General features: G+C 48.0%; 48 protein-coding genes (1 of these 48 running past the window's edge). 30 read left to right on the forward strand and 18 right to left on the reverse strand.

Annotated features, from left to right (window positions below; translation table 11 throughout):
• Positions 1-134 precede the first annotated feature (134 nt).
• From ACO6V1_RS04035 to ACO6V1_RS04045, 3 genes are all read left to right on the forward strand, one after another.
• Entirely contained in the window at positions 135-2,954 is a 2,820-nt protein-coding gene (locus ACO6V1_RS04035; protein WP_422465896.1) for an insulinase family protein, read from the forward strand.
• Between the two features lie 119 nt (positions 2,955-3,073).
• Positions 3,074-4,171, forward strand: coding sequence for an enoyl-CoA hydratase/isomerase family protein (locus ACO6V1_RS04040; RefSeq protein ID WP_422465898.1), 1,098 nt, complete (start codon positions 3,074-3,076; stop codon positions 4,169-4,171).
• A 389-nt stretch (positions 4,172-4,560) separates the two neighbouring features.
• Positions 4,561-8,595: a PEP/pyruvate-binding domain-containing protein gene (locus ACO6V1_RS04045; protein WP_422465900.1), complete on the forward strand. Its 4,035-nt coding sequence runs from the start codon at positions 4,561-4,563 to the stop codon at positions 8,593-8,595.
• On the opposite strand, the gene ACO6V1_RS04050 is transcribed toward ACO6V1_RS04045, so the two are convergent.
• Complete coding sequence (locus ACO6V1_RS04050) at positions 8,477-9,145, reverse strand: deoxynucleoside kinase (protein WP_422465902.1); 669 nt, start codon at positions 9,143-9,145, stop codon at positions 8,477-8,479. The genes ACO6V1_RS04045 and ACO6V1_RS04050 overlap by 119 nt on opposite strands.
• A gap of 332 nt (positions 9,146-9,477) precedes the next feature.
• Here ACO6V1_RS04050 and ACO6V1_RS04055 point away from each other — a divergent pair, with 332 nt between their 5' ends.
• Both ACO6V1_RS04055 and ACO6V1_RS04060 read left to right on the forward strand, forming a co-directional pair.
• Entirely contained in the window at positions 9,478-10,344 is an 867-nt protein-coding gene (locus tag ACO6V1_RS04055) for a carbohydrate porin (RefSeq protein WP_422465904.1), read from the forward strand.
• A gap of 1,074 nt (positions 10,345-11,418) precedes the next feature.
• Positions 11,419-12,390 (forward strand): hypothetical protein, encoded by a 972-nt coding sequence (locus tag ACO6V1_RS04060; protein ID WP_422459036.1) that lies wholly within the window; start codon positions 11,419-11,421, stop codon positions 12,388-12,390.
• A gap of 256 nt (positions 12,391-12,646) precedes the next feature.
• On the opposite strand, the gene ACO6V1_RS04065 is transcribed toward ACO6V1_RS04060, so the two are convergent.
• Positions 12,647-13,627: a hypothetical protein gene (locus ACO6V1_RS04065; protein ID WP_422445075.1), complete on the reverse strand. Its 981-nt coding sequence runs from the start codon at positions 13,625-13,627 to the stop codon at positions 12,647-12,649.
• A 330-nt stretch (positions 13,628-13,957) separates the two neighbouring features.
• Here ACO6V1_RS04065 and ACO6V1_RS04070 point away from each other — a divergent pair, with 330 nt between their 5' ends.
• Complete coding sequence (locus tag ACO6V1_RS04070) at positions 13,958-16,009, forward strand: hypothetical protein (RefSeq protein WP_422465906.1); 2,052 nt, start codon at positions 13,958-13,960, stop codon at positions 16,007-16,009.
• A gap of 137 nt (positions 16,010-16,146) precedes the next feature.
• On the forward strand, positions 16,147-17,538 hold the full coding sequence (locus ACO6V1_RS04075) for an NAD(P)/FAD-dependent oxidoreductase (protein WP_422465908.1): 1,392 nt from the start codon (positions 16,147-16,149) through the stop codon (positions 17,536-17,538).
• Between the two features lie 148 nt (positions 17,539-17,686).
• Here ACO6V1_RS04075 and ACO6V1_RS04080 read toward each other — a convergent pair whose 3' ends face one another.
• Both ACO6V1_RS04080 and ACO6V1_RS04085 read right to left on the reverse strand, forming a co-directional pair.
• Positions 17,687-17,998 carry a TusE/DsrC/DsvC family sulfur relay protein gene (locus ACO6V1_RS04080; RefSeq protein WP_101745945.1) on the reverse strand — a complete coding sequence of 104 codons (312 nt, stop codon included), beginning with the start codon at positions 17,996-17,998 and terminating at the stop codon, positions 17,687-17,689.
• An 83-nt stretch (positions 17,999-18,081) separates the two neighbouring features.
• Positions 18,082-18,678: an HNH endonuclease gene (locus tag ACO6V1_RS04085; RefSeq protein WP_422445069.1), complete on the reverse strand. Its 597-nt coding sequence runs from the start codon at positions 18,676-18,678 to the stop codon at positions 18,082-18,084.
• A gap of 430 nt (positions 18,679-19,108) precedes the next feature.
• On the opposite strand from ACO6V1_RS04085, the gene ACO6V1_RS04090 reads away from it, so the two are divergent.
• The 3 genes from ACO6V1_RS04090 to ACO6V1_RS04100 all read left to right on the forward strand — a co-directional run bounded on the left by ACO6V1_RS04090 (position 19,109) and on the right by ACO6V1_RS04100 (position 21,016).
• Positions 19,109-19,564 (forward strand): DUF3429 family protein, encoded by a 456-nt coding sequence (locus ACO6V1_RS04090; RefSeq protein WP_422445067.1) that lies wholly within the window; start codon positions 19,109-19,111, stop codon positions 19,562-19,564.
• 34 nt (positions 19,565-19,598) lie between these two features.
• A complete protein-coding gene (locus tag ACO6V1_RS04095; protein ID WP_163372621.1) occupies positions 19,599-19,853 on the forward strand; it encodes a DUF3081 family protein in 255 nt (84 codons plus the stop codon).
• 110 nt (positions 19,854-19,963) lie between these two features.
• On the forward strand, positions 19,964-21,016 hold the full coding sequence (locus ACO6V1_RS04100; protein WP_422445065.1) for an aldo/keto reductase: 1,053 nt from the start codon (positions 19,964-19,966) through the stop codon (positions 21,014-21,016).
• A 616-nt stretch (positions 21,017-21,632) separates the two neighbouring features.
• On the opposite strand, the gene ACO6V1_RS04105 is transcribed toward ACO6V1_RS04100, so the two are convergent.
• From ACO6V1_RS04105 to ACO6V1_RS04125, 5 genes are all read right to left on the reverse strand, one after another.
• Positions 21,633-22,655 carry an ETS domain-containing protein gene (locus tag ACO6V1_RS04105; RefSeq protein ID WP_422465910.1) on the reverse strand — a complete coding sequence of 341 codons (1,023 nt, stop codon included), beginning with the start codon at positions 22,653-22,655 and terminating at the stop codon, positions 21,633-21,635.
• 148 nt (positions 22,656-22,803) lie between these two features.
• Complete coding sequence (locus ACO6V1_RS04110) at positions 22,804-23,475, reverse strand: hypothetical protein (protein ID WP_422465912.1); 672 nt, start codon at positions 23,473-23,475, stop codon at positions 22,804-22,806.
• 346 nt (positions 23,476-23,821) lie between these two features.
• A complete protein-coding gene (locus tag ACO6V1_RS04115; RefSeq protein WP_422445059.1) occupies positions 23,822-24,391 on the reverse strand; it encodes a hypothetical protein in 570 nt (189 codons plus the stop codon).
• Positions 24,392-24,534: 143 nt separating this feature from the next.
• On the reverse strand, positions 24,535-25,287 hold the full coding sequence (gene phnP, locus ACO6V1_RS04120; protein WP_422445057.1) for a phosphonate metabolism protein PhnP: 753 nt from the start codon (positions 25,285-25,287) through the stop codon (positions 24,535-24,537).
• A 20-nt stretch (positions 25,288-25,307) separates the two neighbouring features.
• Positions 25,308-25,850 carry an Lrp/AsnC family transcriptional regulator gene (locus ACO6V1_RS04125; protein WP_422459048.1) on the reverse strand — a complete coding sequence of 181 codons (543 nt, stop codon included), beginning with the start codon at positions 25,848-25,850 and terminating at the stop codon, positions 25,308-25,310.
• A 257-nt stretch (positions 25,851-26,107) separates the two neighbouring features.
• Here ACO6V1_RS04125 and hppD point away from each other — a divergent pair, with 257 nt between their 5' ends.
• The 5 genes from hppD (at position 26,108) to ACO6V1_RS04150 (ending at position 31,214) form a co-directional block, all read left to right on the forward strand.
• Positions 26,108-27,187, forward strand: a complete 1,080-nt coding sequence (gene hppD, locus ACO6V1_RS04130) for a 4-hydroxyphenylpyruvate dioxygenase (protein ID WP_422445053.1) — start codon at positions 26,108-26,110, stop codon at positions 27,185-27,187.
• Positions 27,188-27,328: 141 nt separating this feature from the next.
• Positions 27,329-28,129, forward strand: coding sequence for a phenylalanine 4-monooxygenase (gene phhA, locus ACO6V1_RS04135; RefSeq protein ID WP_422445051.1), 801 nt, complete (start codon positions 27,329-27,331; stop codon positions 28,127-28,129).
• Between the two features lie 518 nt (positions 28,130-28,647).
• Positions 28,648-29,505, forward strand: coding sequence for an alpha/beta fold hydrolase (locus ACO6V1_RS04140; RefSeq protein WP_422445049.1), 858 nt, complete (start codon positions 28,648-28,650; stop codon positions 29,503-29,505).
• A 41-nt stretch (positions 29,506-29,546) separates the two neighbouring features.
• A complete protein-coding gene (locus ACO6V1_RS04145; protein ID WP_422445047.1) occupies positions 29,547-30,464 on the forward strand; it encodes a DUF4892 domain-containing protein in 918 nt (305 codons plus the stop codon).
• A 207-nt stretch (positions 30,465-30,671) separates the two neighbouring features.
• Entirely contained in the window at positions 30,672-31,214 is a 543-nt protein-coding gene (locus ACO6V1_RS04150; RefSeq protein ID WP_422459052.1) for a hypothetical protein, read from the forward strand.
• A gap of 312 nt (positions 31,215-31,526) precedes the next feature.
• On the opposite strand, the gene ACO6V1_RS04155 is transcribed toward ACO6V1_RS04150, so the two are convergent.
• Positions 31,527-31,766, reverse strand: coding sequence for a YecH family metal-binding protein (locus ACO6V1_RS04155; RefSeq protein ID WP_163372612.1), 240 nt, complete (start codon positions 31,764-31,766; stop codon positions 31,527-31,529).
• Between the two features lie 198 nt (positions 31,767-31,964).
• Here ACO6V1_RS04155 and ACO6V1_RS04160 point away from each other — a divergent pair, with 198 nt between their 5' ends.
• Complete coding sequence (locus tag ACO6V1_RS04160) at positions 31,965-33,020, forward strand: ADP-ribosylglycohydrolase family protein (RefSeq protein WP_422445043.1); 1,056 nt, start codon at positions 31,965-31,967, stop codon at positions 33,018-33,020.
• Between the two features lie 121 nt (positions 33,021-33,141).
• On the opposite strand, the gene ACO6V1_RS04165 is transcribed toward ACO6V1_RS04160, so the two are convergent.
• Positions 33,142-33,807 carry a potassium channel family protein gene (locus tag ACO6V1_RS04165; RefSeq protein WP_422445041.1) on the reverse strand — a complete coding sequence of 222 codons (666 nt, stop codon included), beginning with the start codon at positions 33,805-33,807 and terminating at the stop codon, positions 33,142-33,144.
• Between the two features lie 215 nt (positions 33,808-34,022).
• Here ACO6V1_RS04165 and ACO6V1_RS04170 point away from each other — a divergent pair, with 215 nt between their 5' ends.
• The 7 genes from ACO6V1_RS04170 to ACO6V1_RS04200 all read left to right on the forward strand — a co-directional run bounded on the left by ACO6V1_RS04170 (position 34,023) and on the right by ACO6V1_RS04200 (position 45,420).
• Complete coding sequence (locus ACO6V1_RS04170) at positions 34,023-36,440, forward strand: DNA translocase FtsK (RefSeq protein WP_422465914.1); 2,418 nt, start codon at positions 34,023-34,025, stop codon at positions 36,438-36,440.
• 23 nt (positions 36,441-36,463) lie between these two features.
• The gene (gene lolA / locus ACO6V1_RS04175) at positions 36,464-37,183 is read left to right on the forward strand and encodes an outer membrane lipoprotein chaperone LolA (RefSeq protein WP_422465916.1); all 720 of its coding nucleotides are present in this window, start codon (positions 36,464-36,466) and stop codon (positions 37,181-37,183) included.
• Positions 37,180-38,505 (forward strand): replication-associated recombination protein A, encoded by a 1,326-nt coding sequence (locus ACO6V1_RS04180; protein ID WP_422465918.1) that lies wholly within the window; start codon positions 37,180-37,182, stop codon positions 38,503-38,505. Before lolA ends, ACO6V1_RS04180 begins: the two co-directional genes overlap by 4 nt.
• 161 nt (positions 38,506-38,666) lie before the next feature.
• Positions 38,667-39,068 (forward strand): fluoride efflux transporter CrcB, encoded by a 402-nt coding sequence (gene crcB / locus ACO6V1_RS04185; protein WP_422445033.1) that lies wholly within the window; start codon positions 38,667-38,669, stop codon positions 39,066-39,068.
• Between the two features lie 148 nt (positions 39,069-39,216).
• A complete protein-coding gene (serS, locus tag ACO6V1_RS04190; RefSeq protein ID WP_422445031.1) occupies positions 39,217-40,503 on the forward strand; it encodes a serine--tRNA ligase in 1,287 nt (428 codons plus the stop codon).
• Positions 40,504-40,615: 112 nt separating this feature from the next.
• Positions 40,616-43,063 (forward strand): hypothetical protein, encoded by a 2,448-nt coding sequence (locus ACO6V1_RS04195; RefSeq protein ID WP_422465919.1) that lies wholly within the window; start codon positions 40,616-40,618, stop codon positions 43,061-43,063.
• 206 nt (positions 43,064-43,269) lie between these two features.
• Positions 43,270-45,420: a hypothetical protein gene (locus ACO6V1_RS04200; RefSeq protein ID WP_422465921.1), complete on the forward strand. Its 2,151-nt coding sequence runs from the start codon at positions 43,270-43,272 to the stop codon at positions 45,418-45,420.
• A gap of 146 nt (positions 45,421-45,566) precedes the next feature.
• Here ACO6V1_RS04200 and ACO6V1_RS04205 read toward each other — a convergent pair whose 3' ends face one another.
• Positions 45,567-46,946, reverse strand: coding sequence for an MATE family efflux transporter (locus tag ACO6V1_RS04205; RefSeq protein WP_422445025.1), 1,380 nt, complete (start codon positions 46,944-46,946; stop codon positions 45,567-45,569).
• Between the two features lie 397 nt (positions 46,947-47,343).
• On the opposite strand from ACO6V1_RS04205, the gene cysG reads away from it, so the two are divergent.
• Entirely contained in the window at positions 47,344-48,717 is a 1,374-nt protein-coding gene (cysG, locus tag ACO6V1_RS04210) for a siroheme synthase CysG (protein WP_422459068.1), read from the forward strand.
• Here the strand turns inward: cysG and ACO6V1_RS04215 are convergent.
• Positions 48,703-50,094, reverse strand: a complete 1,392-nt coding sequence (locus tag ACO6V1_RS04215; protein ID WP_422445023.1) for a hypothetical protein — start codon at positions 50,092-50,094, stop codon at positions 48,703-48,705. The genes cysG and ACO6V1_RS04215 overlap by 15 nt on opposite strands.
• 44 nt (positions 50,095-50,138) lie before the next feature.
• The gene (locus ACO6V1_RS04220; RefSeq protein ID WP_422459070.1) at positions 50,139-50,954 is read right to left on the reverse strand and encodes a hypothetical protein; all 816 of its coding nucleotides are present in this window, start codon (positions 50,952-50,954) and stop codon (positions 50,139-50,141) included.
• A gap of 172 nt (positions 50,955-51,126) precedes the next feature.
• On the opposite strand from ACO6V1_RS04220, the gene nfuA reads away from it, so the two are divergent.
• From nfuA to ACO6V1_RS04235, 3 genes are all read left to right on the forward strand, one after another.
• Positions 51,127-51,708, forward strand: a complete 582-nt coding sequence (gene nfuA, locus ACO6V1_RS04225) for a Fe-S biogenesis protein NfuA (protein ID WP_422459072.1) — start codon at positions 51,127-51,129, stop codon at positions 51,706-51,708.
• Positions 51,709-51,798: 90 nt separating this feature from the next.
• Positions 51,799-52,287 carry a transcription elongation factor GreB gene (gene greB, locus ACO6V1_RS04230; protein ID WP_422465923.1) on the forward strand — a complete coding sequence of 163 codons (489 nt, stop codon included), beginning with the start codon at positions 51,799-51,801 and terminating at the stop codon, positions 52,285-52,287.
• 158 nt (positions 52,288-52,445) lie between these two features.
• Complete coding sequence (locus ACO6V1_RS04235; protein WP_422445017.1) at positions 52,446-52,841, forward strand: hypothetical protein; 396 nt, start codon at positions 52,446-52,448, stop codon at positions 52,839-52,841.
• 16 nt (positions 52,842-52,857) lie between these two features.
• Here the strand turns inward: ACO6V1_RS04235 and ACO6V1_RS04240 are convergent, their stop codons facing one another.
• Positions 52,858-53,928 (reverse strand): 3-deoxy-7-phosphoheptulonate synthase, encoded by a 1,071-nt coding sequence (locus ACO6V1_RS04240; RefSeq protein ID WP_422445015.1) that lies wholly within the window; start codon positions 53,926-53,928, stop codon positions 52,858-52,860.
• Between the two features lie 208 nt (positions 53,929-54,136).
• A complete protein-coding gene (locus tag ACO6V1_RS04245; RefSeq protein WP_422445013.1) occupies positions 54,137-54,907 on the reverse strand; it encodes a sulfite exporter TauE/SafE family protein in 771 nt (256 codons plus the stop codon).
• Between the two features lie 213 nt (positions 54,908-55,120).
• Here ACO6V1_RS04245 and cysB point away from each other — a divergent pair, with 213 nt between their 5' ends.
• On the forward strand, positions 55,121-56,095 hold the full coding sequence (gene cysB / locus ACO6V1_RS04250; protein WP_101747347.1) for an HTH-type transcriptional regulator CysB: 975 nt from the start codon (positions 55,121-55,123) through the stop codon (positions 56,093-56,095).
• A gap of 21 nt (positions 56,096-56,116) precedes the next feature.
• On the opposite strand, the gene ACO6V1_RS04255 is transcribed toward cysB, so the two are convergent.
• The gene (locus ACO6V1_RS04255; RefSeq protein WP_422445010.1) at positions 56,117-56,395 is read right to left on the reverse strand and encodes a hypothetical protein; all 279 of its coding nucleotides are present in this window, start codon (positions 56,393-56,395) and stop codon (positions 56,117-56,119) included.
• Positions 56,396-56,563: 168 nt separating this feature from the next.
• Between ACO6V1_RS04255 and thrH the strand changes: the two genes are divergently transcribed.
• A complete protein-coding gene (thrH, locus tag ACO6V1_RS04260; RefSeq protein ID WP_269674403.1) occupies positions 56,564-57,166 on the forward strand; it encodes a bifunctional phosphoserine phosphatase/homoserine phosphotransferase ThrH in 603 nt (200 codons plus the stop codon).
• A gap of 63 nt (positions 57,167-57,229) precedes the next feature.
• On the opposite strand, the gene ACO6V1_RS04265 is transcribed toward thrH, so the two are convergent.
• Positions 57,230-57,439 (reverse strand): hypothetical protein, encoded by a 210-nt coding sequence (locus ACO6V1_RS04265; RefSeq protein ID WP_422465925.1) that lies wholly within the window; start codon positions 57,437-57,439, stop codon positions 57,230-57,232.
• 85 nt (positions 57,440-57,524) lie between these two features.
• Between ACO6V1_RS04265 and ACO6V1_RS04270 the strand changes: the two genes are divergently transcribed.
• Positions 57,525-57,671 carry the 5' portion of an IS66 family transposase gene (locus ACO6V1_RS04270; protein WP_422446131.1) on the forward strand. It continues 12 nt past the right edge of the window, so only the first 147 of its 159 coding nucleotides appear in the window; the start codon lies at positions 57,525-57,527; the stop codon falls past the right edge of the window.

Raw genomic sequence — 57,671 nt, forward strand, 5'->3', positions numbered from 1 at the left:
GGAAAACGCAGGTGGCTGGTGATTTGCCAGCAAGCCGAATAAAACAGGATAGATCAAAAGATTGTATGATGTTCCGGACAGTGAAAGCTGATATGTTAAAAAAACTGGTGTCAATGGTTGCAGGAGTACTAACCATGGTTTCAATAGCAGGTTGTTCAATGACGACGGAGAGAGAAGCCCTTGTGACCCCGGGAGACGTAATAAAAAGCCCTGCTGATGACCGGCATTATCGCTATATCACTTTGGATAATGGTCTCAAGGTGCTGCTGATCTCAGACCCGGATACCGACAAGTCGGCAGCTGCGGTGGATGTGAATGTTGGTAGTTACCAGGACCCCGACGACCGTCTTGGGCTTGCCCACTTCCTCGAACACATGCTGTTTATGGGGACGGAAAAGTACCCGGACGTAGACAGTTACTCTGAATTTATCCGTGCCAATGGTGGCAGCAGTAATGCCTATACGACGGATGTACGAACCAATTACTACTTTGATATTAACAGCGACCAGCTGCAGCCAGCGCTGGATCGCCTTGCCCAGTTTTTTATCGCGCCCAGGCTGGATCCGAACTATGTAGAGCGGGAAAAAAATGCGGTCGATGCAGAGTATCGCCTGCACGCCAGAGAGGATGGCTGGCGTCTCTTTATGGCGCTCAATGCCACGTCAAACCCGGAGCACCCGAAGAGCCGGTTTAATATCGGCAGCCTTGAGACGCTGCATGATCGTGACGGGCAGCTCTGGCAGTCGTTAAAGGATTTTCATGACAGGTACTATGTTGCTGCCAATATGGGTGTGGTTGTTTATGGCAAAGAGCCACTGGACAGGCTTGAGCAGTGGGTGAATACCTCTTTTTCGATGGTTCCCCCGGGCGCAAAACCCGATTTGATTATTGGTAAACAGCCGTATACCCGGAATGAATTGCAGGCCCGTATCAATATTGTGCCATTAAAAGATACCCGGGTTCTGTCACTGGGTTTTCCCATGCCCAGTGCACAGCCTTTTTACCATATCAAGCCACTGGGCTATCTTGCCCGAATCATTGGCTACGAAGGCAAAGGCAGTTTACACAGTTTGTTGAAAGAACGTGGCCTGATTGATTCACTGGCAGCCTACAGCAGTGACCTGCCCAATGAGTACAGTGAGTTTACCGTTCGCATGGAGTTGACGCCTGAAGGGCTGGCCCGGGTGGATGAGATTACGGCCATGGTATTTGACTATCTTGATCTGATTCGCAGGAAAGGTCTTGAGCCATGGCTCTATGAGGAGAGCAAACAAATTGCGGAACTGGCCTTTCGCTATCAGGAAGACCGTAACCCGCAGCAGACTGCCTCAGGGCTGGCGGCCAGAATGCACTATCTGCCACCGGAGCATCTGCTGGAAGCAAATTACCTTTATGACTCCTACGACCCTGAGCTGATCTCGGGTTATCTGGCCAGAATGACCCCGGAAAATCTACGTCAGGTGGTCATTGCCCAGAACCTGTCCACGGATCAGGTTGAGCCGTATTTTGAGACGCAATACAGCATTCAGCCCCTTGCCGATGAGCTGGTCACACGGCTGAAGACGCCCATTGCCCGACAGTCATTGACTATTCCTGAACCGAACCCGTTTATCGCCAGTACCCTTGAACTGCATGACAGCGGCCAGGTCACTGAACCATCGGTTATTCTTGAACAGCCGGGATTACGGGTATGGAGCCTGACCGATACCAGTTTCAATATGCCCCGTGGCAATGTACGGGTGATGATCTCTACACCGGCTGCTTCAGCGACACCTGACGATAATGTATTGATCCAGATATACAAGTCGCTGCTGTCAAGAAGCCTCAATGAATATGGCTATCCGGCCAGGGAGGCGGGTCTCAATTACAGCATCACGGCCGGACGACGAGGGCTGTTAATCAGCCTTGCCGGATATCAGGACAAACAGGCCGTACTGCTGGAAGACATTCTCAAGGCAGTCACAACCTTTAAGCCTGAGAAGAGCGCGTTTGAACAGGAACAGGCAGTGCTGGTCAGAGGTCTGAAAAACAAGAAGTTCCATGCCCCTTACCGACTGGGCATGGATGCGCTTAGCCAGGCAACCTATCCATCTTATCCTGAGGATGATGTTCTGTTGAATGCTGCTGAAAAGGTCACTTATGAGCAATTGATTAATTATGCCCATGACTTCTACCGGCAGATTCATATAGAAATGCTGGTTTATGGTAACCACAGTCAGCAGGAAGCACTAACACTGTCGTCAATGGTTGAGTCGGCATTACTGAATGACCATAACCGTCGGGACCGTTTTGATCTGCCCTTCCACCTTCTGGGCGACACCAACCGTGTTCTGAATATGGCTATTGAGCATGATGACTCGATGTTGATCAGTTATTACCAGATTCCCAAAACGGATAACCGGGAGCGCGCTCAATACGCATTGCTTGGTCGTCTGCTGGCAAATCCGTTTTTTAACAGCCTGCGGACGGAACAGCAGCTGGGGTACGTGGTGTTTGCCGGGCCTCGTCCCTTTGAGAAACACCCCGGTGTTATTTTTGTGGTGCAATCGCCCAAGCTGGACCCTATTGGCCTGGAAGGTCGTGTAGATCAGTTTTTGAACGATCAGAAAGCGGTGCTGGCAGGACTGACAGACCAGGAGCTGGAACAGTATCGCCAGGGGTTGATCGGTGACCTGCTGAAGAAAGACGACAATATGGATGAACGTAATGGTCGTTTCTGGCAGGGAATTGCCAGTGGCGAGCTGGATTTTGACAATCGAGTGAAAATTGCGGATGAAATTCGCAAACTCAAGCCCTCGGATATGCAGTCTGCCCTGGCCAGACTGGTGCAAAACAGGGGTAAGCTTGTTATTCGCTCGTTTGGTGAGCCCCACAAGAAGGCGTACCAAAAAGAGACTGACAGAATCGAATGCAACACCATTGACTGTCTGAAGGATCTGCCGGTCAGTAAATAGCTTTTATATCCGGGGCAGTTATCGCTGCCCCGATCTTCAATACCCTGTTTTGGTATTTTCATTGATAATCAAGACTCAGTTACCTATGCTTTTGCCAACGGATATGGAGAGGTACGAATATGGCCGCTGATGTTCTGTTTTCCGAACTGAATGCCCGGGATAATAAAAAGATTGGCCTGATCACGCTGAATGCTGAAAAAGCATTGAACGCATTGAATCAATCCATGATTGACCTGTTGCTTCAGCAATTTTCTGACTGGCGTGACAATGATGATGTTGTGGCCGTGTTTATGCAGGGCAGCGGTGAAAAGGCCTTTTGTGCTGGTGGTGATGTGCGGGCGCTGAGGCAGGCGGTTATTGATGGCAAGCCTGAGGTGCCCGGTCATTTTTTTGCCACAGAATACCGTGTTGATTACATGATTCACACCTATCCCAAGCCGGTTATCTGCTGGGGTAATGGCATTGTGATGGGCGGCGGTATTGGCCTGATGGCTGGGGCTGATTTCAGAATAGTGACGGATACCTCCATGCTGGCCATGCCGGAAATCAGTATTGGCCTCTATCCGGACGTTGCCGGCAGCTGGATCCTGAGCCATCTGCCTGCCAGGCTGGGCCTGTTTATGGCCCTGACTGGCTGTCGGCTTAATGCGGCTGATGCGATCTATGTTGGCCTGGCTAACCGTTTTATTGATCATGCATTTTGTGACAATGTTCTGGAGTCTTTGCAGCAAGCAGACTGGAACGCCTTAGACGCCCACACTGTCGTTTATTCAGTCCTGCAGAAATACCGGGAAAAAAGTGCCGGGTGGCTACCCTATTCAAAGGTGCGTGAGCACAGGGATTTAATTGCCGGGCTGATGGATCAACCATCACTGGCCAATGTGATGTCCGCCATTGATAGCCTTGAGACCGACGATGACTGGCTGCTGGCCGCCAGAAAAACCGCACTTCATGGTTCGCCACTGTCGGCAGCCATTGGCTATCGACAGTTACAGCGAGCCCGGCACATGTCCCTTAAAGAGGCGCTTCAGAGTGAGTTGGATCTGTCTGTCAATACGGTACTTAAGGGCGATTTCTGCGAAGGTGTCCGCTCCCGGCTGGTTGACAAGGATAAAAATCCCCAGTGGAAATTTAACACCGTTGACCAGGTCGATGAACAATTGTTGAATGACTTGTTCAGCTCACCCTGGCCTGAGAATCCACTCCATGACCTCTAACTGATAGACACTGTCACCTGACACTCCCCGCCCGGGCGAAGGCTCTTAGATCGCTCCGGGAACGTTTCTGTTTCATTGCTCAGTGAACAGGTGGGGCCGCCCGGGCTTGGTTATCGCATAAAACTCCACATTGCGGAACGTTCCATGCCTGCGTTGCCCGGCCTTCCTGTCTTATATCTCCGCCCGATTTCGCGATGCTTTACGACGGGCTTGGTAAGCGTCTGTTTTTTATGCCCTTTTATAGGGTATGGACTTAATTTTTTACTGTGAACTTTATAACAATATCTTTGTCCAATTTAGGGTCATATACAGATTCCTGGCTATATCATCATTCAAAAACTAAAACACTGGTCATAATTTCATGGATATTTATGTTAGAGGGATTCTAAATGTTTCATGTTAAAGCTCATTATTTGGGTTATCAAAACCCGGCAACGAATTCAAATATTGATACCAGGTCCCTCAATTTATCCGACGGGGGCAGCAGGCCAGCCAGAAGGCATATTAACGATTATGATCCCCGTGGCAATCCTGCCGTCAACAATCCATTAGCCAGGCGTCTGTGCAGTTCACATGTGTCATCACCATTCCATCAGGCGAACCATTCCCCGCCAAACCGGGAACAACTTGGGGGAAAGGGAATGTTTTTGCGACGCATGCAGGAAATAGGATTGTCTGTCCCACCGTTCCAATGTGTTACTGCTGAGGTAATGAATGCTCTTGAGCAACACCCTCTGGATACCCGTCTTTTAGCTCCCTATCTCTCTGGCATTACCAGTGAACCTTGGGTAGAGACCAGTCTGATGAACATCAGGAAATATCTCAATGCCTTGCCACCTTCAGAGCAAACCAAAAGGAATGACTGGCTGGCAGGTCTGGCAATATTTGTCGCCAGTAATGACTTTTACCAACAGGTTAAAGATTCTGAAGCGGCCAAACACATCAGGGCTCTGCGTGACCGAATATCCAGATCACAGCCGGTTATTGTCCGCAGTTCTGGCATCAACGAAGATAACTACGGCGATGCCCAGGCGGGCAAATACCTCTCTGAAGTTCAGGGAGAAGATGATGTTTTGCGCACCTGCCTTAAAGTCATGGCCTCAGGTTACCGGCCTGAATTATGTTCCGGGGGTATACCACAACCCATGGCACTGATTATCCAAAAGTGCATTAACTGCAAATATGGTGGGGTAGCCATGAGCTTTCAATCACTTCAGGGTGATAATACCGTCAGGGTTGAGTACACATCCGGTCAGCCCAGAGGCATAGTAGGAGGGCAGTCCGGTAACACGCCCCACCGCATCGACATTGTGCGCAAGGATTGCAAAGAAGGTGCTTACAACGCCCAATACATTCGCGGGACCATCTCAAGTCACTTCATCCTGGACAAAAACACAGATAATAACGGCTATTCGGAAACAGCGATTGATACTGATGCACAATCAGACGGTGATGGGTATCGACTCAGTGATGACCAGATTGAAGAACTCATGCAAGCGGTGACCAAGCTGGAAGACCTGTTGCTCTGCCCCGTGGATGTGGAGTTTGCCATCGATCATCAGGGTCGCCTGTTCCTGTTGCAGGTGCGCCCTATTACCCGGCTTCCCGGGGGTATGGAGTTTGCCATGCCCATACCCAAAGAGACCCTGGCCAGTGGCGAGGACGTCAGTGAAGGCTATTGCACCGGATCACTCTGGTTGGCCAATAAACAAGCCACAGACACTATGCCAGAGGGAGCCATTGTCGTTGCCCAGCACGCTGAAGAGTGGATGCTTGAGCCTGAATTTCTGAAACGGGTAGGGGGTTTTGCCGTTGCCACGGGAGGACGGAATGACCATGTGGGGATCTTCCTGAGACAGAAAAAAATACCCTTAATGGTGGCTGGTGGCCAGTACCCGGCAGTGGTCGCTCAGGTTGGCCAACAGGCCACGCTGGCCTGCGCCCGCTTTAACGGTAAGCCCGGTGCCTTTGTTGTTACCGGTGACCTCAGCAGAAAACTGGTCAGTTACGGGAGTCTGTCCTCTGCTTTTTCTGATGTGCCGTTAGCAAGAGACATCCCGTCATGGGAAGATTTGTCCCTCCCACAAGGCACATTCTGTCAGGTCGCCAGCGGTTTTCACTGGCTCTCGGATCAAAATGCCCGCCTGCTGTCACTGTTTGCCCCTGGCGGTGGACTGGATTGTTTGGCACACCCGATCAAACTGAGTATGTCGCCACAACGAGCACATTTAGTGGCAGAGACCAGGGACAGTGTAAACCGGCTGATTCATGGAGCTGAAGCACTGTTGGACGGTTACCGCGCATTCTTGCTGCTGGCGGGTGACAGCAGTTCAGACCGGGTCAAGTCATTGCAGGCAGAATCACTGCTGCTGATCACCCGGTTCGAAACGCTGAAACAGACCATCACCTCAACGGTAAACACCATCATTCATCCACTGCATGCCGTTGAAACATCTCGGCCACCCGTGGGAAGGTTTCGTCAGTGGGTGTCAGCCTGTCATCAGCTACAATCCAGCCTTGAAGCACTCAATCCTTCGGAGGCTGAGCAGGTCCGGAGTGTCCATGAGTTAATTTTTGCCCTCCATAAACGCTTTGTTGAGGCGTTGGGACCGGTCACTGTGGATTCTGGTCAGGGCAGGCTTTCTAATGAACGGTGCATCACCTATGTTGATTGCACGACTCCGGGTGGCTCGGCTGTAAAGACACCGCTATTAAATCCGTCCTGCAAACAGCTCCTCAATGATATAGGAAAATCAGGGACTGTCGTCAGTATGGATGATGCCTTGATTGTTAATCTGGTGTTAGGAAGTCATGTGTGCGTTATCGAGCTACTTGAACACGCAGAGGGGGGAAAAGGACGCATCTTGCGTCTGAAAGTTTCTGACAGTTTTAAGAAACCTGATGGCAGTGATAAACCTGGCAAGTTGAAACGCATGTGGTTTTTGGCGCAGTTACTGAAAGCGGTTGAACTGGATAAGGATGCTGATGGCATCAAGCTGAGTTGCAATGCCGTAGCAGGAGAAATTATCGTCGAATGCCCCCGAATGAAATTAAGGTCAACCATGCAGGAGGCCTTTGAAAAACTGCTGTCTGTGTTATGTGGTATGAGTGATCTGGATCTTCACCTCAAAGACAGACCCATTGTTGAAGGAGATCAGTGGAACTTTAACTTTCTTGCACAACGCCTTAACAATGATTTTTCAGAAGAAGCCAATAGATTCGCCTTCAACCATTGTCTTTTCTCATCGGTCTATCATTCTTTATACAAAAGTTCCAGCTACTCTTCGTTATTAAGCAAATACCACCAACAATTTATTGATCATGTTCAAGAGTTAAGATGGTTGGTGATTAAATCGGATGACCAACTTCAGAAAATGTTTACGAGTGATAAGATCGATCAGGACACCCGCAGGAAACTCTTACATCATCTTTTATTATTGTCAGATTGCAAAAACGCTACCCAATTGGTTGATCTTGTGTATGACGACTTGAAAGATCAATACTATATTATCGAACCATCTTGTTGGAGTTACCGCCTGGCGTTTAAGGTTCCACCGGGTCAGCCACTTCCGGGTCATAAAGAAAAGATCAGGAATGTCCTGCTGGAGCAAGGGCTGCAGTATGCCAGCCGACGGGTTCGAAATGATAAAGACCTTGTATTACCAACCATTGCAAAACACCCAAATGACTTGCAATATGTTAGCCGAGGACTGAAGAATGACAGAGATGTCGTCATGGCCGCAGTCACTCATCAAGGCAAACAGTTGGAATATGCAAGCCCGGATCTTCAGGATAATGTTGATGTTGTAAGGGCCGCTGTCGCACAGTGTTCGGATGCTATGGGTCATGCAAGTGAAAGAATCCGAAGCGATAAAAGCATTATTGAAACCTTAATTGCTGATGATATTGGTGTCTTGTTTCATGTCAAGGAAGAACTATTGAAGGATCGCAATTATTTGCTGGGCTTAATCGGACATAATCCTTATGCTTTCGTGTCTGGTGGTCGTTGGCTTGGAGATGACCCTGCCTTTATCGCTTCAGCAATCGACGCAAACCCCGGAGTTTGGGAATACATACCCTCAACCATGAAAACAGAACTTGAATCTGCAAGATCACAACACAAAAGTCAGACTGAAAGTCTTCAGACTAAGGCTGCTGGTGTAAGATCCTCTGATTCTGATGTTTGTAGCTCTGTTAAGTCAAGAGCGTTCACCAATACTGGCTGCTTTTCGATTGTCAATCTTTTCGATCCTTTAATCATGACAGTCGCGCACTCTGTTCCTCCCCATGTTCTGAATGTTTCTCTCACAGATTATGGTTTTGTGCATCACAGACTGCCGGCTTCAGCGTGCCCGGTTGAATCGTTTCCAGCAGTTGTTTTGCCAGATTTTTTTCGCAGCCAAAATCATCCCAGTTCACAGTGATTAATGGTGTCCCCATTGAGCGGCAGATCTGTGGCAGGATGGCCTCATGATAGTTATGGATATCGCAGAGGTACGTCAGTGGAGTTCCATCCTCGGCACTTCTTGCCCGCTCAATCAGACGGCTATGGGCAATGTTCGGAGCGGTTCTGAGATAAATGACCGCGCTGATCACCGGATAATCCTTCAGTCTGCGCTGGATTTCACAATAATGCAGCATATAGCGTTCATCTGGTTTGACCATCCCCAGAAAGTTCGCCTGGGTGAAAATCAAATCAGAGTAAAGGGAGCGCTCAATCAGATAGTTGCGGTCAGTGGGCAACTGCTCAACAATGCTGGCCCGGCGATTGGTAATGTACTCCTGAAACTGAATACGCTTAACCGCATCATTTGGGTGGTCTGTGAACTCCTGAAGCAGTCGTGTAAATTCCGGGTCATTCACAGGCTCCTGAATGGCGTCCCAGCCCAGCTCTGCTGCCAGTTTGGGAAGAAGAGTTGACTTGCCCGCAGCAATGTTGGCTTCTACAGCGACGAAGTGATTGGTTTGCTTCATTAAGGACCCCGGTGACTGATGATATAACTCATGACATTTCCGTGCTGGTCATGAGAAGGGCAGGCACTTTATGAGGTTAGGCGTCCATGATCAATAAGTAATAGGCGGAAAGGAGGTAGGCTTGGCCGTGATATGGCTTTATTGGCCCTGGCAGACTAAATGGGTTGGATTGAGCCTTGTTGATATTCTCGGTGTGTTGTCAATGTCTAAAGACCCGAAAAGCGATGTAACTATTCTATAAGAGCAACTAAAAAATCAACAGTCCTTGTTGTTTGACTATTTTCTTATGAAACATTTGCAAGATGTTGAGCTGGGTCAACTTTTTGTAAGTAATGTTTGGCCGAAAAGACAGCTGGGCATTCCAGATTGGCCGTTACGAAGCCATGAATCTGTTCCCGCTGGGTAAAGACGTTGCGCTGTTTTATGCTGATGGCGCTGACAGCATTGGTAGCGGCATCTATTACTATATGGCGAAAGAGGGCCGTGGTCGTGGTGGTGATGCTGGTCAAGCTCGTATTATCGGCGAGATGGGCAACTGGACTGCCGAAGTTTCTACTGTTTACGGTGATACCGAAAGCGTACTCGAAAACAGCAGCGAGTATTTACAGGGTGTTGTTGACATTGATTCCAGCCATAACAGCTTCATGGTTCGTCCGGCAGTTAACTATCTGAGTGATGACGGCTTCTTTAGCATCAGTTTTGGTGGTGAATATGAAGTCAACGGTGACTATGTTACTGCAACAAATACAGTCACTAAGGAAAAATTTGAACTTTCTGACCGCTACGGTCTGGCAGCCACCACAACCCTGAACTTTGGTGAACTGGTGTGGAACAACAGCATCGCGATGCAGGATGCCAAAGACGCCTGGGAAGCGCGCACGTTCAACACCAACACGCTTAAAGTTAAACCAAAGGCTCCTTGCTCCGGCAAAGAGCCTTTTTTTACGACCGGACTTGTTCCCACAATCCCGAGAAAGTTGCGAAACCAGAAAGCAAGCCTTTCGCAGGCCAGCTCCTATAAGGAGCCGACACCCGACTCATTGAAACCATGTGCTAGCTTTCAGCAGTTCCGGTTGCAGACGGACCTGATACCGGAGCCGAGTGATTTCTTTCAACTCCCCGCAAAATACAAACATCTTCCTGCAATCGGATCTTATCCTGTCCAAGGCGCTCCCTGTAGTGGCTGTACCTGGTCTTGAGCAGGTCCTGGTAGAGTTCACTGACCGGGCGACTCTGGCGTTTGTCCAGATCTTCCGTAATGATGCGGTTAAAGATAAACATCCGCCTGGCAAGATCTTCCTGGTCTTTTGCCGGGACAGGAAACTTCTTCATCAATCGTTTGAAATCAGGAAGTTCTGTTGCAGCTTCCGGGGAGTCGATATCCCCCATACTGGCAATAACGTTGCTAATATCCTCCTTCTTCACGCCATATTCACCTTCTAACACAGCGCTGAACTCATTCATGCTTTTATTAAAGTTACTCTGGTGATCGTGGGTGTGAATACCTGCCCATAATAGCCAGAGTGACTTCCAGGAATCCTGGTATCTATTCGTCATATATTTGATAACCAAAAAGTCATCGCTGCTGTATTCATGGTCAGGCTGATCCAGCGGATGATTGAGCAGATAGGCTTCATCTTCCATGGCCTGCTCCAGTTCCTGGCTGGCATGCTCCAGTGGCGTCATGGGCCTGGCATTGGCGATGGCTCTCAATACGTTCAGTGTTGCACCCGCTGCTCCCGCTATGGCCACAGGTTTCCATGAGAACTCTCCAGTGGCTCTGGTAAGACCAACAAAGGTAACGCCAGCAATACCACCCAAAGCACCTGAAATACCACCTTTAGCGGCCATGCCTGCAAGATAGCCTGTTGATATATTGAGTTTTTTGACAGTATGCCGTCCTAATGCCGCCTGTTTGTCATCTGCGGTATATACATGCCCGTCCGGGCTCTTTATGCCAAATGCGGCATTTGATGCGCGAATTAAAGATCCGCCCAATTGCTGTTGCAAAGCTGCTGGTTCCATAAATTTTACCTTTGCTGCTGGAGTGAATAGTTATTTGAATTATCCAATATATTGCAACCGCCGCCGGACAGGTATAACAACTGGGTCAGTACCGATTGCAAGCACGTCATGAAATACTCACAGAGTCCTTCTATTTCTCTTTCAGCTGATTCTAGAGAATGATTTTCATTTTGTAATGTCGGAGAACTTAATTGAATACAGGGAGTCTGAAGATGTATTGAAACAATCAATAATAAGGGTCAGGCTGGATGAACTCTGAATTCCCGGCTCAATTAGAGGTTTCGGCTAAATTCAATGCCCTTTCCCTGGCAAGCCATTCACCGGATGCTTCTAAACCTTCTTCACCAGAGGCTCGTTTTGGGCCAAGGGGCGTCAGGCAAATACCCCCGGCTGAGTTAGATGCACATCGGCTGTGCCAAAGTAATCAGGACGATACGCTGCAAATAGGGATAGATGCAGAACCGGATGCAAGTTCGGTCTTACCTGTGCATTTGGCCGTTGCTGATTTGATCCGGCAACACGTAGAGCTTGAGTTGGCTAATGCCCCGATTTGCCCGGTATTTTTAGTGAATGGTCAAGATAGTTACAACTCTACTCGTTTCTGTTCGTCAGTAAAGGTGAAAATGCGTGAATATGGACTTTCCCGGGATGATATTGACCATGCATTGGGTCTGATGAGATGGAAGGATTCCGCCGTCACAGGAGGAATAGCGAAATGTTTTTTTGTGCAAAGCCGGAAGGTTAATGAGTGTCTGTACGAATTAAGTAAAAGAGATCAGATCCATATTGATACCGTGTTTGAGGCGTTGAGTCTTTTTTATGGCGGATGTTTTGAGGATGTTCCAGAATGGACGCCAATAAGCTTTAAATGTTTTGAAATTCCGGAACCTTTAATAATCGAAAGATACACTAAGCCAGCTGAATATGCTCATATTCCCTATCTGAAGATCGAAAGAGAAAAATATATCATTGACAGAAGCGCTGAAATTTTAACCGATACTCACAACATCTTTCACAAAACGATACACAGTGACAGGAGTGATAGTGAAAAGGTGGCATATCTGCGGAATATGTTAGGCCCAGCTCCATCAGCTGTTCCTGTTGAAAATGCATCAGATGCCAGCTCAACCGGGAGTGAGCAGCACGGTTTGTCAGCCCAGAAAATTCTTGCACGTATTGGTGAGGCTGTTTTTAAAAGATGTGCAGAAATTTCTGGATGAAAATGTTTGGGGGCAAAAGAACACCCTGGGAATTATTGACCGGCTAAAGCATATGTTTCCGGACTTTTCAGAAGAATGATTGTTTTTTTCATCGTGCATGAAATGATTCAATTTTCTCCTTTTTCTCTATTAAGTTCCTCTGGGATTTCCTTAATTATGCTTTGCCATCAACCTGAAGCTGCTCCAGCCTCAGCAGGATATTCATTACGACGTGCTCAAAATAGACCAATATGTCAGCAAAAAGTTGGAACGCCGATTACTGACGATAACTATCAAACCCATCTGCTTTTGTGGCGTATTCATTAATTGTTTTATTAAGATCCTCTGGAATCTCCTTCAATGGTGCTTCGGATGGTGTGAATTCATACAATGTGAATAATGCATCCAGAGTATCTCGGAAAACTTTTACGTCCCGGGTAAACAGAATAACGGTAGAGCAGAAGTTAGCTACCGTATTGGAAGAAGATTCCGGATAATACCCATTCTCCAGCTCCTCTTTTATAAATTTAATATCTATCTGGTCGGCATAGTACTTACGTCCATATTCAATATCTCTCTGGTGGGCATAGTTCTCATGAGCTGTTGCTTTGAGTAGCTTGTCACAAAATTCAGTGAGTGCCTTTTTTTGATGATCAGTAGGCCCCTCGGTTTTGCTGCACTGACCAGTACTCTCGAACAATCGATAGATCGCTTTGGAACATCGGCTGAAATCAGAGGGGGTCATCGTAACAAGCTTGAATAAATCCAGTGTGGCTTGTGGGAAATTAGGTCTGTAATCATAATGGTGAAAGAATCTTTTATTGAGCTGAGTGGCAATTCTGGTCAGGCCGTGAGCCTTGGCAGTAATTTCCTTTTGATTTTTACTATCGATTATTTTCTCAAATTCAGATACTTCTTCGTTAAATCCCTTTACCAGTGTGTTTAAACCTTTTAACAAATCAGTATTTTCATCTGCTTGCATCAGTTGTCTGATTGGAGATAATCTTGTTGGGATACTCACACTACGTTCAGATAAATGCGAGCCAGAATGAGCTCCAGCTAATTCACTAATACTAATCTGATACTTATCAAGCAGGTGTTTAATAATTTCCTTCGCTTCTACACAGGCTATATCCCGGGGAAGAAAGTCTAAGGCGTTCAAAAAACCTTCTCTTGCAGCTCTTTGATATGGGGGTAGTGCTTCAGTGGGTCGTTCATTAAATGTGGGTGGCGTGTTGTTGTCAGATCTAATATCCAATTCTAAATCCTCGTCAATTATTTTTTAGCGTAAACGTGAAGCTGTTCCAGTCTCAGCAGGCGATTCATTACGACGCAAGCATTGTAAACCAATCTGTCAGAAAAAAGTTGGAACTTTTCTTCTGAGAAACAGAAAAAGATTCGTACTACTGACCGGCTGAAGAATATGTTCTCAGATTTTTCGTAATGATTTTACGGTTCAGAACATTCCTCATTTGGCAGTGAACTAAAACTTTTCCCTATGGTCAGAATTCCATGTTGGATGTGTCAGAAAATCATAATTGGCACATCTTCTAGAGATCACGTGTAATACTGTCATGAAGAATTGACCATGTTAACTACTACTGCCAGTCCCACCATTTCTCAACCAGAAATAGCAACATCCGCCAACTCATCAGAAGTACCTGCTTCCCCTGCAAATTGGCTAAGCCCAGTGCTGGATTGTGCTTATGGGACTGTCAGCGCTCTTCACAAGATTACGCGCAAGATCGTATCTGCTCCTGCTCAGACGTTTATTTTTCTGGCCCTGGCGAACAGATGTATAGCACCGGTGAATGCCTCCCCTCATTCTCCATCCTCGGTCACTCCTGCAACAATGGGGTTGGGGCCGTCGGTTAATGTACCCTCTGCACCCCCTTATATACCGCCACCACCTGAACCCGGGTGGATGGCTACGCTGACAAGTGGTCGTCCTGCTTATCGGGACCATGAACGCCCCCGTACTGCAAACCGTGGCTCACCGGCAAGAAACGGCCGACCCGGTATGGACAGGGTCACTCCGCCCCGCCCTGAGAACCGGTGTGTTGAAAAGAACCTGTTCCCCTTCTATTCAGGACCACGGATAAGCCTTGCCTGTCCCGGAAAGATTTTGCCATTGGATCAAAGCCGCAATGTACGACATGAGTACCTGCAGTGTGGCAGTGCCGAATCCTCCTGGACTCGCTATCCGGATCCGTTGGATGAAGCCGCCTGGCATGCATTGAAAAAAACAGACCCTGATCAGGCCGTCCAATGGTTGCGCGACCTTCCGGCCCCGGAGTATGGGGGCATTTTGGACTACCCGATTGACCTTATCTGGAAGTGGGAAGATTGCCGACTGATTAAGGATTCGGCTATCTGTGGGACTTACCGGGTATGTGATCAACAAACGCCCACCGGACAAAATCGACGTCAGTCCGATACCAGGAATTGCAGGGACGTTGCCCGAAGTTGCTACGCCGATGTTGCCCAGGAGGGACGCAGTCCCTGTGGCATGGGCAAACTGGTCTATAACGTGAAATTTGTGAAAAAAGACTCGCCTGAGTTGAGTCCTGGCCGACCCGGGGTTATCACGCGTCTGGCCAATGGTTATGACCTGTTACCTGGTGAAAAAGAGCAGCTGTCGGTCAGCATTTTTTGCCCGGCCAATGGTTATGACCTGATACGTGGTGAAGAAGGGCAGCTGTCGGTCAGCAATTTACGCTCGCCTTCGGTTCGGCTGAAACCAACGCTGAATATTAATGACCCAAAGAATGCCTACCAAATTCACACACGCAATAATAATCTGTGGCAGCCTGCCTCCCTGCAATGTCGCCTGAACGGTTTTGACAATGTCAGTTTTGAGGTGCTCACCGATCGGCGAATTCTATCCAGTCCACCCAATACTCTCTGGTTCCCTGGCGGCGATATGTCGTCAGCCATTGTGTGGGGGGGCGCATTTGATCTGAACGGGGACTATCAATCCAGGGGCTATCCTTGTGGATTAATCGTCGAAGACACAGCAAGTTACACCTTCAAAGATCTGTCGTTATCAACCATGTCTGCCGAAACATCACCACTGATCAGGGTGCAGCTTTACGAATCCACCTGGCTGGGAGAGCGGCTGAAATCCACCGCCTATTTTGATGACCATATCCAGCTGCTGGTGGACCCCGTGCCAGATAGCGGGGCCAGTGATACCCTCAGAGCTTCGACACGCTACCAGCTCAGTTTCGATTATGGAGTCGGGGCAGCAATTTACCGGACTTATTTACCCGGGCTCATCTATTATCCGGGGCGACTGTTATTCTCCCCTGATGCGTTGAGCTTCGAAGATTATCTGGCTCCTGATAGCCGATACACGTTCAAAGTAACCATGAATCTGAAAAATATGCCGTTCTACTACCAGCCCTGTGCATCAGAACCTGCAGCTCCGGATTGCCAATGGTATGCATTATGGGGGTTGTTCAGCCCGGGGCGATATGAATCACGCAGTTTCTCCCTCAAAAGCCTGGATATTACCGTCACAACTCCACCGCAAGTTGAACTGAGAAGCTGGCAGCCGACATTCTGGGAGTTTGTACGGTACGCTCAGTTTATCGCTCCGCTTTATGTGGCCTGCAAAGTGGTAATGGCGGGGAATTAATGCTGAATACCCATCAGGGGGGGCAGAGTGCTGACTACAGCAAAATAAATGCCCGTCTATGGAACCTTTTGCTGGCCGATTTGTCAAAAAACAAAAAAATATTTTTAACTACCTTGATATCATTTCATGGAGGAAATATGACTGCGTTCTCTTTAGTACTTACATCGATATTAGTATTCTTCAGTGGTCAGCTCCAGGCTTGGGATACTACCGGTGAAAAGCACCACGATGTTGTCGTTATTGGCGGTGGGCTGATGGGTAGCGCCGCTGCCTGGCAGCTGGCCCGGGACGGCAAAGAGGTTATCCTGCTGGAAAAACAGGATCGAGAATACAGTCAGGGTTCCAGCAAAGGGCTGACACGCATTGCCAGAAGTAACAATCTGGGCAGCGATCTGTGGTCTTACCTCCACAACCGTTCGGTTCAGGAAACCGCAACGCTGGTCACCTATCTCGGTAATCAGGGCGACGATACCTCGATGTCTGCTGTCTACCAGACAACACCCGTCAATTATATGAGGCCGCTGAAAGCGGCTGATGCCATTATTGCTTCCTCTGAACGACAAAAGGTGGACTACAAATTAGCTCGAACGCCGGAGGAGGGAATGGAGATGTTTGGTGTTCAGCTGCCGGAGGGGGTTTTTCTGCATCGTGAATTCAATGAGCACTCAGGCATCCTTAATCCTGAAGCACTGATCTCACTGCTGCACAGGGCCATTAAACTGAAAGGAGGCACAATTGTTTACAATGCTTCCGTTAGCGATATTCAACAGCAGGGTAACCACTACCTTATTGCCAGCAAAGATTCGCAAGGTTCTGAAAGGAAATTGACAGCCAGCCAGATCGTCAGCGCTTCGGGTCCTCACACCGGCCCATTGCTAACTGAGCTGGCACCCTACATGGATAAACTGATCACGCCAAAGCGGGTATTTCTTGCGTTCCTGCAGATCAGTCCGGCGAAGTATCATCAACTTGAGGATCACGCCCGCAGTCAATTGAGACGCGCCTATCCGGTGATTAACAGCTCCGCTGGCACCCGGGAGGGGAGTTTTTATTCCATGTTTGAATCTTCTGGTGCAGATGGAAATCCGGTCATCAAGATTGGCGGCCATTTCCAGCGCAGCGACATCAACAGTCTGGACGATGTCTGGCACCAGGCGTTGTCCGAAGAGGAGATTCGCTGGAGCATTGAGAACACCGGTCGGTATTTACGCATGCATGGGGTGCCGGTGAACGATGAGGATCTGCAACTGGTTGACGATGTTTCCTGTGTCTATAGCCTGACCAGTACTGAGGTACCCATTGTTTCCCAGCTGGTCGCGCCATCCGGTGACATGGACAGCAACTTCGTGGTGATCGCCGGAATGTCCGGAGTCGGTGCCAAAGGAGCCATGACCTACGGAAGAATTGCCGCCAACCTGCTTCAGGGCAAGAGCGAAAATGATTCTGGTTATCTGGAGGCTGTGGAAGCCGTTGGCTTTACCAGACTCAAAGAGGATGTTGATCAACTGCAGGTAAGCCCGGAAAAATAAGGCATTGAGAACCGACCGTGTCCTGTTGAGCAGTGGCTGGTGTCACTGTCATCAATCAGCAGGACTTTGTTGTGGTTTGGTTTCCATCTGCCCATATTACAGATGTGAGTATGCCTTCTATTTCCCGGCAGAGTAGCTTCTTTGACGGTCAGAAGCAGTTGGTAGGACGGGGCAGTCCGGCAATTCGGGCAGCAACTCTGGCCGGGCTTTCAGGAAAAAGCGTCATTAGATAGAGGCTGTTCCCTTTGTCTTTGCCAAGGGTATTGGCAATATGCTTAACAAAAGGTCGCTGGTTTGGGGCCAGTTCATATTGTTGATAGAACGCCCGCAGCGCGTAAATCACTTCCCAGTGCGCTTCAGTGAGCACTATACCCTCAAGCGCCGCCAGCTCTGTGGCAGCTTCTGTATTCCATTCGTCAAGGTTGGCCAGGTAGCCATCGTTGTCGAGATTCAGGGGCATTGCTGATTCCAATACAAAAAAATGAACAGGGCGGGGAGTTTACACCGGAGCCCTGTACATAGACAGGGGCTTCAGCTGACGATTTAAATGGGTTGCAATATTCTGGATGATGTATTGCGATTACGGCTTTTCCAGCGACAGTTTTTGGAAAACTGGGTTCTGAGATAGTCAGCCTGATCCGGCAGGATTCGCTGGCTGTTGACCAGGGCAAGATATTCGGCAGCATTGGGTCGATAGGGCAGGGCAATCAGTGACATCTCGGTGTTTTCCAGCAGCTTGTCTCCTTTAAACTGATTACAGCGTCGGCAAGCAGCAACAACGTTCATCCAGTCATCAGCGCCTCCCTTGGATTTTGGCACAATATGATCCCGGGTAAGCTCCCTTGTTTTGAAGAAACGGCCACAATACAGGCATTGATGATTGTCTCTTTCAAACAGTGAGAAATTGGTAAGGGTTGGATTGTTTCGGCAGGGAAAAAGCCGTTTACCGCCACAGGCAACGATACTGGGGAGTTCGATAATCGTTCGATCTCCATGCCACCGGTTATAGCCGCCATGGATCCGGTAAATAATATCTCCCAGGCTCCAGCGAACCAACTCTCTTGAGTAGAGGCATACTGTTTCCTGCCAGGTAAGCCACTCAACAGGCTGGCCAGCAGTATTCAACCGCAGAATATACACGACAGAGGCTCCCGTTTATCAGTCCCTGATAAAGGTCAACCTGACGGGCCATTGCCACTCACGATCAACGCATCCGCTGAGCAGAGTTCTCTTTAACCGGGCAGGCCGCTGCGACCTTAAAGGTCGTTTGGTTAATCATTTTATCGGCTCTATTATTCTGATTCGTATCCATTTCAGGCTAACACATTCATTCAGCATTAATAAACCCGGAGCAATGATATGGCATGATCCATTCGATCTGACCATTCGTACAGATAGGGCGTAGCTCACCTTTACTGGCAAAAGCTGAGTGAAAATATGTATGAAAGCTCCCTTTTTTTATGATGTGGCTCGCCACATCTGGCTGAGAATCCTTGCTCGCTGGCAGAATAAGCCCTATACCTGTGAGGTTGAATGTTTAGACATCACTGTGAGACCAAAGGAGAACCGAGTGGATCGCTTTCAACGACTCATGTACTGGCTTGCCTGGCTTGGGATAATGCCTTTTATTATTACGCTGTCTCTATCCATCAGGGACCAGTCTCTGTTTGATAATACAGGGGAGCAACTGTTCATTATTTATTCCATCATTATCAGTAGCTTTATGGCCGGTTCTTTATGGGGGCAGGCCGTCTACAGTGAGAATCAATCCAGAAGCATTTTTAAAGTACTGGCCAGTAATGCCATTGCACTCTCGGTATTCGGAGGGCTTCTGGCAGGGCTGGCGAATCATCAGATGCTGGTGTTACTTGCCATCGGTTATCTGGCAACACTGATTATTGAGTGCGTTCATACGGAGCCTTTGGCCGATGGTCGGGTAAAGTCTTACCTTTCCATGAGAGCAACTGTCACTCTTGTGGTGTTTATCTTGCACTGTTTTCTCTATGCCTCCCTGAAAATTACGTAAGCGGGGAGCCTTGCTTTTCTGAAGGAGTCAGTCAGTGGATCAACATATCGATATTCAAAAGTGTCTTTTGGCATTTGCGCGCATTCTGGACAAGGGTGAACAGGTGGCCGGGGGCTACTTCCTGGAAGGTGTTACCGCAAAGTCAATGGATGATGGCTATACCGTTATGCTGGGCAATAGGGATTGTCAGCTGTCCATCTATTTTCATAATAAATTCGGGATTGAGTCCCCCAGCCAGAAAAGTACAGACGCTTTTATTAAGCTGCTTTATCGCATTGCCGAGCAATAGTTTGCTGTTCACCAGGACCAGTCAGCAGTGTTGATTTGATTATTCTCCTGATTGTGTTTTTCTATTACTGTAATATGCATTAACCCTTAAAAATACCGGGGAGTCGGTCAGTGAAAAAAATTAAACTGGGATGCAGTGAACTGCAGGTGACAGAGGTCTGCCTGGGATCCATGACCTGGGGACAGCAGAACTCTCTGAATGAGGCGTTAGAGCAGATTGACTTCGCGCTGGACCAGGGAATTAACTTTATCGATACGGCCGAGATGTATCCGGTTCCCCCTGATGAGCAGACCAGCGGTGAAACTGAGCGCTGCATTGGTGAATGGATCCGGGCCAATCCGGGCAAGCGTGATGAGGTTGTCATTGCCACGAAAATTGTCGGTGTGGGACTACCGTGGATACGTAATGGCAGCCCAATCAGTGGTCAGCGTATTAAAGAAGCGGTGGAAGGTTCTCTGAAACGCCTGAATACAGACTGTATTGATCTTTACCAGCTGCACTGGCCAAACCGGGTCTCTCCCCATTTTGCCAGACACTGGCCAGGGATGGTTCCCCATACCCAGGTGGATCGAGCGCGGCAGGAAGCGGAAATGGTGGATATTCTTCAAGGGCTGGATGATTGTATTAAAGCGGGGAAGATTCGTTATTGCGGCCTTTCAGATGATACGCCCTGGGGCATTGGTGAGTATGTGCGGCTGAGTGAGAAGTATGATTTGCCCAGGATGGTATCTATCCAGAACGAGTTCAGCTTAATACATGCCAAGGACTCACCCTATGTATTGGAATCCTGTGTATTAAATGATGTCGCTTATCTGCCCTGGTCGCCACTTGGCGGTGGAGTGCTGTCTGGCAAGTACCGAAATGGACAGATTCCGTCGGGTTCCCGTTGGTCTTTTCAGCAGAGAAATGGTCTCTTCCGCAATACCCCAATGACTCACAAGGCGATTGAAGGCTATCATGGGGTAGCTAAGCGCCATGGGTTCTCCCTGGCACAGATGGCACTGGCCTGGGTATATCAAACAGAGGGTGTAACATCGACGATTATCGGAGCCAGTTCACTGACGCAGCTTAAGGAAAATATTGATGCCTGCCAGCTGAAATTATCAAAAGAGGTGCTGGGCGAGATCAATGCTGTATTCCGTCAATACCCGGTACCTTTTTAAAGCAATCGGTCGCTGAGGGTGTTTCTCCCAGCCAACAATGTTCAGATACAGATAAATGCCAGGTCAACTTCATCGGTTTACTCCTTTTCCATTATTTCCATCTGCAGGGAAAGGGTTTCAACCTGATCAAGTTCCTCTGAAGACAATGGGCGATAAAAACGTGGATACTCCCAGCCAAATCCCCCAGCGGAACGGTGTGGGCCATAATGGACTGCCGCCAAACCGAACTCCGGCATACATTACAGCGCCAATCCGGGGATGGCCCGCTTCTCTGAGACACTGTCGCAATGTCTGGTCTGAATGTAATCGGCCTTCTTCGGTGCCGCCCTGGCAGTAAGTAAAATCATGACTAACACAGCAGTGCAACCATTGATCAGGCTGGGATAATGTGCCATTCGGAAACAGGCTGCAGCCATCACTGACAAAGGGTTTTAACTCACTTTGATAATAATTGTTGTTATTTTCATAAATTCGTCTTTGTGGGGTTATAACTCAAGCACTCCAGTGTTGCCGTCACTGGTGGTCAGTGTCAAGGATTCATGGTTTGTCAGGGCAGTTCCATTCCCGGTGAGGCCGTGAGCAAGCCTACGAGTGGGGGCTCCTGGTTTGACTTTACTCAACGCATGAGTCCTATGGTTTTAAAATAATCAGCAACAACAGGATTCGATAGATTAAAGCGATAATGCAGTCTTGGCAGGTGGGTGCCATACTGATCAAATTTAGTAATTATGCCTGCGGTATAATAATTCCTGATTGATCTTGCAATATTTTCAAAGACGACGGGGGTTGTTCTTTGTCTGTGAGTGGTCCATTGCTCTGAAAATTTGTCGAGATCTTTAAATTCAAAGATACCTTGTCTAATATTTACCCAGGCAGTGGAGTTATCTCGATTATGAATAATATTATGTAATATAAATTTCCAGAGAGAATTTACTTTACACAAATTTTTATTTATTTGATCAGATTTTGGCTCACTTAATTGATGCTGATTGCAGAAGGCATATCTTTCCACCGGGGAGTAACCAACTTTCGGGCTATAGTGAGTGTAGGGATAGGGGAGAAGACTCTTTTCCTTTTCAGTGTATTTTGCTCTGGCACCTGAATTTGCAACCACCTGACTCTCCGGATTTTTTTCAGTACCTGTAAAATTATTCGTCATAGCTCCACTTTGCATGAATGAATTTAAAAAAGTATCTGATGAATCAGGATCTGTTTTTGTATAGGTAAACTGAGTATTTCTACTATTAGTTGACATAGAGTTATGTGCCAATTTATCAGATTCTTCATAAAACTGTGGCTGCCTTATTATGCCAGCTTCAGAAAAATAGAGGTGCATAGTTTTAGAGATGTTACTTTTTATCCTTGGGTTGTCATTAGAAGTGTTTTGTAAGCCACAAGGAACACTTAAATGGTTAAAACGTTGATAATTAATCTCCATCTGTCTTTGTGATAAGTTGGTTTGATGTTGTCTTGAGTTGAAGTGGTCGTTTGTAAATATTTGACGTGTGGTGGTATAAGGGGTGTATCTCAGGTGTTTTTCTTTATTCTGTACCGTTGTGGAATATCTTCGGTGAAGTTGATCATCGTTAGGGTTAGCTATTTTATTTAATGTCTTGTTAGCAGATATCGGGTTGCTCATAAAAAATTGACCCTGTATTTTATTGGTCTTTCTCTTTGTCAATGTTATATGGCTAAAAGTTCCATCTTTGAGTCATCTTTTTTGTCAGGTGGAACCACTTTTCAATGTGTTGATACATATTCATTGTCGCTATGTTCAAAAGATAACATTATGATAGTGTTTCCTTCTTGCGCGCCTGATTGCGTTGCCTCTGATACTCCCTTTGGATCTTCCTTCGATACTCTGCATAATCGGGATTATTCTTGTAGCGTTCTCTCTGGTAATTTCTGAAGCGCTCCCTTTGTTTCTCTGCGTAAGCGGGATCTTTGCAGCGCTCCCTGTAGCGTTCCCTTGCGAGTGCCAGGTAAGCAGGATTTCTTTTCCGCGCCCTCTGTTGTTGTGCGTAATTGGGGTCATTCTTGTAGTACTCTTTTTGACGCTCTCTTTTGCGCTGCGCGAACTCGGGATCATTCCGGTAACGCTCCCTCTGGCGCGCCCTTTTACGCTCCTTTTGACGTTCTGCCTCAGCAGGATCTTTACAACATTTCCTGTTGCGCTTCACTGTCAGGGTGGAACTTGCATCCGGGACCTTATCTCTTGACCGGGCTGAATCACCTGATGAACCAATACCTAAAATAGACTGGATCGAAAAACGTTCATTAGCGGGAATATATTTTGGTGCATGATTATGCTTCTTCAGCCCCATTCTGACTGGCAAGTGATGTTCAGGGTTATAAACGATGACTATCGATCTTTTTTCAAACCGGGGATCCTCAAGTGGATTATGAAAATGCACCGTTGGCTGCTGAAGGTAGTTCTCAGGAGTTTCATTAGTGGACACAGCGCATGGAACAGTAGCTGTTTCTGCAACATCACGGGAGAAGGCCTGACAAAATCTGCCCGATTCAGAAAAAGCGGTATCTTGAAAATAAGAGACGTGGTACGAAACTGTATATATTGGCTCGGAAACAGTAGCTATATCCATTGAATTATTGAATTATGGAACTCTAGCTTTCTGACCACTCTTTTTACATAAAGTTCCCCACCTGACACAACTCATTTGAAATCTTTGTTATGGATTGTCTGAATACCCATATGTCATGTCAGGGACTGCGGTGAAGGCAGTCGCTACTGAAGGCAGGATGATTGACGGGGTGATTATGTGTGGGTATTAACGCTTCTCTGCACTATTCGAGATTCTCTTCCCAGTCATCAATCAACCAGTCACCGGCCATCCAGTACTGGTCAATATCCATGCTACGCACTGGGTCATCACCTCGATCAAACATGTCCTTGCCTTCTTTAAAGGCTTCTAAACACTCGTCTGCCAGTACCTGCCCATGAATGTTCAAGCCAGTGGAGAATTCATCCGGAAAGTGCTTGAGGCTTTCAGCCAGTCCCTGGCTTGGGTCAGATGGCCACAATTTTTTCAGCACAGCGCGGGAAGCGCCGTAGGTGATCTCATCAATATGAGTTCCCTGACAGTGAGCCCGGTAGATCGCCATCAGGCTCAGGTCATCGGGCTCAGCAGTGGTGATCATTATCAAGGGCTGTTTCTGCTGGCAGTCAAACTCACTGGCTAACAGGTGAAGCGCCAGCCCTTCCGCAGAATAAAGGGGGCTGATATGGCAGGCATTGCAGGCAGTAATCAGTATCTGTCCAGAGGCATCAAGAATACAGGCTGTATAGGGCGATGCAGGGTTTGCATTGACGCCAAGCTCCAGCAGCTCACCCATCAACTCGGTGTAATCAGACATGTTGATAACTCCAGATCACCGTGATCCCAACAGGCGGTCAAGACTCACAGTCATCGATATTGAGGCATGCTTAAACATAGTTGATGGCCAGCGTTTTGTCTGCCCATAGTCCTAACCCGGATATTTCATAAACATGCTCCTGCCTAAAGGGTGATTACCAACCCATCATGGCCAGCTTCAATATTTTTTGGTAACGGATTGGTATTCATCCAGTTATCAAGCTCATGGCCAATATGGGTAAGAATCGTGCGTGATGGTTGTATCCTCTGGTGCAACTCCATAACATCATTCAGGCTGTTGTGAGCTCCGGGAGACGCTGACATGTCCGGAGGGTAACTACAGTCAATAATCATGACATTGACCGGATTGCTGGTAAAAAAGGTGAGGGTCTCCTCTGGCAGTCCCAGGGTATCCGTCAGGTAGACCAGTGTCCTGCCATTACGGTGAAAAACATAGCCCATGGTTGGGCGTGAGTGACTGAGGGGAACAGGGGTTATCCTGACACCATTGACAGTAAAGGGAGCGAAGGGCGTCACTGTCTGACTGAAATCCAGAATGCCGGAATGTTTCAACAGCTCTTCCGGGGCATCCGAGGTGTCTGGCCCGGTCACGGATATTTTCAGGCCACTTCCCCAGCGCAGGCTGAATAAACCGGCAATATGATCCATATGGTAATGGGTCAGAATAATCTGTTTCAGGGAGCCTGCTGGAAAACGATCTTCAATATCCGTAAGCCCTGCATCAATAAGCATCATTTCATTGTCGGACTCCAGGATGGCGGAAGCCGGGCGGCGAGCGAGAAAAGGGTCCATGATGGCTTTAATGCAGGCGGGGCAGTCACAACCATAAACCGGGCATCCTTTCACGCTGCCTGTGCCGGTCAGGGTAAACTTCATCGGGAACTCCATAAAAGACTCTATAAGCTGAGGGGCAGTACCGTGGTGGATTTAATGGCAGAGAGAGCCAGGGCCGTTTTGATCTGGCTGATACCGGGAATTTTCATCAGTTCTTCCATCAGGAAAAAAGAGAGTGCGTGCTGATTTTTGGCCACCACCTTTAACAGGTAATCGCCATCACTGCCAGTGATGGCATGACACTCCATAACCGGAGACATGTCCAGAATGGCCTCTTTGAAATGGGTTGCAGAGTCCGGGGTATGGTTATCCAGGGAAACCGTGATAAAGGCTTCAACATCCAGGCCAACCGCCTGCGGGTTCAGTAAAGTCACCTGTTTCTGTATATAGCCTTTTGCCTTCAGCCGACTGATACGGCGGGAGCATTGTGATGCAGAGAGGCTGACCAGCTCTGCAAGACATTGCAGGGATAGCGCATCATTCTTCTGGAGTGCAGACAAAAGTCTGATGTCGTAGGTATCCAATACATTTCTGCTCGCCATCCGATCCCTCGCTGTGTTGTTGGCCACACTTCTGATCAATGCAGACAGACCCGGATTAAGCATCTTCTCTAACCGGAATAATGCACTTCTTTCATTAACAACCTCCGGCAATCAGGGCTGCTGCCGAATTTATTGGCAGGATCCCGACATAACTGGCTGCTTTCAGGTAGTGTAAGCCCGGTTTGATGGCTCCGCCAATTCATCTGATGCAAACCTTTTGTATCATCTTGCGTAATGAGGCTGCATATCGCAAGGCTTTTGCATCAGGGCGATCGTATACTTTTTCTATACTGTGGCTGGACTGTAAAAGAGGACGAAGCATGACAACGAACAAAATGTCAAAGATTACCAGCACAAACCCGATGGGAACCGACGGGTTTGAATTTGTCGAATACGCAGCGCCGGATGCGCTGGCACTGGAAAGCCTCTTCAAACAGTTTGGATTTGTTGCGGTAGCGCGCCACCGATCCAAAGAGGTGACACTCTATCGCCAGGGGGGAATTAACTTTATCGTTAACAGCGAGCCTGACTCATTTGCCCAGAAGTTTGCCCGGGAGCATGGCCCTTGTGCCTGTGCATTTGCCATTCGGGTAGAAGATGCGGCGTTTGCCTATGAGAGGGCGCTCAAACTGGGCTGTCAACCCGGGCCAACCCAGAGTGGTTCCATGGAGCTGAATATCCCATCCATTGTGGGCATCGGTGGCTGCCTGATTTATCTGGTTGACCGATATGGCGACAAAGGGTCGATTTATGATGTGGACTTCGTTCCTGTTGAGGGCGTTGATCAGGAACCTGAAGGTGTCGGCCTGACCTTTATCGATCATCTTACCCACAATGTCCAGCGGGGCAATATGGATAAGTGGGCATCTTACTACGAGGATATTTTTAACTTCCGTGAGATTCGATATTTTGATATTGAAGGCAAGTTGACCGGGTTGAAATCCAGGGCAATGACCAGTCCCTGTGGGAAGATCAGAATTCCCATCAATGAATCTTCTGATGACAAGAGCCAGATTGAAGAGTATCTGCACCAATATAATGGCGAGGGTATCCAGCATATCGCGCTGTACTCCAAAGATATCTATCAATCGGTACCGGCGATGCGGGGCAACGGTGCCGCCTTTCTGACCCCGCCACCGGACACCTATTACGAGATGCTCTCTGAAAGGCTGCCCTGGCACCAGGAAGATGTTGATAAGTTGAAAGCCAGTGCCATCCTTATGGACGGTGCACCTACTGAGGAGGGTGGATTGCTGTTACAGATTTTCACTGAAACCGCCATTGGCCCGATTTTCTTTGAGATCATCCAGCGCAAAGGGGATGAAGGGTTTGGTGAGGGTAACTTTACCGCGCTGTTTGAAAGCATGGAAAGGGATCAGATGAGAAGAGGGGTGTTGTAGCTTTTTCTCTGATCTGACTGATCACCAATCCGTCGGGTTTTCTTATGGAACAGGTTCTATTACAGGGCTTTTCAGGGGAATGAACCATCAATCCGGTGGGGTAGTGATTCACTACCTTGCTGCAAGGCCGGGGAGAGTTTTATGAAGTCATCCAAATATCAGGCCAGAAAGCCTGACGAGTCAGGCTTTATTGAATATACAGATGAGGAGCATGAAACCTGGAGTATTCTGTATCACCGACAGATTGAGTTATTGCAAGGTCGGGCATGTGATGAATACATGGACGGCATCGAAGAACTGGCCATGCCGTCAGAGCGCATTCCACAACTGGATGAAATAAACCGTGTGCTTAACGGTAAAACCGGCTGGGGGGTTGCCAGGGTGCCGGCGCTGATCTCCTTTGATCGTTTTTTTAAGCTTTTAGCCGACAAACAATTCCCGGTTGCCACCTTTATCCGCGTCAGAGATGAGCTGGATTATCTGCAGGAACCGGATATTTTTCATGAAATATTTGGTCACTGCCCTCTGCTGACCAATCAGGATTTTGCTGACTTTACGGAAACCTATGGCAGGCTCGGTCTGGCTGCCAGCAAAGAAGAGCGGGTTTACCTTGCCAGGCTTTATTGGATGACGGTTGAGTTTGGCTTATTGAATACCTCCCGGGGGTTGCGTATTTATGGCGGTGGAATTCTCTCCAGCTTCGGTGAAACGGCCTATGCCCTGGAGAGTGATATTCCCGTCAGAACCGCCTTTGACCCACTGACAGCACTGAGAACGCCCTACCGGATCGATATTTTGCAGCCATTGTATTATGTACTGGACGATATTGCGGTCCTTCATCGCCTTGGTGACATGGATATTATGGCGCTGGTCCATCAGGCGATGGCGATGCCTTTGCTTCCCCCAATGTTTGAGCCCAAGTCTGAAGAGGGTGCTGCGTGAGTCAGCATCCTGTAACTTATTGGTTTTATATTATCCAATCATAACTGTTATGCTCATTAAGGTCATAAAGAACTGAAAGTAACGGGATGCTTGGAGACATCAGACGTCAAGGCGAAGGACTGAGAGCCTGTTCGTGCAATAATCACGGTTGTGCTTTAAGCGACAATGTTCTTATTTTTTGATCTGGATCAATAAAGTGTGTGCGGGAAATACGTATTCTGTAGTCACTCCTGTAGCGGGTTGCCGAAGTCAGCAGGTCGCAGCAAAAACAAAAAAGGCGGGACCGGATTCCCTGCCGCTAAAGGAAAAAGAATATATACCACTCCAATAACAATTAAAATCGCTCTGTGCTGTCTGACAGTAGTTCCGCCCCGTTTTTACGGGGTTTCTGTTTTTGTTGCTTCCCTGTGTTAACATTCACGATTTCTCTGATAGATTGGCTGTGATTGCAATGGTCAGCCATTCGGCCTTACTTCTTTCCTAAATAAGTCAATACTTTGAATTGCAAGGAGTCTACGATGTATCCAAGGGAGCTGAACATTCAAACACCGCATTTAACATTTGCTGCGTTGGAGTGGGGGGACCCTGAGGGTGTTCCGGTGATCGCACTTCATGGGTGGCTGGATAATGCGGCCAGTTTCACTCCCATGGCCCCAAAGTTAGAGGGCATCAGGCTGATAGCTGTGGACCAGGCGGGCCATGGTCTTTCTCAACATCGTCCCGCGTGGTTCAGTTATGATGTTTGGCACTACGTTGAAGATCTGGTTTATATCGCTGAGTCATTGCAACTTGAACGGTTTGGTTTGCTTGGGCATTCCATGGGCGGTGTGGTCAGTGCGATGGCAGCGGGCTCCGTGCTGAAAGATCAGGTTGCCGGGTTGGTAGCTATTGACGGGCTTTTCCCCTGGCCAAGAAACCCTGAAGATGCTCCTCAAGCACTGGCGAACTATATCAATCAACGCAGAACACCGGTTGATCAGCTGCCAGTGACCCGCTATCGATCGAAGGAGCTGGCCGTTCGGGCCAGGGCCATGGGCCAGTTCAAAGTTTCCAGGCAATCGTCAGAACTGCTGGTGGATCGATCTATTATTCAGGATGGAGATGACTGGATCTGGACGGCAGATCCCCGTTTAAAGCTGGGATCTCCCACCCGTTTTTCCCTTGAGCAGACCCTGGCATTTCCCCGGCAGATAACCTGTAATGCTCATATGGTCTATGTTGACATTGGTCCGATCAGTGACGCTATTAACCAGTATCATCATAAGCTGCCAAATATTCATTTTCACCCGATGAGTGGCAACCATCATCTTCACATGGACGATCAGGTGGAAGCGATTGCCAATATAGTTAACTCTGTTTTAGGCAGTAAATTATGATAGTCTGAAACGTCGTTGGGGGAAGACTTGGATGGTGTTTCATGAATAAAGTGATTGTGGATATCCCGGGTCTACTGAAGACTCTTAAATCTGGCTCTTTAACCATTGCCTGCAAAATAATCAGTACCCTGCTTTGCCTGGTAATTGGCGCTTCAACCTATGCGTCGGGACTTCCAGCGTATCCTAATGCCCGCATAGAGCTTGCCATCGATGAGAACCGACAGAACCACCCGATCATTACCAATCGGATGAAGCGGGTCAACGGCGTTGTTACCTCGGATGGCGCTCAGTGGCTTGACGGGCACCTGATCAGGGACCTCTACTTTCTGCCGCCCGGGCACAGCAGCAATCAGGGCTATGAATTTTATGTCAGCCTGTTGCAAGGGGAGGGTGTTGAGACGCTGTTTGAATGCCGCAGTTTTTCCTGTGGTGCCAGTAATTTCTGGGCTAACGATGTCTTCGATATTTCCACGCTCTATGGTCAGGATAAGGAACAAGCGTTTTATATTGGGAAAAAGCTGAATGCTTTCTATACGGTCTACGCGGTGCGTCGGGGCAATGGACGCATTTATACATTGGTGGATATCTTTAAGCCCCATGACTATGAGATGGAACGTACAATCGAACAGGATGCTGGCAACAATGTCTTCAGGCTGGAACCCGGTAAATCCGGGATTGAAAAAAGTTCTGATCTGGCCTCATTTGTTACAAATATGAACATTGACTCATCAATGAATGCTCTGCTTATCATTCACAGCACGGTACCCGAGACCCTGGCAGAGCTGGATACCTGGCAGAACAAAATGGAAGTACTGCAAGAGAATATTGTTCAGCATTTAAATGAGCAGGGGATCAGCGAGTCACGACTACGCTTCAATATTTCCATTGGCACTGAAGATAATTCGCTGGACCCGGGAACAACGCCATCTTTCGGGCTTGAAATTGTGCCTTTAAATTAAAGGTCGAGTGCCATTTTCTTCAAATTGGGCTTATGTTCACGGACTTATCCGCACCTGATGATCTTTATCCGGAACTATGAGTGATTTTACAGGTCGATTTTACAGGTCGAATGTGTTCAAGCAGTGAAATAGCTGCTGATAATCAGCGATTTTAAAAGAACTCGATTTTAAAATAACTATCGTTAACTACTTTCAGATTGATCCAAAATGCAAAGCTTGCCTGCTACACCGTCAGGAGCGAATGGTTACATTAATAATCCTGGCTGTACTTTAGAAAATGATAATTGCCGTTCATCATGCCTCGGCCTGACCTGGGCCGGTGCAACTTCTACCGGTGCGGTGATTGGTTCGTGCTTACCCTTAGAAGGCACCATGGTGGCTAAAGTGTGTTTCGGTGCTCTTGCTGGTTCGGGTGTCGGTATTTTCGCAATCCTTGGAATAGGTGCCTATTTCGATGCTAAATATGGTGGCTGCTGCGGTATAATGTCTCGGGAGGCTGCTCCTGTTCACACTGATCTTTCAATTAGCAGAACAGCCCCGCAACCAGGGAGAGAGTCCATCGTGGCGGTTCAGCCCTTGCCTATGCACAACGATTCAAAGCAGACGGGATCAGACCAGGCATTGACGGTTATCAGCCTGGAGTCTAATCATTTGTTGCCAGAGCCACCTCCATCTTACGTGACGGTTATAAGCTCGCAGTTAGAGCTTCAGCCGCCACCTCCATCTTACAGAGAGATTTTTCCCAGCTAAACCATGAAGCATTAACTCGATAAAAAGTGGAGTTTACCCTGAAGCAATCAGGAGTTTATGCGATGGATGATGTAATATTGATTCAGGTCAATATGTCAGAAAAAACAATACGTATTATGGCTTACGCCTGAAGGGGAAAGAGATGGGGGGATTTCTCCAGAAAAGGCCTTTACGTCGCGGGGGAGGTGACACAAAGGCCACAAAGATGAGACAGGCAACAACAATAAAATTTTGAAACCGGTTCTTGTGACCGGTTTTTTGTTTTCTGCTCAGAAAAACTCAGATTAAAAAAAGCCCGTAAACGGGCTTTTTTTAATGACAATGGCAGTTGCAACCAATGTATTGAATGCCTTCACTGGTTTCAATCAACTTACCTTTCCCAACAAACTGATCAACCAGTTCTGCTGCTGTCAGTTCCTGTGCGGAGCAGGTGTGGTATCGGGCTTCTTCACCAAACTCTGCTGACATTGCTGTGAGGAGCGCCTCTTTACTCAGCGCAGCTTCCTGCTCTCTGATCATATTCAGTACATTGTGACCGTGTACGGATTCCATGGGCTTATTCTCATATAAATAGTGTGGACTTCAGGCAACAATACGCCGACTAATGCAATTAAATAGTCGTATATATTCGTATTAGTTTGGTATCACCATTCTGAATGCCCCTGTGTGAAATGGCAGCGAATACACTGCGGTGGTCGCTAAATTCAGCTATGTTCATGGGGTGTATACGGTTTGCAATGTGGGCTTGCTATGACTTCGACATCGACCATCAGATCATACCCTTCAAACATTGATAAACTGAGCCGGATAAAGGGTGGGGTGGCTGGCCTGCTCATTGGTGATGCCCTGGGCGTCGGCACCCACTGGTATTATGACCTGGATCAACTGGCTCAGGATTATGGCCCCTGGATTGATACTTATCAGGACCCGGCAGTTAATGGCTGCCATGGTTTTGCCAATATCAGTCATTTCCGTTATCAGCAGGGTGTCAGGGCAGGCGACGTTTCCCAGACGGGCCAGGTGATCGTATTGCTGCTTGAGTCTCTGGCCCATTGTGATGGCTTTGTACTGACAGATTTCCTTGCCCGGCTTGATGATTTCTTTGCGCCATTGTCCGGTGAGTCCTTTTCCGGGCGCTATACTGATGAATTGATGGTGGACCTGATCAGGGCACGCCGCACGGGGTTACATTGGGGGGATTCCGGGATTGCTTCGGGTTGTGACACAACCGAGGGAGCACAGTTTGTATCCCTTCTGGCCCTGGCGATTGATGACCCGGTTGAGCTGGTAGACGCTGCTGGTCAACTGCTGCAGACATTCTATCGGGAGCCTTTTATACGGCAGAATACACTGGTATTTGCCCTGGTTGTTCAGGCCATGGTCAACAGCGTTCCGCTGACCAAATTACCGGCCTGTTTAGCGGCTATGGCAAAATGCTCAGATGTGATGTCGGCAATACAGCGTTACGACCATCTACTGACTCCCGGGAATGGACAGGTGGCCTGGCAACCAGAGACCGTTCGTATAGAACCGGCCCTGCATATCAGTCAGGTTTATGGCATGGATTGCCAGCTTGTTCACCTGCTTCCCTGTGCTTACTACCTGATGCACCGCTACCCTGACCAGTTTGAGCAGGGTGTTTTGTCTGCCATTAATGGAGGCGGCAACAATATGGCCAGGGCTGCCTTAACGGGTGTGCTTCTGGGAGCGATGAATGGGCTGGAGGCGGTACCGGAGCGTTTGCTGAATGGGCTCCATAACAGTGACCGCTACTTACAGCTGGCAGACATGATGAGAGCACAGTGATGTTTCGGCAGCTATGTAGAGAATGTTTGCCGGTGAGTTTCCAGCAGAGTCTCATTGAATTTTCCCTCGTATAAGCCCTGTCGATGGCAGTTTATCCGCTGCCACCGAAACCAGGTTTGTCTTATTTCCCAACAAACCGGGCAATCATTACTGTCGGACTCAATACACCCACAATCGCTTCGAGAGATACCAGGCCCTGTGCCAGAGGGCTGAGGGGCAGAATGTCACCATAACCCAGCGTAGTCAGGGTGACAAAACTGAAGTAGAGATAATCCGGCCAGCTGGAAATACCCTGATTGGCAAGATCAAATGCCCCGGGGGTAATCAGGTTCACCAGTAAATAAAGATAACTGAACGTGATGCCCGTCAGTAAATAGAAGTTAATCGCCGCTAATAGTTTCTCGGCCTGTGGCTTAATGCTGAACAGGTGCCCGATAAGCATCAGCATCATGCCCAGGTGGAACAGCATGCTGGCTATTAAGGTGAAGAAGGGGAGCCAGTTTGGCGGGTTTGGGAACTCAACCACCGCCCTGAGTATCACGATAGTGGTGCCGGTGATCTCTAACCAGAGACGGATTTTTGGACTGTTTTCCGTCAGCGATCCGAGGGTCAGAACCAGGCTGGCAATCATCAGGCAGGAAAACAGGGTGACCCCAATGGATTGGTACTCCATGACAATAGGGGAGAACAGGATGCTGCAGGTCAGGGTGATCAACAATAGACCCATTGAAACAGCCGGGTTGCGGCTCATTCGCTGTGAGAAGTCAAGAAAGGATGGTCGAAACATGGGGGATTGGCCTTAAGGGCGCTGCCTGAAAAGAAACAGCGCTCTAAAATACCCTGCAAGCAGATCCGGGGCTACAAAAACTGTTCATTTTTACCTCATTGGTCGATGTTTGTTCTTTGTATAAGAATGGATGCAGGATTGTCCGCAGTTAAGGGCTCGTGTTATCTTCTCGGGTTAAACTACTGTGTTTATAATCAGTTATCTCAGGGAGCCGAATGGCAGGGTCCGTAAGCAAAAAGAGTCATCAGCCGGATAAGAGTCATCAACCGGATAGTGATCAATCACAAGAGCCTGTTTCCATACGATGGTGCAAGCGTACAATCCGGGGCGCAGCAGCGGCGGAAACGCTCTCATCACGAGTGCGTGAAGGCATTATGTTTGGCTGGCTGGTACTGGCCGCTTTTCTGGTATTGGCACTGGCCAGTTATGATAAGGTCGATCCCGGCTGGTCTCATGTTGGCCCGGTCAGGGATATTGCTAACAGTGCCGGCAGATTCGGGGCATGGTCAGCGGATTTGCTGCTAACCCTGTTTGGGTTTCTGGCTTGGATGGTGCCGGTTATCCTGGTGATCAAGGCGATCCGGGTTTTTCGCTACCGGCATGAAGCGGATGAATGGAATTCCTGGTTACTGCTGATTCGCAGTATGGGTTTTATTCTGTCCATTGCTTCAGGGGCTGCCCTGGCTTCACTCCATTATCATGGGTTGAGTGAACTGTTTCCCTCGTCCAGCGGCGGGATTATTGGTGAGCTGCTGATTCATCTGTTCCTGCCAGCCTTTAATGTCACCGGCAGTACACTGCTGCTGATGGCGCTGTTTCTCCTCGGTGTGACACTTTATACCGATCTTTCCTGGTTTCGTTTGATGGACAGTGTCGGCTATTGGAGCCTGCGCTTCGCCGTTTACTGCAAAGAAAAGTTGATTGCGCTCTATTTTGATTTGCAGGAGAAGCTGGCCGCCAGAAAGCAGCGGGAGCCTGAGCAAAGCGACCTGGCACCGGTGCAGGAGCCTGCATTAAAGCTGCAGAAAGACTCTATGCCACCGGCTCCACCGGTGGTTGAGAAGAGAGCCGAAAAGCCAAAGCCGGTAATAGTCCCTCCTCCGGCGAGGGAGCAAGCGCCACCTCTGGTGGAACATACCCCGCAGGGAAGTTTACCAACCGTCTCGTTGCTCGATGAAGCCCGCCCCTCCGGCAAGGCCATGAGTCCAGAGTCTCTGGATGCCATGTCCCGGTTGCTGGAACTGAAGTTGAAAGACTTCAGTGTCGATGTCCAAGTGGTTGCTGTCCATCCAGGGCCGGTTATCACCCGTTTTGAGATTCAACCGGCCCCCGGTACCAAGGCCAGTAAAATTACCAACCTGGCCAGCGACCTGGCCCGTTCTCTGGCGGTGGTCAGTGTCCGGGTGGTGGAAGTGATTCCCGGAAAGTCAGTAATGGGGATTGAGATTCCCAATGATGACCGCGAAACCGTTTTCTATAGCGAAATTATTTCATCCAGGGCGTTTGATGACGCCCAGTCTCCGGTCAGCCTTGCCCTGGGACATGATATTTCCGGTCAGCCGGTGATTGTTGACCTGGCTAAAATGCCGCACCTTCTGGTGGCCGGTACCACGGGTTCCGGTAAGTCCGTCGGTATCAATGCCATGATCCTGTCCATGTTGTTCAAGTCCAGCCCGGAAGATGTGCGGTTGATCATGATTGACCCGAAAATGCTGGAGTTGTCCATCTATGATGGCATTCCGCATCTTCTGGCACCGGTAGTGACGGACATGAAAGAGGCAGCCAATGCCCTGCGCTGGTGTGTTGCCGAGATGGAGCGTCGTTACAAGCTGATGGCACATCTGGGGGTTCGTAACATTGCCGGTTATAACCGCAAGGTGAAAGATGCCCTGGAAAGGGGGGAGCCGCACCGGGATCCCTTCTATCAGCCGGTATCAGCGGAAGATGTGGCACCAGAGTTAGGCACGCTGCCCTTTATCGTGGTCGTGGTTGATGAATTTGCCGACATGATGATGATTGTTGGTAAAAAGGTTGAAGAGCTGATTGCCCGTATTGCCCAAAAGGCTCGGGCAGCGGGTATTCATCTGATTCTGGCCACGCAGCGCCCATCCGTGGATGTGATTACCGGTCTGATTAAGGCCAACGTTCCTACTCGCATCAGTTTCCAGGTGTCCAGCAAGATTGACTCCCGAACCATTATCGACCAGGGTGGCGCTGAGCAGTTACTGGGCCACGGTGACATGCTCTATCTACCCCCGGGAACCAGTGTTCCTGTCCGAATTCACGGGGCTTTTGTTGCTGACGATGAAGTGCATCGGGTGGTGGCTGACTGGCAGCTGCGGGGAACGCCGGATTTTGTGGAAGAGATTCTCAATGGTGTCAGTGAGAGTTCGGAAGGCAGTGCATTTTCGGGCGGGCTGGATAACAATGAGCAGGATCCTCTTTACGATGAAGCCGTGGCTTTTGTTACCGAGTCACGCAGGGCGTCCATTTCTTCGGTTCAAAGGCAGCTGAAGGTAGGTTATAACCGGGCGGCCCGAATGATTGAAGCCATGGAGGCGGCAGGTGTTGTCAGCCCGGCATTGACTAACGGCAATCGTGAAGTGATTGCTTCACCACCGCCCAAGCATTAATTATCCAGATTAAGTTCCTGTTTATGATCAAGAAAACGCCGTTATTGACTGTTTTACCACTGGTTTTTGCCATCAGCATGCCAGTCTGGTCTGCTGAGCAGGCGTCAACTCATTCATCCATGCTGGCCAGGGCACAGAGCAGTACGCCGGCCAGTATAAAACATGATCAGAAAGCCGCTGATGCGCTGGCTCAAAAGCTGCAGGCCATGAATACGGTCAGTGCCAATTTTTCTCAAAGTACCATTGATAAAAGCGGACGCTCCAAAGTTGAGAAGGGGAGTATGCAACTTAAGCGGCCAAATCAGTTCCGCTGGCATATCACTTCACCGTTTAACCAGGAGATTATTGCTAAAGATGGCAAGCTCTGGATGCTTGATCCTGACTTTAAGCAGGTGGTGATTAAAAAGATGGACAATCAGTCAGGACCGACCGCCGTGCAGCTACTGAGTGGCGATGCCAGTGAGTTTCTGATGGAGTACGCGGTGACTCGAATGAACTATGGCCCGGAGGTGGTTTATACCTTGAAACCCGGTAAAGCGTCCGATCTTTTTGAAAAGCTGGAGATCCATTTTTCCAGGGAGGAGATTTCAGCCATCACGATTGTGGACTCTCTCGGTGGTAAGCGACGAATTGATTTTACCCGGGTGAAACTCAATCAACCGGTGGACAATACACTGTTTGAACCTGACCTGCAGACATTAGAGAAGGCCGGTTTTGATATTATTGATGAGAGCAGGGTATGACCTCACTCTTTGATGCCCCTGCTTCCGGTCGCTATGAACCCCTGGCGGCAAGGATGCGCCCCGGAGTCCTCGATGAATACCTGGGCCAGGAACATATTCTTGCCAGAGGCAAGCCCCTGCGGGAAGCGCTGGAGCAGGGTATGCTCCATTCCATGATTTTCTGGGGGCCGCCCGGCGTTGGCAAGACGACGCTGGCAAGGTTGATTGCGACAAAAACCGATGCCCATTTTGAAACCCTCTCTGCCGTACTTTCCGGGGTTAAAGACATAAGGGAAGCAGTAGCAAGGGCTAAGGATGAACAGCGTTTTTACCAGCGGAAAACAGTGCTGTTTGTGGATGAGGTTCACCGGTTTAACAAGTCGCAACAGGATGCATTCCTGCCTCATATAGAAGACGGTACCGTTATTTTTATCGGGGCCACCACCGAAAACCCATCGTTTGAACTTAACAATGCATTGCTCTCAAGGGCCAGGGTCTACGTACTTAAGCCGCTGGGGGAAGAGGCCATTGGCCAACTGGTTGACCAGGCTTTGACCAATGAAGAGCGAGGTCTGGGCGGCAAGGGTATTCAGCTGGAGCAAAGCGCCAGGGATATTCTGATTCGCTATTCTGACGGCGATGGTCGCAAGGCGCTCAATACTCTGGAGGTTGCATCGGATCTGGCTGAGAACGGCATTATCACGTCTGAGGCGGTTCAGGCCATTCTTGCCGATACCGGGCGACGTTTCGACAAAGGCGGTGACGCGTTTTACGATACCATTTCAGCTTTTCATAAGTCCGTTCGCGGCTCCAATCCCGATGCCGCACTCTACTGGGCCGCTCGAATTGTTGATGGGGGAGGGGATCCTCTCTACGTGATTCGTCGGCTGGTGGCTATTGCCAGTGAGGATATTGGCAATGCTGACCCGAGAGCACTGGAGATTGTTATTAATGCCTGGCAGGCATTTGAGCGGTTGGGTGCGCCGGAAGGACTGTTGGCCATGGCCCATGCAACGGTCTATTGCGCCTGTGCACCAAAAAGTAATGCCGTTTATAAAGCCTGGAAAGCGGCATGGGACGATGTAAAAAGTCATCCATCCTATGAGGTGCCTCATCACCTGCGGAATGCACCGACTCAATTAATGGGCAGCCTTGGCTATGGTGCTGGTTATCGCTATGCCCATGATGAGCCCAATGCCTATGCCGCAGGGGAGCGTTATTTTCCCGAAGAGATGGATGTGCCGGACTATTACCAGCCGAATGATCGCGGATTGGAGATTAAGATCAAGGAAAAGCTGGCCTGGCTGAAACGGCTTAATAAAGAGAGTACAGTAAAGCGGTAGTTTTTATATTATCCAATCATATATTCACAATTTCAAATAAACGACACAACCTGAATTACTTAACTTGTTGATTTTAGGTTGCCTGGCCTTTTGATATGGTTAGAACCGTTTCATGGCGATGACTTCAAAATTCTCTATCCCTCATCTGAAAGGAAGCTCTGATGCAATACCCGTACTTGCTGAACTACCTTGCTGTAGCAGCCGGTGGAGCCCTTGGGGCACTGGCGCGTTCTCTGGTTTATGAGTGGTATGCAAAATCCGGAAATGATCAGTTGTTTCCACTACCGACCTTAACGGTAAATATTATTGGTTCGTTGCTTATCGGGATTGGCTGGTACTGCCTGGTAGAGAAAAGCCTGCTTCCTGCGATCTGGAAAGATTTTGCCACCGTAGGCTTTCTGGGGGCATTAACCACCTTTTCTACGTTCTCACTGGATATTTTCCGGCTTTTTCAAGCTGATCGGTTGGTTGAGGCAATCGTTTATATGCTGGCCAGTGTGACTCTGTGTCTGGTTGGTACCTGGTTGGGTTATCAGGGCATACGGGTGATCCTGAACGGTTAACGGTCCTGACTTCCTGTTTATTATCTTTATCGAATGTCGCAGAGTCATGGTGTATTATCAGCAGGCTATCCGTGACAAGAATGGTAAACGTTTAAAGCGTCTGCCCGGATAAGAAAACCATCGTCCAATCAGTTAATTTGGTAGGAATATGCTAGACCCCAAAATCGTTCGCAGCAATCCTGAAGCTGTGGCGGAACAGCTGTTGAAGAAGCACTACAAACTGGATATTGAGCGTCTGGTTTCTCTGGAGGAGCGTCGCAAGTCGCTTCAGGTTAAAACTGAGCAGCTGCAGAGCGAACGTAAGTCGGGTTCCAGGGAATTTGGCAAGATCAAGGCCCAGGGCGGTGATGTTTCCGCGCTTAAAGAGCGCATGGATCAGGTGAATGCCGAACTCAAGGAAAATGAGCAGGCCCTGACCGAACTGCAGGAAGCATTGAATAACCTGCTGCTGGAAGTGCCTAACTTGCCAGACAGCTCTGTACCAGAAGGTAAAGACGAAAACGACAACGTACTGGTTCGTACCTGGGGTGAGCCACGACAGTTTGAGTTTGATGTCAAAGATCACGTTGATCTGGGTGAAGTTCTTGGCCTGGATTTCGAAGCGGCTGCTCATATTTCCGGCTCCCGGTTTGCCATGCTGCGTGGCAAAATTGCCCGCCTGCACCGGGCTCTGTCTCAGTTTATGCTGGATGTTCAGACCACTGAGCACGGCTATGAAGAAGTTATTACCCCGCTGCTGGTTCATGATAAAGCCCTGTATGGCACTGGCCAGCTGCCCAAATTCGGGGAAGATCTGTTCAAAACCGCCTGTGATGATGATTCCGGTGCTGACCAGAAGCAGTTTTTCCTGATTCCTACGGCAGAAGTTACCCTGACCAACCTGGTGCGTGAACAGATTGTTGAAGCTGATCAACTGCCCATTCGTCTGACGGCTCACACGTCCTGTTTCCGAAGCGAAGCGGGCAGTTATGGTCGTGATACCCGTGGCCTGATCCGTCAACACCAGTTTGAAAAGGTTGAGATGGTGCAGATCGTCCATCCTGACAAGTCCTATGAAGCGCTGGAAGAGATGACAGGGCATGCAGAAGCCATTCTCCAGAAGCTGGGGCTGCCTTATCGCGTTGTGGCACTGTGCGGTGGCGATATGGGCTTTGGGGCTGCCAAGACCTACGACCTTGAAGTCTGGCTGCCCGCCCAGAATCAGTACCGTGAAATCTCTTCCGTCAGTAACTGTGTTGATTTCCAGGCACGTCGAATGATAGCGCGTTTCCGCAACGAATCAGGCAAGCCTGAGCTGGTTCATACGCTGAATGGTTCAGGTCTTGCCGTGGGTCGTACTCTGGTGGCGGTACTGGAGAATTACCAGGATAAGGATGGGCGTATCCATATTCCTGAAGCACTTCAGAGCTATATGGGAGGAATTAGTATTCTCTAGGAGATCAGCAGGGTGGAACGTTTGATTTCACCCTCTTAATTTACATCTAAAGTATTATCATCGATCAACTTTGTTCAAAAATTACGGTAGTCATGAACAAAAGGAGAGCGTGGTGAATAATCTTTCCGCGAGGGATCCTGTAGAGACAACTATTGATTTGGGCAGCGATGATGAATCTGATGTTTATAATGCCCATGCGGCGGCTGTTTCGAGATATCAGTCATACCTTGTAAGGCCAATTGCCAGTACATCAGGCAATTATTTATCGGGTAACCCGCAGCCTGTTGCTAATACTGATTCCTCTGGTCATGAATATGACCTTCCTTCAGGTTTTCAGAGTCACCAGAATCAGGCGGGGAGTTCTTATCAATTTATCATTAATGGCCAGACTAAAACATTTAAGTCGCTACGGTTACTGCTCCAGATTCAGCCTTTTATGGATAACTTCAGGGCGAGTACCGGAAGATATCTTTCTGATGTCCATATCCCCCCTGAGGATAGCGCACTCAAAACATTGATTCTTGAGAATGCTCGTGTTCAGCAAGTATTCTTGTTGGTGAATGACATAGAAACATTAAATGTATTCACACCAGCGGATCAAACACATGTGACGGAACAGGCAGCAGCCAGTGGATACAGGTCAGATGACTATCGTTTACCGGCAACACACAGTGGCTTGCAGCGAATGGTTGCCCGTGAAAACAGGCGGTTAAATTCAATCAGTGGTCAGATAACACCAGTACAGTATTGCCAGCCTGCTCTATCTTCGGAAAGCTCAAATCCTGCTGCTGACGTTAACAGCACTACCCGGTATTTCGGCCATATTAATGGAGAAGATAAACAATTTGATTCGATTGCTGCGTTATTATCGGAGCGGAAACTGTTACGAAACTTTCGTGATAGTGCTGAGTTATACAATGTAGGTTCAGATATTCCTATTAACCATACTGAACTGAAACACTTTATTATCAATAGACAGGATCGGTTCAATGCGTTTCTGTTAATTAATGATATTACCGCGATACCAACCACTAATACTGGTTATGGTGCTGATCATGCCGCAGCCCCTGATGCGGGGCTGGTTTCTACAATCTTTAACCCATATATGGTAAACAGTAACGATCGCAGAAACTCTATCGTTCTGCATGGTGCAGTCAGACAAATGAGATTTATACGTGATTTTCCTGCTGGCAATAAGAGTGCTTTTAAAATATCAGATGCTGGATTTTATTTATCACTGCTGGAAAAAAGGCTGTTATGTTTTACCTGTGGAGGTTCAATTAAAGAGTGGCAACAGGAGTGGGGAGTGCGCTCCCTTGATGAGGTTCATGCAAGACTTTACCCTGAGTGCTCTTTTTTGCGGGAAAAAAAAGGTGAAGGGTTTATCGAAGCCTGTCAACAACAATTAACACAAGAGCAACAACGTGTGTTAGCCCGACCTTTGGAAAGTCATCCCCATTTGTATCGCTCACCTTTGGATGTGTATCAATGGCAGCAAGAGCAGGTAGAAGTGGATTATTATAAATTTCTATCCGACTGGCGTGAAGGACGAGCACGATTGGACGGAATGACGTTACATGAATTGGTACGGGCGCAAAATCAAGCTGGCCAAAACAGTAGTAACAGACAGAGTCAGGCAGATGCCACTTCTTCTATCAAACGCAATGTTCAAAGATGTCTGCAGGCATTTCACCGTAGCTTTCTTCCTGGGTCAGCTCTTCACAATGCAATGGACAGGTTGCATGAGAAAGTTAATGCTGCTCAGAACCAAAGCTACGTGCTTAAATTAAAATTATTGCAAATCCTGCAGAATCTACTGGCACTTCGAGAAGATCAGTCGGAAGATGTAGGTGCTGAAATTGCTTCGATTATTGACGCTGCTTACGACCGGGATTGTCAGGATCATACAACAGAAATCATTGATCAAATCCAGACTCGAATGGCTTTGATTGATATCAATCGGGAGCTGGAGTTTGAGTCTGATGTTGTCCACATATTCAACCTGCTGAAGAAATTAAAATTATTTTACAACGAGTCAGTACTGTACAGTGTATTGTCTACTACAAGAGGGTTAACTGGTACTCTACTTATTGCGGGCAGTGAATCCACTGAAACAAGAGGTTACATTAAGAATCTGTTTTCCCAAAGTATCTGCCAATTCCCTGAGAATCAAATTCCACAATGTTACGGCACTGTTGGCAGGCCGCCAGCAATTGTGATGGCGGAAATTAAAAGAAAATTCACCAGCGGTATTATGAATCTGGCCGATTTTCAAAATTATATTATGGACATGTTTAACACGGATCCGGCATTACTTAATCTTTTAATAACGAAAAATGCTGAGTTTTCAGTTTGGCATGGCAAGACAGAGAGTAGCGCTGAGTTATTGATGGAACAGTACAGTCCCGATACACCAGGGCTCTCTGAGCAGGAGATTATTGAAGGTGCTGCTAACGTTGCAGATGCTCGTGCAAGGTTCATGCGTGAAGATCTTTACCAATTCATCAGCGAGAAGCTGGACATGTTCTGGGATAAGATTATTCGAGAAACATCCCGATAGTGAGATACTTCAACAGTGCATTGTCAGCACCCGGTAAAGCAGCAAAATCGCTTTAGACACTTCCTCCATCAGAGCGCAGAACAACACCCAGGCTGGCCATGTTCAAGGTGTCATCCTGAAATTTTTCGGACATCATTAAAATGGTTAGTCAATCTAACCATTTTGATAGCCACATTTGAAATCTAAAACACTATTATTAATTAATTTTGTTCAAATATTTAACGGTCATAATGAACTCAAGGAGAATCATGATGGATCATATCACACCCGGGGAGCTTACACAGAGAACTGTTCATGGGAATGAGGCGATTAATAGTAACCGTCCAGATACTGATGGTTCGAGTTATCGTCTATACGGTGTAAGGTCGATTGCCAGCCCGAACAACTATTTATTATCTGATCAGGGGGCTGTTGGTGGTGCTGATCTCCCTGAGCGCTCATTTCCACGGGATGCAGGTTTTCAGAGTCATCAACACCAGCCGGTAAGAACTTATGCATTTACTATTCATGGCCATGCTCATACATTAACTTCGCTAAGGGCATTGCTCCAAATACAGTCTTTTATGGATAACTTCAGGGGTAGCGCCGAAGTGTATCTTCCTGGTATCGATATTCCCCCTGAGGATGCTGAACTCAGGAAATTGATCCATGTGAATGAATGTATTCAGCAAGTATTTTTGTTGGCTAATGAAATAGAGACATTAAATGTAGCCGCATCATCTGATCAAACGCAATTGGTCGAACAAGCATCAGGCAGCGACTATCATTTACTGGCACCATCAGGTAGCCGACAGCGAACTGTTTCCATTGATAACCATCAAATTAATAATATTGAAACGGTGCCCTCTGACGTGGAGCCGGTTGCTACGATTTATAACCAACGTATGGCATGTGCGACAGAGCGAATGTACTCTTTCGCTAAGCACTATGCATCGAGGTGTGTAGAATTCCTGGATGATTTTCCTCATGGTAATAGAAATGCCCTTAGACTATCCGATGCAGGATTTTATTTGTCACTGGATGAAAAAAAAATATTCTGTTTCTCCTGCGGAGGCTCCATTGGAGAGTGGCAACAGGAGTGGGGAGTTAGTACCATCGATGAGGTTCATGCCAGACTTTACCCGAAATGCTCTTTTTTGCAGGAACACAAGGGCGAACATTTTATTCAAGATTGCCAGCAACAGTTACGACCCGAACAGCAACACCGGTTGGCCCAACCTTTGGAAAGTCATCCGCATTTGTATTCTTTACCCGTGAGTGATCATCAATGGCAACAAGAAGAGGCTGCAAGATCCGAGCGGGAAGCTGTGTTTAACTTGTATAATGGACAAACACTAGTGGATGGAATGACTGTACCTGAAATTCTGCGTCAAAACAGGGTTCATACTCAACGTGCCCAACAGAGTTGGGGCAGGCAAAGTCACTATCAGCCTGGTGCCACCTCTGCGATCGAAAGCAATATTCAAAGATGCCAGCAGGAATTACACAGTAGCTTTCCCGTTGATTCTGAACTTCACCACGCAATAGACAGGCTGCATGGAAAAGTGAATGCAGCCAGAGACCGAAACAATCAGCTTAAATTGAGCTTATTACAAATCCTGGAACATCTGATAACACTCCCGGAAGATCTGCGGGCAGATACCGGTGCTGAAATCACTGAGATGATTGACGCTGCTTATGACCATGATTGTCAGGATCATACTTCGGAAATCATCGATCAAATCAAAACGAGAATGGCTTTCATTAATATCAGGCGGGAGCTGGAGGCAGGGCATGATATTGTTCAGATATTCGACTTGTTGAAGAAGTTAAAATTATTTTTTAATGAGTCAGTACTCTACAAAGCCATGTCTACTACAAGCAAGAGTGATGGAACTCTTCTTGTAGAAGCCAGTGAATCCACTGAGATAAGAGGGCGTATCAAGAATCAATTTTCCCGAAGTATTTGTCAATTCCCGGAGAATCATGTTTTTCAGCGTTTTGGAGAAATTGGTAAACTGAAGCCGGAAGTGATGGATGAACTTGAAATAAAATTCATCAGAGGCATCAGGAATAAAGCCGATTTTCAGAATTATATTGTTGACATGTTTAAAACTGAGCCTCAATTACTTGATCTTTTAAGAAAGGGAAACGCTGAATTTTCAGTTTGGCATGGTAAGACAGAGAGCAACACCGAGTTATTGTTGGAACAGTACAGTCCGGATAACCAGGGACTCTCTGAACAGGAGATTATTGAAGGCGCTGCTGGCGTTGCAGATTCTCGCAGAAGGTTCATGAATGAGGATCTTGAACAATTCATCAGCGAGAAGGTGGACTCTTTTTGGGCGGAGATTCTTCAACAAACATCCAGACCATGAGCAAGTCGCCCTGGTGCAGAAAAGCGTTAATACCCGTACACCCCGTTCATCCTGAGCTTGTCGAAGGATGGTGCCACCGTACTTCGACAAGCCTCAGACGAATGGTATGGGTAACAACGCTTAGCCTCCTAGCCAGGGCGATTGGTTTAGCATTCAACTGTGAGATTCTTCAACCAGTATTTTGCCAGCACCCGGTAAAGGACCAGAATTGCTTTAGTCACTTCTTCCATCAGAGCGCAGATAAACACCAGATGCAGTGGCCAATGCCAGATATTCACCGCTGCCCAGGTCAGCGGTACACCGACAAACCACATACCAATAATATTGATGGCTGCCGTGGCTTTCACATCGCCGCCGCTGCGCAGTACACCAACAATCCCGGTCAGATTGATGACCCGGATGCATAGGGCAAATCCGGCAATAATGAGCACCTCACTGGCCATTTTCAAGGTGTCACCCTGAAATTTGCCGAACATTCCGACGATCTGCTCATTGAAAATCAGGGTAACAACGCCGATTACCAGGGCGGTGGCCGGGGCGACCAGCATAAAATAACGGCTCTGTTTCCAGGCCAGCTCAAATTCTCCAGCGCCGAGCTCCTTCCCGAGTATGATTGAGGTAGCGATAGCGAACCCGATAAACAGGGAAATCAGCACGCCTTCAACGGAAGAGATGGCGCTCATCACCGCCAGCTCAACAACCCCCATCTGGGCAAACATCAGGTTGTAAAGCACCAGGCCAAATGACCAGAGGCCGTCCTGAATCAGCATGGGAACACAGATGCCGATGTATTTCATCCAGTGTTTACGACTCTTGCATTGCAACAGGTCAGCTTTTACCGGTTTGAGCCCCGGGCGAACCTCAAGGATGTAATAGATAAGCAAGCCCACCTGAATCAACCGGGAAATGGTTGTCCCCCATGCCGAACCGGCAACCCCAAGGGCTGGAAAGCCAAAATGGCCATAGATCAGCATATAATTAAACAGCACATTCATAAGAATGGTGATAAAACCGATGCGTGTCGGTGTTTTTGCGTCGTTATTGGTTCTCAGCAGGGCTTCCAGCGGGATGGTGACCGCTATGCAGAGAAAGGAGGGCGCTGTGATGAATAAATAGCTGCTGCCCAGAGCCTTCAGCGTGAGGTCTTCACTGATCAGGCCCATGATCTGTTCTGGAAAGAGCAGGTAGACAATGGCAAATGGGGTGGTGATGGCCAGTGTGGCAATGATCGTCTGAACCAGCGTCCTACGCAAACCATCCATATTTCGGGCACCGATATACTGCGCCGCCAGAATGCTCATGCCACTGCCCAGGGCAGCGATCAGAATCAGGTTAAAGAAGAAAATCCGGTTGCCCATGCCGACCGCAGCAACTTCTGTTTCACCCAGCATGGAGACCATGAAGATATCGATCAATCCAAGCATTGAGAACATCATGGATTGCAGGGAGATAGGCAGTGCCAATTGCCAGAGATTGCGCAGGAAGTCCCTGTTTGGGGCTGGGTTTTCAATAGTTTGACTGGTCATAAAGCGGCTAACAATGATAGGGGCCTGAAGCGCGTTTCAATCCGTGAAAGAGGGGAGTAGTCTCATTCGGATATAAACAGCCATGAACTGTATAGCATTCTCTTTATGGTTATGTCGGAGTGATGCAATAACAGTATAAAAAGCTATATCGTCATATTTACTATCAACTGTACTCTTATAGTCGTATAAGTGAGAAGTCGGATTTTTCCCTATCCTCCGTTCAGCTTCCGGCTTTTTATAACTTTTAATAATAAAAGATAAGAAAATATTGTTATCTTTATTCTGTCGTAGGCTGGTAAACTCGGCCCATACATGGTTCGGCCAGCGAACCGCAGGCTTACATCATTTGTGCCTGCAACCTTATGTCAAACAGAGCTATATCAATAACGAGAAAAACATGGACTATCTGCCATTATTTCTACAGGTACGTAACCAGCGTTGTCTGGTGGTGGGTGGTGGCGATATCGCCCTGCGTAAAATCAGGCTTCTCAACGCCTCTGGTGCCAATATTCGAGTGGTGGCCAGAGAGATATCGGCAGAAATTCGTGAGTTTCTTGCCAGCGGTGAGCACCAATTGCTGGAAAAAACCTTTGAAAACCATGACCTGAACGATGTCTGTCTGGTCATTGCGGCAACGGATGATGAGGGTATTAACCGCCAGGTAGCCAGGATGGCACAGCAGCGACAGCTGTTTGTTAATGTGGTGGATGACGCACAAGCCGGTAATGCGGTAATGCCGGCGATTGTTGATCGCTCTCCGGTGGTGGTTGCCTTTTCCACCGGTGGTAAAGCACCGGTTCTGGCCCGTCTGCTGCGGCAGAAACTGGAGACGCTGTTGCCCCGGGGATATGGCCGTCTGGCGGCACTGGCAGGTGAGTGTCGCGATATGGTCAAGGCCCGGTTCAGTGAGATCAATGACCGCCGGTATTTCTGGGAGAATGTGTTGGCAGGTCCTGCTGCGGAAAAGGCGCTGACAGGTGATCTGCAGGGAGCCCGGAGTTTGATTGAACAGACCCTGGCCAACACATCGGAGCAGAAAACCGGCGAAGTGTATCTGGTGGGCGGAGGCCCGGGTGATCCAGATCTGCTGACATTTAAAGCACTGCGGTTAATGCAGCAGGCGGATGTTGTGCTGCATGATCGGCTGGTGTCTGAAGATGTTCTGGCACTTTGTCGTCGGGATGCAGATTATATCTACGTTGGTAAAAAGCGGGATCGACACACACGACCCCAGGAAGAGATCAATGCCCTGCTGGTCGCATTGGCCAAAGAGGGCAAGCGGGTTTTGCGGTTGAAGGGTGGCGACCCCTTTATCTTTGGTCGTGGTGGTGAAGAGATTGAAACGCTGGCCAGTGAGGGTATTCCTTTCCAGGTGGTGCCTGGTATTACTGCCGCTTCCGGCTGTGCCAGTTATGCCGGTATTCCCCTGACCCACCGGGATCACGCCCAGTCTGTCCGCTTTGTCACCGGGCATCTGAAAGATGGCAGCTACGCCTTGAACTGGCAGGAAATGCTGGACCCCGGTCAAACGCTGGTGTTCTACATGGGGTTGCTGGGGCTTCCCCGCATCAGCCGGGAGTTAATGGATCATGGAAGGAATCCGCAGACGCCCATAGCCTTGATTCAACAGGGTACTACTAGGAATCAACGGGTCTTTACCGGAACTCTGGCCACCATTAATAAAATTATTGAGTCCGAAAAGGTAAAGGCTCCGACAATAATCATTATTGGCAGTGTGGTTAGCCTTAGAGACAAATTAAGATGGTGTTAGCCTGTTTTTTGAAAGCTTGTATTGAACATGAAATACAGGTGATGAAAAATCCCTGCAAAGTTCATATGGTCGAGCTGATGGCCTGATTAGATAATTGATTCCATCTATGGTTGTGAAGAATTTATAGTTGCTTTGGCAGATCTCCTCCTGGTTCTCTGGTTTACAATTGCTATCCCGGAACTCCCTATTGGTTGCAAAACGATTTCTGGCAGCATAACGATAAATTGGCAGATACAACTTGTCAGAATCAGGATTTACTTCAATGAAATCATGCTTGATATATTCAGGCTGTAACTTAGCTGACATTGGCCGTGGTGTCATCTTATAACCACTGATTTCATCACGGTTAAAAGGCACGTGTAGCTTTGTTAGCAAGCTGTAATCATAAGGGGTAACTTTTCTGATTATTTCTGGCGACTTAATCAATGTATAACCATATCGGGTTTCTGCTGCGGGCATGATATAAAGGCAGTTTTCTATATGGCATTTGTCATGTCTTATATCTTTCATTATTGTTTTCTTAAACATTGGATATTGGTGGTCCAGAAAACAGGAAAATGGACTGTCATTTTCCAGAGACAGGATATTTATATCTGGTTTAATGAATATGGCCAGTATGGTGACTGGGTTTCCTTTATTATAACCTTTATGGAGGTAACCCCTGGCGGCAGCGATGCTTGGAGTACTGTATAAGCCAATACCATAGGCCTGACCCTGTTGATTGATAGTTTTAGGGTCAAAAATTTTCTCTTTCAGGATAGAATTTCTGCTGCGGCCCATTTCGTCATTGACACAAGTGAATTTGCCTGCCCGGAAAAAAATATTCGTACCTGCTGTTTTTGGGCAATATTCACTATGTACAAAACTTTTTATTGCCATTTCGGTGGTTATATTAAATTCCGTAAATAATGAGATTGTCCGTAAGTCCTCATTAATATTTCTGAATAACGTATTCTCAAACTTGCGTAGTAGATAATTCGACCTCACTTTAAAGCGTTCAAAAATAAAATTGGATATATCTTCCTGGCTGAGAAGATATATTTTATGGCCTCTCAGGGTTTGGCATTCAATATTTATAATATCGAGCAGGATATTTGCTGCCTGTTCACTTGCCTCAGGTTTAAGAAAAGACCGTATTTGCGACAGTATTATACTGCGTTGCGACAGGTTGCTGCAAAATGGAGTTTCTCTGGTGTCCAGATTCATTGCAGGTTCATTGGAACCTGAACCAGGAATAACATGGCGGTTGCCAAAACATGAACTTTGATCAACGGTTTTGGTGTTGCTGGTTCTGAAGGAAGTGGGCGCTGGGTCAGGATCTAAGGAAAAGGGGTTCATTGGCTTACACTCATCTAAATGGTTTTTGGTATATTCCATCCGCTCAAGGAATATACCATGCCAATTAAATATCCGAAGTAGATCTAGTCAGACAATGCTGTTAATGGATCTGGATAAACAAACTGATAGTTCAGCGCTTTCTTCAATTTATCGCAATTCACCAGGCGATAGGGCATGGGTTTGTCAATAAAAACGGGCGGCTCAATGCCCATGATTTCGCAGGACCGGGTATAGAGTTGACGACGGGTAGGGTGCTCATCCGCTGAGGCGTTAAAGACTTCCCCAAACAGATTTTTAGCAATAATCTGCCCGATGATTTGCAAACAGTCTTCCCGGTGTATCATATTCACCGGATCATCAGCGCCGCCCAGCTCTCTGCCGGAAAAGTAGCGCCCTGGCTGATATTCACCGCCAATAAGGCCTGAGAAGCGAAGCACCGTGGTTTTCAGGTCGTCATGGTCCGTGAACAGCTGCTCAATATCCAGCCAGGCAGTATCAGAGAAGGGGGACTCAATGCGAACGGCATCGTCTTCCGTTACTTCAACGTTATTTTGCGGGTAAACGGAGGTGGCACTGATCAGAATAATTTTTTTAACCCGGGACTGCTCAATACGGCTAAGCAGTGCCTTCATCTGGCGAAGGTAAAAGTGGGGTTGGCCATCGCCTTTTCCGGGTGGAATATTGATAAAGAGAATATCGGTATCCAGAAACGAGTCAATATCACCCTCAGGCTCTGGTGAAAGACCGATAATATAAGGCTTCATGCCAACCGCAGAAATAGCTCCCAGCTTTTCCTCCCGGGTGGTTGATCCCTTGACTGGATAGCCATCTTTTACCAGTCGTTCGCCCAATGGCATGCCCAGCCAGCCACAACCCAGAATGCTGATGGTTTCTTTCATTATCGGTCTCTTGCTTGTCGAGGAAAAGGACGATGAATTGCAAATGCGAACTATTCTCCCCGATTGTTCCCATAAATGAAACCGTTTTGAATAACCGAGTTGCCAGGTAGGGATTCTCTGAAGCGCCCCAATGACATAGAATAGCCCTGAAGTTAATAGAGGAAGTGTTGCGTTGAACATTACATTCACTGAAGCCGCACAGAAGTATCTTGCCCAATTATTAGAAAAACAGGGGGTTGAGGGGATTGGTGTACGCCTGTTTGTCAGCAACCCCGGCACGCCCCATGCGGAAACCTGCCTGGCCTATTGCAAGCCAGGGGAAGAGAAAGAGGGTGATCTGACGCTGGAGCTTGAGTATTTCAACTGCCATGTTGAAAGCACCAGTGAGCCATTTCTTGAAGAAGCGGTGGTTGATTTTGCTGAAGACAAGCTGGGTGGTCAGCTGACCATCAAGGCACCCAACGCCAAGATGCCCAACGTTAATGAAGACAGCCCTCTGGATATGAAGATCAACTACTTCCTGCAAATGGAAGTGAATCCCGGGCTGGCTTCCCACGGTGGCGTGGTATCCCTGGTGGAACTGGATGATGGCATTGCTGTTCTGCAGTTTGGCGGTGGTTGCCAGGGCTGCGCTGCGGTCGATATGACCCTCAAGGATGGTGTTGAAAAAACACTGATGGAGCGTATTCCGGAGCTGAAAGGCGTTCGTGATGTGACGGATCACAGTAATACTGAGAATGCTTTTTACAAATAAGGCAGATCAATAGAGGGAGGTGGCATCCACTTCCTTTCTCCGTTTTTTCAATGTTGTTTCAATTTTACCGTTGGTGTTCGGTGTCACCTTATGAAGTCTCCCCTTATTACCCGTGCCGGGAAAGAAAATCTTGAGCAGGAGCTTCAGTATCTGTGGCGAATTAAGCGCCCTGAAGTCACGCAGGCTGTTTCTGAGGCTGCTGCGCTTGGGGATCGCAGTGAGAATGCGGAATATAAAGAGGGCAAGCGACAGCTTCGGGAAATTGACCGACGCATACGCTACCTGACCAAGCGGCTTGAAATCCTGAAGGTTGTCGATTATTCGCCAGAGCAGGAAGGCAAGGCTTTTTTCGGTGCCTGGGTTGAGCTGGAAAGCGAAGAAGGTGAAATACTCCATTGTCGTATAGTGGGTGCCGATGAGATAGATGTGAAAAACAACCACATTACCATCGATTCCCCCATGGCCAGGGCAATGGTTGGGCGTCAGGTAGACGATGAAGTGGTGGTCAATGCACCGGGTGGACGCAAGATCTGGTTGATCAATAAAATACAATATCAGCCTTTTTCTGATGCTGAATAGGTAAAGCTATGGTTTTTCACGTTTTATTAATGGTATTTTTACCCTCTATTGAAAAAAAGGGTAAAGATACCGGTATAACTCTCTGAAATAATGGTGTATCTTCTCCCGCCTTTTTGAAATCCCAAGCTCATTTACTCACCCGGTAGTCCGACGGAACAGTGAAGCGTTATAAACAGGCCATTTTATCCAATTTTTTTGTCACCGAAGACGGCAGTGCTGTTCGCCATCTGGTTGAGGCAAATCTGGATATTGAGTCAAGAAGTGACCGTACGCTTTGTACCGAAGTCCTGAACAGTGACTGTCGCTACGAGGTGCTGGTTAATGGCCATCTATCCACGGTCTGCATGATCTGCTCAGCGATTCTTGATCGAAGAATCAGTAATATGCCGGTGGAACGTAAAGTCAGTTATGGCAAAAAGCAGACGATGGAGATCTTTACACCACCGGATACCCAGTTATCGCTTCCGGGTGTGGTTGAGCCTGTTCAGGTTGAAGAGGATAACAAGATCAACTCAATAGACGAACAGCCCGAGCAAATCGAGCTGTTTATGTGAGAAAAATCAGGTCTGACTAGCGACGACCCGGCAGAACATCCTTCAATTTATCCCTGATGCTGCGCAGCGTCTTCTCTGTGGTTTTCCAGTCAATACAGGCATCAGTAATAGAAACACCGTATTGCAGGTCGTTCAGGTTGTCAGTCATTTTCTGATTGCCCCAGCCAATATTGCTTTCCACCATCAGACCGACAATGGATTGATTGCCTTCAATGATCTGGTTGGTCACATTCTCCATAACCAGCGGTTGCAGGGCAGGGTCCTTATTGGAGTTGGCGTGGGAACAATCCACCATGATATTTGGCTTGATGCCGGCTTTTTCAAGCGCCTTTTCACACAGTGCAACACTGACAGAATCGTAGTTTGGCTTGCCGTTACCGCCACGCAGAACAATGTGGCCGTAGGGGTTGCCTTTGGTATGGGTAACAGCCACTTGCCCCTGGCCATTCAGCCCGAGAAACCGGTGTGGACTGGAAACAGACTGCAGGGCATTGATCGCGACTTCCAATCCGCCATCGGTGCCATTTTTAAAGCCAACGGCCGAGGACAGGCCGCTGGCCATTTCGCGGTGAGTCTGCGACTCAGTGGTTCTGGCTCCTATTGCAGACCAGGCAACCAGGTCCTGAAGATATTGAGGCGAAATCGGGTCCAGTGCTTCTGTAGAGGCAGGAATGCCCATTTCGGCAACATCCATTAACAGGCGACGACCGATATGCAGGCCTTCTTCAATTTTAAATGAGTCATTCAAATGCGGGTCATTGATCAGGCCTTTCCAGCCCACCGTGGTTCTTGGCTTTTCAAAATAGACACGCATCACCAGATACAATGTGTCTTTCAGCTCTTCACTGAGGGCTTTCAGCCGTTGGGCATAATCTTTCGCCGCAGCAACATCGTGGATTGAGCAGGGGCCTATGACGACAAACAGGCGATGGTCTTTGCCATCGAGAATATCCCTGATTACTTCACGGCTTTCAGAAACCGTTTTTGCTGCTGCCTCAGTCATCGGAATCACAGCCTTAAGGCGTTCCGGACTCAACAGAACTTCCTGAGATTGAATATTAAGGTCTTCAATGGGTAATACAGCCATGTGCGCGGTCCCGTTTTTTTAATAAGACTGGTTTGAAATCTCCTGATCAGTGGCCTGAGCCCCTGATGCCAGATGAAAATATGGCACCCATACTGACAGATAGTCACCTCACCCTGTATAAAGCCCTGGTAATTATGGGTTTTCCATTGGCCTGGTGAGGGTTTTCCACTTTATTCAAACTGACACAGGGCTGCAACCCTGGATAGGGTTAAAAAAGGTATTTCAGGCCCAGTCCGAGCAAAATAATGGCCAATATGATGCGCATGAAGGTATCCGGTAGCTTCATGCCGACACGGGTTCCTACATAGATAGCAGGGATAGAGCCAATCAACAGGCTGCCTAACAGCACAAAATCGACATTACCCAGCCAGATATGGCCAAAGCCTGCCAGCAACGTTAACGGTACTGCGTGAGCCAGGTCGCTACCCACTACCTTGACGGGTTTCAGCAGCGGATAGAGCAGGACAATAGCGGCAGTGCCCAGTGCTCCGGCCCCCACCGATGAAAGTGTGACCAGAACCCCGAGGAATATACCGGCAATAAATGTTAAAGGTGTCTGATATTTCTGTGGAATCATCGAGACACCTGAGAGCTGTCTTCTTTTCAAAAAAGGACTCATAAATAGCGACAGCGCAGTGAGGGTTAACATTATCCCAAGGCATAGTGTAAGGATCGGGCTATAATCAGCGCTTCTGTCAAAAAAAAACTTGAGCAGCACAATTGTCAGGACTGTGGCAGGAAGACTGCCAGCACAGAGCGTTTTGACCAGTGTCCAGTCAATACTTTTCTGACGATGATGGACAATGACTCCGGTTGACTTGGTAATGGCTGCATACATCAGATCCGTTCCAATGGCGATATGAGCCGGAAAGCCAAACATTAACAGCAGTGGTGTCATCAATGAACCACCGCCGATACCTGTCAGGCCAACCGCAAAACCAACGCCGGCACCGGTGGCAATATATGTTAGAAAATCCATAAGCATCCCAAAATCTATGGTCTAAAGTTATAACTAGCCAAGGCGATGTTTGAAAATATTGACTAAAAATTGATGATTCGCTGGTAACTATATTGACTGGCTTGTATTCTGGAAAAGAATTTAATGTCATTCTTTTATGCTTTATAGAACTAACGGATCCTGTTTCAATCTATTCATTTTTGTCAGCACAACCTGCCCGACCGGAGGCCATCAATGAAGCTGCAACAACTGCGCTATATCTGGGAGGTCGCCCACCACGATCTCAACGTATCAGCTACAGCGCAGAGTCTATACACTTCTCAGCCCGGTATAAGCAAACAAATCCGGCTTTTGGAAGATGAACTTGGCGTTGAGGTTTTTGCCCGAAGTGGCAAGCATCTCACCCGCATTACCCCGGCCGGTGAGAAAATCATTGATACAGCCGGTGAGATCCTTAGAAAAGTTGAGTCGATCAAGCAGGTTGCCCAGGAATTCAGTGACGAGCGAAAGGGCAGTCTGTCCATTGCCACAACCCACACGCAGGCTCGCTATGCCCTGCCGGGCATTATCCGGCAGTTTATTGGCCAGTATCCCGATGTTGCCCTTCATATGCATCAGGGCACTCCCATCCAAATTGCCGAAATGGCAGCAGACGGTTCCGTTGACTTTGCTATCGCAACGGAAGCGCTGGATCTGTTCAATGATCTGGTGATGATGCCATGCTATCGCTGGAATCGCTGTGTTCTTGTACCCAGGGATCATCCTCTAACCCAGGTATCTGAATTGAGCCTGAAAGATATTGCCCGTTATGCCCTGGTCACCTACGTTTTCGGATTTACGGGTCGCTCCAAGCTGGATGAAGCCTTTATGAATGAAGGGTTATCACCCAGGGTAGTGTTTACTGCCACTGACGCTGACGTGATCAAAACCTATGTGCGCCTTGGGCTGGGCGTCGGGATCATTGCCAAAATGGCTTATGACCCTGAACTGGATTCTGACCTTGTACCCCTGAATGCTGATCACCTGTTTGAGCCAAGCATTACCAAGATCGGGTTCCGGCGTGGTACTTTCCTGCGTGGATTTATGTACGACTTTATTGAAGAGTTTGCCCCTCACCTGACCAAAGATGTGGTTCAGGAAGCAATCCTTCGTCATAACAAGGCGGAAGTGGATGAACTCTTTTCACATGTTCAGCTACCAAACCAGTAACTACCTTATAAGCGGCTTGGTTCAAGCCGCTTTTTCCAGTACTTCCTTTACCAGCTTAAAATAGATAGTGTAAATCGCTGGCTCGCAGCCTTCTTCTTCAACAATGAAAAAAGGTGCTTTGTCTACCTGGTATAAATTTGCCAGTAAAGTACCTGTGCTGTCCGGGTCGCCATCAACGGCGGTGACGAATTGATCAATGCGATTGATATGACCTGAACTCTCCAGTCTTTCCTGCACTTCCTGGCATTTTTTGCAGAGGTTGCCATCGGCCATTATCTTTTTGACCATGGTGATTTTCATAATCCAGTTCTCCCGGGGGACGGTTTTCATTTGCCGGTGGTGGTTTATTGTAGCAGCGGCTATTTAGTCGATAATAGAATCAATATCTATATTTATAGGTGTTTATGCTATATTCTCATCCAGCCTGTCAGGCCGCAATAAGTCTAACCATCAAAGAGAGAATAACCAATGGATGTCGTCTGTCTTGACCTTGAAGGTGTACTGATTCCGGAAATCTGGATTGAATTTGCTACCCATACCGGTATTGACGAACTCAGGGCAACGACACGTGATATTCCCGATTACGATGAGCTGATGACCATGCGCTTATCCATACTGGATAAACATAAACTCGGGTTGAATGAAATTCAGGCAGTGATTTCCGGAATGAAGCCGCTGGAAGGCGCTGTGGATTTTGTCAACTGGCTGCGCAGTGAATTCCAGTTAATTATCCTGTCGGATACTTTTTATGAGTTTGCCGATCCATTTATGGTTCAGCTGGGTCGTCCGACACTGTTCTGCCATCGCCTGGAGGTAGCAGAATCAGGGAAGGTAACCGGCTATAAGTTAAGGCAGAAAGACCCGAAACGCGCATCGGTAAAAGCACTGAAAAGCCTCAATTACCGGGTTCTTGCTGCAGGTGACTCCTACAATGACACCACCATGCTCTCTGAAGCAGATGCCGGTTTTCTGTTCAAGGCACCCGATAACGTGATTGCGGAGTTTTCTCAATATCCCTCCATCACCAACTACGATGATCTGCGCACAGCTTTGCTTGCGGCACGGGGTTGAGGAATAGTGCGCACTTGATCAGGGACTGCTCAACGGGCCTCGGCCTGCAAAACCACAATCTGTTTAAAAAAACCATCCACCTCCTGACTCCAGCTCAGCAATTTCATGGCTAATGGTTTTCTGATCACAGCCCAGCACCTGAGATATATAACCAATACCGCCATGACCGAGCTTAATAGCTTCAATAGTGGCATAATGCCGACGATCCCTTTCATTGAGTGATCGATAGAAAGTTCTCATGCGTTTTTTTACTAATGTGGGGTATGTAGCCATAGTCACCTCCAGCAATGGTTCAAAGTATTGACCATTGTCTGAGAGGCGCAAATCAGGAAGTTATTTTTAGACTATTCCTTAGCCACTGCTTGATGACCTGCACCAGTGGCTACAGAAAAACGTCACCCGGCTGATACCGGATACTCTTACCCATAAGGCCATGAGCTATGCCCTGAACCAGTGGTCAAAACTGGTGGTTTACTGTGAAGACGGACACCTCAACAATAGGCCT

It is taken from the genome of Endozoicomonas sp. ALC013 (assembly GCF_049310205.1).
Lineage (GTDB): Bacteria > Pseudomonadota > Gammaproteobacteria > Pseudomonadales > Endozoicomonadaceae > Endozoicomonas.

Excerpts from the sequence above, each read along its gene's own strand:
- ACO6V1_RS04035 (WP_422465896.1), top strand. The coding sequence starts at position 135 with ATGGTTTCAATAGCAGGTTGTTCAATGACGACGGAGAGAGAAGCCCTT.
- ACO6V1_RS04040 (WP_422465898.1), top strand. The coding sequence starts at position 3,074 with ATGGCCGCTGATGTTCTGTTTTCCGAACTGAATGCCCGGGATAATAAA.
- ACO6V1_RS04045 (WP_422465900.1), top strand. The coding sequence starts at position 4,561 with ATGTTTCATGTTAAAGCTCATTATTTGGGTTATCAAAACCCGGCAACG.
- ACO6V1_RS04050 (WP_422465902.1), bottom strand. The coding sequence starts at position 9,145 with ATGAAGCAAACCAATCACTTCGTCGCTGTAGAAGCCAACATTGCTGCG.
- ACO6V1_RS04055 (WP_422465904.1), top strand. The coding sequence starts at position 9,478 with ATGTTTGGCCGAAAAGACAGCTGGGCATTCCAGATTGGCCGTTACGAA.
- ACO6V1_RS04060 (WP_422459036.1), top strand. The coding sequence starts at position 11,419 with ATGAACTCTGAATTCCCGGCTCAATTAGAGGTTTCGGCTAAATTCAAT.
- ACO6V1_RS04070 (WP_422465906.1), top strand. The coding sequence starts at position 13,958 with ATGTTAACTACTACTGCCAGTCCCACCATTTCTCAACCAGAAATAGCA.
- ACO6V1_RS04075 (WP_422465908.1), top strand. The coding sequence starts at position 16,147 with ATGACTGCGTTCTCTTTAGTACTTACATCGATATTAGTATTCTTCAGT.
- ACO6V1_RS04080 (WP_101745945.1), bottom strand. The coding sequence starts at position 17,998 with ATGCCCCTGAATCTCGACAACGATGGCTACCTGGCCAACCTTGACGAA.
- ACO6V1_RS04105 (WP_422465910.1), bottom strand. The coding sequence starts at position 22,655 with ATGAGCAACCCGATATCTGCTAACAAGACATTAAATAAAATAGCTAAC.
- ACO6V1_RS04115 (WP_422445059.1), bottom strand. The coding sequence starts at position 24,391 with ATGTCTGATTACACCGAGTTGATGGGTGAGCTGCTGGAGCTTGGCGTC.
- phnP (WP_422445057.1), bottom strand. The coding sequence starts at position 25,287 with ATGAAGTTTACCCTGACCGGCACAGGCAGCGTGAAAGGATGCCCGGTT.
- ACO6V1_RS04125 (WP_422459048.1), bottom strand. The coding sequence starts at position 25,850 with ATGCTTAATCCGGGTCTGTCTGCATTGATCAGAAGTGTGGCCAACAAC.
- hppD (WP_422445053.1), top strand. The coding sequence starts at position 26,108 with ATGACAACGAACAAAATGTCAAAGATTACCAGCACAAACCCGATGGGA.
- phhA (WP_422445051.1), top strand. The coding sequence starts at position 27,329 with ATGAAGTCATCCAAATATCAGGCCAGAAAGCCTGACGAGTCAGGCTTT.
- ACO6V1_RS04140 (WP_422445049.1), top strand. The coding sequence starts at position 28,648 with ATGTATCCAAGGGAGCTGAACATTCAAACACCGCATTTAACATTTGCT.
- ACO6V1_RS04145 (WP_422445047.1), top strand. The coding sequence starts at position 29,547 with ATGAATAAAGTGATTGTGGATATCCCGGGTCTACTGAAGACTCTTAAA.
- ACO6V1_RS04150 (WP_422459052.1), top strand. The coding sequence starts at position 30,672 with ATGCAAAGCTTGCCTGCTACACCGTCAGGAGCGAATGGTTACATTAAT.
- ACO6V1_RS04155 (WP_163372612.1), bottom strand. The coding sequence starts at position 31,766 with ATGGAATCCGTACACGGTCACAATGTACTGAATATGATCAGAGAGCAG.
- ACO6V1_RS04160 (WP_422445043.1), top strand. The coding sequence starts at position 31,965 with ATGACTTCGACATCGACCATCAGATCATACCCTTCAAACATTGATAAA.
- ACO6V1_RS04165 (WP_422445041.1), bottom strand. The coding sequence starts at position 33,807 with ATGTTTCGACCATCCTTTCTTGACTTCTCACAGCGAATGAGCCGCAAC.
- ACO6V1_RS04170 (WP_422465914.1), top strand. The coding sequence starts at position 34,023 with ATGGCAGGGTCCGTAAGCAAAAAGAGTCATCAGCCGGATAAGAGTCAT.
- lolA (WP_422465916.1), top strand. The coding sequence starts at position 36,464 with ATGATCAAGAAAACGCCGTTATTGACTGTTTTACCACTGGTTTTTGCC.
- ACO6V1_RS04180 (WP_422465918.1), top strand. The coding sequence starts at position 37,180 with ATGACCTCACTCTTTGATGCCCCTGCTTCCGGTCGCTATGAACCCCTG.
- crcB (WP_422445033.1), top strand. The coding sequence starts at position 38,667 with ATGCAATACCCGTACTTGCTGAACTACCTTGCTGTAGCAGCCGGTGGA.
- serS (WP_422445031.1), top strand. The coding sequence starts at position 39,217 with ATGCTAGACCCCAAAATCGTTCGCAGCAATCCTGAAGCTGTGGCGGAA.
- ACO6V1_RS04205 (WP_422445025.1), bottom strand. The coding sequence starts at position 46,946 with ATGACCAGTCAAACTATTGAAAACCCAGCCCCAAACAGGGACTTCCTG.
- cysG (WP_422459068.1), top strand. The coding sequence starts at position 47,344 with ATGGACTATCTGCCATTATTTCTACAGGTACGTAACCAGCGTTGTCTG.
- ACO6V1_RS04215 (WP_422445023.1), bottom strand. The coding sequence starts at position 50,094 with ATGGAATATACCAAAAACCATTTAGATGAGTGTAAGCCAATGAACCCC.
- ACO6V1_RS04220 (WP_422459070.1), bottom strand. The coding sequence starts at position 50,954 with ATGAAAGAAACCATCAGCATTCTGGGTTGTGGCTGGCTGGGCATGCCA.
- greB (WP_422465923.1), top strand. The coding sequence starts at position 51,799 with ATGAAGTCTCCCCTTATTACCCGTGCCGGGAAAGAAAATCTTGAGCAG.
- ACO6V1_RS04240 (WP_422445015.1), bottom strand. The coding sequence starts at position 53,928 with ATGGCTGTATTACCCATTGAAGACCTTAATATTCAATCTCAGGAAGTT.
- ACO6V1_RS04245 (WP_422445013.1), bottom strand. The coding sequence starts at position 54,907 with ATGGATTTTCTAACATATATTGCCACCGGTGCCGGCGTTGGTTTTGCG.
- cysB (WP_101747347.1), top strand. The coding sequence starts at position 55,121 with ATGAAGCTGCAACAACTGCGCTATATCTGGGAGGTCGCCCACCACGAT.
- ACO6V1_RS04255 (WP_422445010.1), bottom strand. The coding sequence starts at position 56,395 with ATGAAAATCACCATGGTCAAAAAGATAATGGCCGATGGCAACCTCTGC.
- thrH (WP_269674403.1), top strand. The coding sequence starts at position 56,564 with ATGGATGTCGTCTGTCTTGACCTTGAAGGTGTACTGATTCCGGAAATC.
- ACO6V1_RS04265 (WP_422465925.1), bottom strand. The coding sequence starts at position 57,439 with ATGGCTACATACCCCACATTAGTAAAAAAACGCATGAGAACTTTCTAT.